The sequence below is a fragment of the Indolivaga alginatilytica genome (assembly GCF_003201355.1).
GTDB lineage: Bacteria > Bacteroidota > Bacteroidia > Bacteroidales > Dysgonomonadaceae > Dysgonomonas_A > Dysgonomonas_A alginatilytica.
The window spans coordinates 1-57,671 of record NZ_QICL01000022.1 but is presented as its reverse complement, the minus strand read 5'-3'; the positions used below and the strand labels follow the sequence as shown (position 1 = coordinate 57,671).

The following is a 57,671-nucleotide window of genomic DNA, read 5'->3' as shown; positions in this document are numbered from 1 at the left end:
GGGTTATATGGGGAAATTGATCCGTGAGTCTTTTTCAATTATGAGAGAGCGAAATATTCCACTTTCTATTTTAGTGCCTGCCGAGGATTGGCTTTTCGGGTATTACGAGAAATATGGATTCGCCACAACATTCGACAAAGGGACAAAGGATATCGAATTCAGCAAGTTCTTGAAAAAACAGGAGAGTAATTGGTCTGACGCATATCAGGAATTTGACAAAATATATCAGCAAAACGATTTCTGTGTTTTAAAATCGGAGTACGATTTCGAAACTATCGTCAAAGAATACTTGCAAGACGACTGTCCTCCTAAGTATAATCTTGCAGGCATGTCTTATATTATAGCCCCATCGGTTATGTTGAGGTTATATGCAAAAAAGAATCTCGATAAGAATTTTAAGATAAAAGTTGAGAAAGATATTTATCAAATAAGTAAAGGGGAAGTAGCTCAAAGCAACTCATCTGATTTTGATATTGCAGTAAATATAAATATGCTCACACGCTTACTCTTTGGTTTTCATACAAGTGAACTAGCAATAGAGTATTCTTCTCTTTTCGAGGAGCATCAGCCTATTCTAAATCTGATGTTAGAGTAAAGCTTTAGTCATTTCCATCGTCAAAAGAAACAATATCTAGAAGTTATTTTAATTAATAAGCATAAATAAAAAGAGAAGTGCATCGGTACTTCTCTTTTTTACGTAACAGTACATATTTACTACTATGGCATAGATTCAAAAATAGAATAAGTAAACCTAGTGTAACCTGAATTTTATATCTAAGAAATTCATTTCCCGTTATTTTTTCTGTTGAGCCGTATTGAGCAAATCGGTCCGTATCATTCTGTTAGTCTGGATTACACAATCTACCACATTGGCCGGCAATGTAACAGTTGCGAGAGCTATTCCGCTAGCTTTGTAGGGTGTGATGGTTATGGCATATTTGCCTGTTACAGCATAATTGTGTGTCTGCTTATATACTGTGGTGCCGGCAACTATATTTTGTGTTACTTTTGCTGAACCATCGCCAAAATTCCACTCCAATTTAGTCGGCTGATCAGCCACTGCACCGGTCATGCTTACTTCTACTGCATATTTAAAATCATTCCCTACACAAACAAAAGATTTGTCTTTCGCTTTTGCATTGAAGAAGGAGGCAGCAAAAGTGGGCAACCCTCCCGCAGCATTTCCTTTTAAAAATGCAGAAAAGACCCTTACATCAGCATTGCCGCTTGTCGCTTCGGGATTCATGATTACAAACAAGTTCTTGCTTGCGTCCCGTATTCCATAAATTCTTCCATCCGGAGAAACTTGCAGCGTATTTATTTGATTCGGATATTGATAAGCCATATTGGTTGTATTACGCAAACCATCCCAACTGATTTGATATAAATAGTTACCGGTTCCACCCCATACCCCTAAATATAGCTGCTCGCCGGAAGGCGAAAATTCTACACTGTAACCATTCAGGTCGACTGCGGATATTCTTCTTGATTGTATGTCGGACGGTATACCTGTTTGAGTATCAAAAACTCCGGAAACAATGTGTCCTGTGCCACGCAGAGGTGATGCAAACCGAGACCCGTCTGATGTAAATTTGAGGTAACCTAAATAGGTCACCGAACCATATCCCGGAGTATTACTCAGACTATAAATAACTGGAGTAGAAGCAATACCCGATGAGGTTACAGCCCAGACATAAATGGTGAGTATGTTGTTCTGCATTCTGCGGTGCATTAACCAATAATCCATACCGTTTGCATGGCGTATAGCCGCTATATTTTCATCGGTAGGCCCTGCTAATAATTTTACATTTTTTGTTGAGGTTACAGCTCCTAAGCCACTTTCAAGAGACATATCTACTGTAGAATAAGTGATTCCGTTTGCTCCTTGCTCTGCAGCAACCGATATAACATAGAATTTATCGGGACTTCCCGGTACAGGCACCACAATACCGGATTGTGTCGAAGAATCACCACCCAGAAGCCCCGCCCCGTTAAACATTCCTACATTGTTTTTATTGTAAACAGTCATACCGTTTGACGACATCAATAGATTCCCATCGGAATCCGATAATGTAAAACAACCCTCATAGGCATTCAACGGACCGTCTACCGAAGTAGGCATACCCGCTGTGGGTATTCCGGCATCCGATGTTACACTTTGTAAAATATTAAAATTCAGACCTGCATTTCTTCCAAAATACCACCAATTAGTTTCCTTCTGTGCTTGTATATGGAGACAGGTCAGAACTAATAATACTAAAATAGATATTCTTCTCATGTTGTTGTTTCTTATTTTATTGCAAATAATACATTCATAAACGAAGTATAATCAGTCTCTCTTATAATATTAAAATTCACAATCTCTTGTATTTACAGTGCTTATGGTGTGAATCGAGACTTGTGAGTAGCTTATACTCACAAAAAATAATCCGAGGGATAGGACAATCTGGTTTTTCATATTATGATTAATTGGTTAGTTAATTTGTTTTTCATAGAAATAAAAGCAGTAGAAATATGATCAAAAAAGTTCTGTTTGAATTAATCTCTCTTTATAGCTCAATACACGCATCCGGATCTAAATGGTTAAATTTTAACTTTTCACAAAAACATATTTATTTACTGCATTGGCATATCTTTCAAAAAGATGCCTTTATATTCTGTAAATATAATAAAAGGTTACAAATCCCCTATAAGAGAATCATTAATTCATTTTATGTGTCCCATATTTAGAACTCTCTTAATCCAGAGGGTTTCCCTCGGCTAAGAGTTTTAAGCGTTACATCTTTTCCTACTTTTATTCCTTGCAAATTCAATGCACATTCAACTGTTTTATAAGCAAGATCGGGATGATTATTGTCCTGACTAAGATGGCAAAGCCATATTTCATCTAACTTATCGTGGTAAATACTGGTAAGCAATTCTCCCGTAAGACGATTACTTAAATGCCCCATCCCCGAAGTGATACGCTGCTTAAGATAGGCAGGATAACGTCCACAACTGAGCATTTCCTCATCATAGTTCGCTTCTATAATAAGATGATTAGCCGATCGGGCATATTTCGAAATAGTATCTGTTATACAACCAACATCGGTAACTAAGACTATTGTCTTATCTCCAACCTTTATCTGATATCCTACATTTTCGATCGTATCATGAGGAACTTCGAAAGCGGTGATCTGAAATTCTTTTATTTCAAAAGTCTTTTCTTTTTCGACAACTCGCTTCACCCCCGTAAATTTTTCTTCAACAAAGCGGCTTCTTTCTATTCCTGCATGCACTATCTCAGTTGCATAGACAGGAATATTCAGCTTTCCGCCAAAGCCTCCGATTGATTTGATATGGTCGGCATGATCGTGCGTAACTAATACCGCAACGATGGTTTCCATAGCAACACCATACTCACGCAGGTATTTTTTGATGGTACGCATACCAATACCGGCATCAATAAGGATACCGTATTGAGAAGTTCCCAAGTAGTAGCAATTGCCACTACTACCACTCGAAAGACTTATTAATTTATATTTTGGAACAGGTGCAAAAAGATCGTACTGCATTTTAAGTAGTTACAAGTAATTAAGTAACAGAAAAGATTTGATGCTGTATTTCAGAATCATAACTATCTGTTGTTGCGATGCTTACCAAAGCAATAAAAAGGTCTGAGACCTTAGAAAGAAATTCCGGACAGAGCTTTTGCACTTGCATTGAATTCTGTAATAATTGATTTTACAACATCTTCTGCCAATGGCAGATCTTTAATCAGAGAAGCTATTTGTCCTATCTCAAGTTCGCCTTCTACAAGGTCTCCTTCAAATATTCCTTTTTTAGAACGCCCTCTTCCCAGAAGAGCTTTTATTTCTTCGGCTGAAGCACCTCTATCTTCGGCTTCCTGAACTTGTTTGTAAAACTCGTTCTTTATCATTCGGGTTGGTCCTACTTTCTTTAGAGACAACAATGTATCTCCTTCATTCAGATTCACACACAGGTTCTTGAATTCAGCAGCAGCAGAACTTTCCTGAGTCAATGCAAAACGGGTTCCTATTTGTACTCCTTCGGCTCCCAGTGCCAAAGCAGCCAACATACCGTTACCTGTTGCAATACCTCCGGCAGCAATCAAAGGTATATCTATACTTTTACGAACCTGAGGAATCAAAATCAAGGTTGTAGTTTCTTCTCTTCCGTTATGTCCCCCGGCTTCGAAACCTTCGGCAACAACCACGTCTACGCCTGCTTCCTGACATTTTACCGCAAACTTGGAGCTAGATACTACGTGAGCAACCTTAATGCCACTATCCTGTAATTTCTTAGTCCATGTTTTTGGATTTCCCGCAGAAGTAAACACTACTTTTACACCTTCCTCAATTATAATATTGATTATCTCTTCGATATTAGGATACAATAGAGGCACATTCACCCCGAATGTATTATTGGTTGCAGCTTTACACTTCTGAATATGTTCTCTCAACACCTCAGGATACATAGATCCTGCACCGATAAGCCCAAGTCCTCCGGCATTACTCACAGCTGAAGCCAATCGCCATCCGCTACACCAAACCATACCTCCCGATATAATCGGATATTTTATATTAAAAACTTCTGTTATTCTATTCTTCATTACTCTTATTTTAGGTCGTACCCATTATTATTTTACAAATATACTAAAACAAAAAGTCAATACCCATTAGTAGCTATTAATACGAAACTGAATTTTTACTAAAAAACATTATCTCAATTTATAAAACGATGAAAGGCAAGTTAAAAAACTCGCCTTTCATTATTTAGTCAAATAAGGTCGTAACCTCAATTGATATATTTACTTACAAATTGATTTGTTTTAGCAACATACTCATCGGTACAATCCCAATAAGCATTAGCATGTTCAACATTGGGCACAATCCACAATTCTTTATCACCTTGCTTGGCATCGTAAAGCACGTTTACCATCCAAGTAGGCACATAGGTATCTTTGTCTCCATGAATAAAGAACATAGGCAGTTTACTTTTTTTCAACTGCTCCAGAGCCGATGCTTCTTTGAAGTTCCAACCCACTTTCATTTGAGAATACGAAGAGGCTGCATTTAGTATAGGAAATGCAGGCAACCCATAATCATCTTTTAGTTTATGGGTAAATTCATCCCAAACGCTTGTATATCCACAGTCTTCAACAAAACACTTTATATTTTCGGGCAAATCTTCGCCGGATGTCATCATGGTTGTTGCTGCTCCCATAGATATACCATGAATTACCATACGTGTAGTATCGCCATATATACCTTTGGTTACATCTATCCATTCCATAATATCCAGACGGTCTTTCCAACCCATTTGAATATACTCACCATCACTCTTTCCGTGTGCTCTTAAGTCAGGAAGCAGGATATTATATCCCATTTCTTTATTGTACAAATGACCAATCATCAACATTCGAATCGAGTTATCGGTATATCCATGAATGATAAGTGCTGTATTAGGCGATGCTATTGCAGACCTTACATATAGGGCATGAAGTTTACTGCCGTCTGTGGCTACAATAAACGTATCTTGCAATGCCGAATTTTCACGTAAACTATCTACCCAAATTTTTAAGCTCGGGTCGTGTTCATAAAGAAAAGCATAGGCATCTTCTTCATCTGTCGGTGTTACTTTTCTATCTAAAGAAACTCCAAACATATAGACTGCTCCGCCAGCGATGATAGTTAATAACACTACCACTGTAATAACTAAACCTATTATTACTTTTTTCATTTGTTAGTCTCCATTGTATCTCTGATATTCTTTTGAACAGACACAGCAGCAAATAAACTTAAGGTATAAGACATTCCATAAAATCCTTTTTCACTCAAGGCCAATTCAGCATTCCAAAGACCAACTATCAATAATATGATAGAAACAATAGTACCAAACCAACTTATCGCAAAGAAAATATTAGTAACGGGAATACCTTCGAGTTTATCTCTCACACTTTTTTGAAGTGTTACTGCCGAGAATAGTCCAAACAATAGAATTGTAAAATAATACCCTTTTTCGTTTAGCTGCATATCAGCATTATATAATCCAATCAGGTAAGCAATCACCCCGACAAATAATACCAGCCATGTTGCACCAACAAAGGCAAATGAAGGAGCTTCGTTGTCTTTCTTCTTCTTTATAACCGCCTCAGGCTTCACTGATTCTTCTTCCATTTTCAATTTAGTGTTGTTAGATTTAACCTTTCAGAGGTCAAAAATAATTATATTTATCTAATAACAACTATATTATATACAGAAAAGGGCAGTTCATTCCAATGAGGATATAAAACAACAGAAAAAGGAATCAGTGTTTATCGCCTGATAAAATCTCTTTTCTCTGCTTACCAAAGATTATAACTAAGCTAACCGAAACGAGTATCAGGAAAATACCGAATGCACTATTCATATTAAAATATTCTGAAAAGTATAACACTCCAATAAGCACAGCAACAAGAGGTTCCATAGAACCCAATATAGATGTGATCGTAGAACCCACATATTTTATCGCCAGAATCAAAGTCAAGTCCGAAACCACAGTAGCTAAGAAAGCAAGTAATGCTAATCGCCCAAAAGCAGTAAAGTCTGGAATTGATTCAATACCCGATGGTGATACTCCTGCAAATATCAAAAACAGAATTGCACCCGAAAGTAATATATAGAACGTAAGAATCTCAGCATTCATTTTACTTACAGATGACTGATTGATACCAACAATATATACAGAATAGGTTATCACCGTAAGGGATGCAATAGCCACTCCAATCAATTTTATAGATCCTCCACCATTCCAACAAAGTAATGCGACCCCGATCAATGACAAAATTGCAGCTAAAAACAAAACTATAGATTTCCGTTCCTTAAAAAATACAACCATCAAAAAGCTTACTGCAATAGGATACAGAAAATGTATGGTAGTAGCTAATCCACTGGGAATATATTTATAGGAATAAATAAGACACATTGCTGTTGCTGCGTAAAGTAAACCTAACCAGCTAAGTGTAAAAATATCTTTTTTAGAGATTTGGAAGTTTTCTTTTTTAAACAAACAAATTGCTCCCATTAATATAGTAGAAAACAAAAAGCGATAAAACAGAATCGAAGGTAACCCCATATTAGAATCGGTCATTAGAGGAATCGAAAACAAGGGAATCAAACCAAATGTGCCCGATGAAATAAGTGCAAAAAAAACACCTTTGAGACTTTTCATTACAATACTACTTTTACAATTTGTTACTTTTATTGTATATAACTGCCTGATATATCCATACCAACAGAGAAAACTAATGCTTTACAGCCAAAATTCTGACAAAGGTACAATGTTTCATACAAGAAAAAAAGATAATACTTCTTAAGATTATGCAGCTCGCAGTCCGCATAATCTTAATACTCTATCAATTGAGTTCTATTGTTTGGTTCACATGAATCTCATCGATAAAACTTTGATCGTGAGAAATTACTATAACCGATCCTCCAAAATCTTTGATGGAAGCTATCAATATCTTTTGACTGTGTATATCTAAATTATTGGTCGGCTCATCCAATATAACTACGTCAGGCATATTATTACTCACCGCTAAACAACAAAGAATGAGTTTCATCTTTTCACCGCCACTTAGTTGTATACATTTTCTGTTCCACACACTATTAGGAAATTGATAACGATGCAAAAGTATTTTTAGTTCATGCTCTAAAAGATGCCGCTCGTTAAACTTTTCAACCTGATCAAAGACTGACAACTCATTATCGATAATAGAGTATTCCTGATCGATATAAAGAGACTGGAAATCAGCAATAAAAACACTTCCGGCTGAAGGTTCTAATTTTCCTGTTATAATTTTAATGAGAGTTGTTTTCCCTGCACCATTATTACCAATAATTCTTATTCTGTCATCGCTACGAACTTGAAAATTTAAAGGTTCAGACCACAGAGGCTGTTCGGTATATGAAAAATTCAGATCCTTTGCTTCAATAAGGATTTTCCCGGAATGTAGATTCGAGGTATGAAAATCGACTTTCAATATTTTCTCTTTCTGAATATGCTGCCTGATTAGTTTATTACTATCCGAAATATCATTCAATTTTTCATTCTGAATATTTCTCAGCTTAGCACCGCTCTGCTCTGCCTTATCCTTTAGCATTCCCATTGCTATACGAGGAATGCCCGCCTTTTGCTTCTGCTTCTTACCTCTTACCTCATTCTTTTGCTTTTGTTCTGCAATATCCCTTGCCTTTTGTCGGGCTAACTTTAAAGTCTTTTCATTCTCTTCGAGCTGAGCTTGCAGAGCATTTATCTTTTCCTCTTTTTGAATTTCGTAGAAATCATAGTTACCGCCATAAATATCAACTGTATCTTTTCTCAACTCCATAGTTCTTTCCAATAGATTCAGTAAAGTTCTATCGTGACTCACAACAAGGATGGTTGCCTTACTCTTTTTTATAAATTGATAAAGCAAGTTGCGACTCTCTAAATCAAGATGATTAGATGGTTCATCTAAAAGAATAATTGCGGGTGAATGAATCAAGATTGCAGATAAAAAAACTTTTGTTTTTTCACCTCCACTTAAGTTTCTCATCGGTTGAGATAAATCTAAGTCTTGTAGCCCCCAGAAAAGCAGAGCTGCATCAATTCTATTCTCAACATTCCAGTCATCATCCAGACATTCAAGATTCTCCATTGAGGTATCTCCATCGAGAATAGCATGCAACGCATTTAGCTTACCGTCTACTCCAAGAGCCTGAGAAATGGTAAGATCATTATATTGCCCAAAGTGTTGAGGGATATAATACGGTTTATCGAAATAAATAACTTCACCATCCGAGGGATCAAGCTCTACTGCTAGAATTCGTAACAATGTCGATTTTCCCGAACCATTATTACCGATTAAAGCAATTTTTTCTCCCGATGAAATATTGAAGTTGATATTTTGAAATAGACTCTCTTTATCGGGATGTATATATGAAAGGTTATTAACTGTAATACTCATAAAGCACTAATGTATAATATTATAAACTAGGGTCTAAAAACCCATTTAGTAGATGGTAGGTATAAAATAGATATGGATAAACAATCACGAATGTGTTGCTTAAAGACATCAAACCTCTTTATTGTTTTAGTAAGCATAACAACTATAGTCGGTTATGAACCAAAACAAATTATTAAAGACTTGTATAATTTATTAATTACATGAATTCTAAGTTTATACCAGTGCATTTGCAGATATTGCAGCTGACAAAATTGATAATTGTATTAACCAAAATGTTCCGAAGTGTTCGGAGTTTCATGATGGTATATAACCATCCATTTTACTTAGATATTTTCACCGGAGTATTTTTTCGTTTATCTTTCGACAAAGATATACAATATTTTATTGAGTAGAAGAATCTTAAATGAAGAATTTAAGATTCTAGACAATCAATCTGTTAGATAACTATCTAAAAAAACAAAGATTCGCATACTACTAGATTCACAAACACACAGCAATACTATAATTAATTAAACAAGAACACGTGTCACCTTTACCCAGAACTTATATCTCCAATTTGTAAAGAGGTCTTCATCCCTATTTTGGACTACTTATCATCAAAACGGTTATCTTTGCAATACAATCTATAAGATAATATTAAAGAAAAGTTGAAATTTAATGTGAGACTTTAAAGCCACAACTTACAATAATAGTTATATTTAGATTGGATAATAAAAAGGTCTGAGACCTTAATGGATAACCAGAAAACAATAATAGGTATGTATCTTATTCAGAACGCTACAATCATAAATGAAGGCAAATCAACTAAAGGATCTGTCCTGATAGAAGGGGAGATTATTAAAGCTGTTTATACAAACAACGAGATTCCTTCTGAAATTCTAAACAGAGCAACAGTTATCAATGCCGAAGGTTTATGGTTAATGCCGGGCGTAATAGATGATCAGGTTCACTTTAGAGATCCCGGACTAACACACAAAGGAGATATAGCCACCGAAAGTAAAGCGGCTATTGCGGGAGGAGTAACCTCTTACATGGAAATGCCCAATACCAAACCTCAAACAACCTCAATAGAGGCTTTAGATACTAAGTTTGAAGTGGCTTCACAAAAGTCATACGCCAACTATTCTTTCTACTTGGGAGCTACTAATGATAATCTAGCTGAGCTTCGAAAGATCGACAAGAAGAATACCTGCGGAGTAAAAATATTCATGGGATCATCTACAGGAAATATGCTTGTAGATAAACGAAAAGCATTGGAAGGAATCTTTGCAGAAATAGATATGATTATCACAACCCACTGTGAAGAAGAAGAGATTATACAAAAAAATATTGCTTACTACAAGGACTTATTAGGTGATGATATCCCCGTAAAATACCATCCGTTGATAAGAAGTGCAGAGGCTTGTTACCAATCGTCGGCCAAGGCGGTAGAACTTGCAGACAAATATGGTGCAAGACTTCATATACTTCACCTTTCAACAGAAAGAGAGATCAGTCTCTTTGATATTAAACCTCTTGCCGAGAAAAAAATCACAGGCGAAGTTTGTGTACATCACCTTTGGTTCTCAGACGAAAATTATGAGAAATACGGGAATCGCATCAAATGGAATCCTGCAGTAAAGACAAAACAGGACAGGGATGCTCTTCTTCAGGGATTACTTAAAGGTAAACTGGATGTGGTAGCCACAGATCATGCACCACATTTATTGGAAGAAAAAGCAGGAGGATGCTTACAAGCGGCTTCAGGGGGCCCTTTAGTGCAACACTCGTTACAGATGATGCTTGAGTTATCTAAACAAGGTAAAATATCGAAAGAGGAAGTCGTTGACAAAATGTGCCATGCACCTGCCACTCTTTTCAGAGTAAATAAACGAGGATACATTCGTGAAGGGTATTTTGCTGATCTTGTTTTAGTGAATCCAAATAAGGATTATACAATCACTCAAGATAATATTTTATATAAATGTAAATGGTCTCCACTAGAGAACGAAACCGTATCAGCCTCTATTGAAAAGACATTTTTAAACGGACAAATAGCTTTTGAAAACGGACAGGTTAATGAAGTAAGAGGTCAGGCTCTCACCTTCAACAACTAAGGCATAATAATATCGATATGACCTTAAACTATTATGAAGTTTAAGGTCATAATCTATATTTAAGATTTAAGAATCAAGTCCATTACTCTGGAAGTTCTCGCACCGCTAATCCCGGTAGAAGGGCACTGTCCGACACCTCTTAATTCATCTACGATTGTTTGAATCAAGGGTTGCTGAATATGCTCAGGTGAAGGAATATCAAAACTTTCCGAAAGCACTTCTGTTATCAATTCAATAGGTGAGAAAGCAAATGTGCTGAATCTGATCTCGCCCTTAGTTCCTGTAATAATTATAGAATCGATATCCGTCTGATTAGAGGTAACAAAACACCATTGACCACTACCTATAACTCCTGATTTGAATTGAAGTATAGCTGATATAGTGTCTTTCGCATCATAGAGCTTACCTAAGTTTGCAGAGAAACCTTTCGCATCGCTAATCTCACCCAATAAGAAATCCAGTATATCTAAAGTATGAGGAGCCAGATCATAAAAATAACCTTCCCCTGCTATATTCTTATCAACCCTCCAAGTCTGATCAGAGAATGTTAAATCAGACAGTCTGGGTGACCGATATTGCTTTACATCAACAGTTAAAATCTCACCTATCGCCTTATCCTCTAGTAGATACTGCACTTTTAGAAAGTAAGGCAACGCCCTTCGATAGAAAGCTACAAATAACTTCTGATTAGTTGCAGCAGAGACTTTAATCATTTCTTCACATTCTGTAAGGTTCATTGCCATAGGCTTTTCTACGTACACAGGTTTACCGGCTTGCATGGCTTTAATCGCATAGCTGGCATGAGTATTGGGAGGTGTAGCAATATATACCGCATCAACATCAGGGCTAGAGATAAGCTGATCGGCATCAGTGTAATATCTCGAGACGTTATGCCTCTGGGCATAATCTTTCACCTTATCTATGTCTCTCCTCATTACAGCAGCTAAAGCAGAATGTTCTATCTTATAAAAAGAAGGACCACTCTTCTTCTCACAAACATTACCACAGCCAATAATACCCCAGTTTACCTTTTCCATATCATATTGATTATTAGTTTTCCTCTATTATAATTCTACCAATAAACAAATATAAAAAAACGTCCCTTAGTTTTCACTAAGAGACGTTCTAATATTATATAGTTTACTATTTATTCAATAACAAATATAACAACACGGTTCCATTCGTTTATCTTAAATGGTTGGATTTGATCTCCTGACCAGTTAATAGAAACTCTCAATGGATTGATACCATATTTCTCGATCAACGCTTGAGACACAGTCTTAGCACGGCGTTCTGATAATTTCATGTTGTATTCAGGGTATGCTGTTTTCTTATCTGCATAACCTGTAACTACCACATTAACATCGGGATGATCAGTTAAGTATCTTGCAGCTTTGTCAATCTTAGCCCATTCAGTAGGATCGATAATAGCTTTGTCAATTCTAAAGAATACCGGATCCGGTAAGAATTTAATATCAGAGCTTGTTGTTGGTTCACTTTTAACAACCGGAGGAGGAGGAGGACAAGTAGGACACTCTTTAGCAGCCAACTTAGCATTACGTTCTCTCAGTGTATTTATTTCATCATTAAGACGATTAACCAATTCATAATCCATTGGCTCAGCAACTTCCCAATCTGTTCTTCCAAATTTGTAAGCTAGAGATAAAGTACTTTGAGCAATAATATCTGCATTCTGATCATCTCCAGTATGTCCGTCAAAGTTATCACTCAACATCGATCCTGAAAATTCAGCGTTAACACCTATTCTATCAGACACTCTGAATTTTGCTATTAGTCCTCCATGAATACCAGTTAGCCACATATTAATACCGCCTCTATAGGCAAATGTGCGATATAGTCCAATACCTCCAAAGGGAGTAAGTTCAAATAAACGTTTTGGATTATAGTTACCGACTAAGTTAAAAAAGTCAACCATAAAATCAATATTCGCTTGAGCATATCTGGTTTCCTCCATATATAGTTCTCCACTCATACCAGGAACCCATTTATAGGCGCCATTATCAAGAATAATTCTTTTATTAATATCTGGGTCATTCAATGTAAAGCCCATATGACTCCATTGCGGATCCCAAGTCAAAAAGTGTACACCGGTTGAGGTCGGATATCCTGGTCTACCAGCGTATCCTTTTCCCATATAATCTCTATCCCCGTGATTCCATTTAACATAAGTACCGCTAACTCCATCGTTGAATCCGTGTAAAGATCCTCCGGTGAAATTTAATCTCAATCCCCAGATAGGAGAAAAATATTTTGAGATTGTAAATTGGGGTGCAAATGTTACACGCTCTTTGAATGGAGCCTTATCGTCGTCGATACCCATCAGTACCTGACCACCACCACCAATAGAAATACTCCAATTATCCTTAAATCTATTTTTTTTCCAAGTAGTCTTATATGTATTATAAGTCTGATTAGGTTGTCCGTATTCCACCTCCTCAGAAACAAGAGTACGGCTTGACTCTTCTTGAGCTGAAAGTGAAAAAAGACTTGTAATAAAGAGGAATGAAATGATAAAATCCTTTTTGTTCATATCCAAAACATTGATTAATGTTAATTCGTAATAATGTGCAAATATAAGAGTTTTTTTTTAGAGAAAAACATTAAACCTCTTTTTTTCAGCACAAAACACAATTATTCTTTGAGATATGTGTGATATATAAGCACTTTTTTATCAAAAGAATATATAATTTTTTATATTTGTATATAAATAAAAGTCTTAAAAAGAAGATGAATCAAAATGTTAAATAAAATATCCTTTTTATTCGAAAAAAATATTTTTCGGACAAAAGACCTGTTATTTCGGTTAGAATCAAGGCTTAGTTCTTGGGACAGTTTTATTATTCAAAGCAGATCAACCTACAATACCCTGTTCTTTATTGTACTATGCCTTATCTTTCCATTTATTCTTTTCCTTAACATTAAAACTCCACTTATCGGGGATGATTTTGTCTATTCTTTTATTTATCAGACTCAAAATCGCCTGACTTCAATAAGTGATGTATTCGAGTCGCAATATTTACACTATTACAAATGGGGAGGACGAAGCATCGTTCACTTTATCACGCAGGCATTACTGCTAAGCAATAATTCTCTTTTTATCGACATTATAAACTCAATAGGATTTGTTGCTTTTATAATAACGGTTCACTACCATATTACAGGAAAGCTGAAGAATAGCATAAGTATTCTTATTATTTCCTTTTCTCTGACCTGGTTCTTGCAACCGGTATTTGCCGAAACGGTTTTATGGATAACAGGTAGCTCGAATTATCTTTGGGGAACTCTAATCATTTTATTATTCCTGCTGCCATACCGGTTGTATGAGAACAAAGAGTTATCAATTTTAAGAAGCATACTATTTTCATTTGTAATGTTTATCGGAGGACTCATAGCAGGGTGGACTAACGAGAATACCGCCGCTGCAATGATTATTATGATCCTGTGTTTTATATTATATTATAAATGCATCAACTATAAAATCCCTGCATGGATGTACTTAGGTCTTATTGGCTCAATCATCGGATATATTATTATGATTACTGCTCCGGGCAACTTCGCCAGAGCCGAAGGTACCTCTATCAGCCCGTTTTTAGTTACATACAGGATATTAAACTACACACAACGTTTTATCAACTATTTAGGGCTTTTGAATCTGGCAACCGCATTATTAATGATTATATATATAAAATTCAATGTCAATAACAGAAGAGCAACCCTTTCTTACTTATCCATTTACTTCATCGGGGTGTTTATATCTATATATATCATGGTTGCATCACCGGGATTTCCGGCACGTGCATGGTTCGGAACGATAACCTTTAATATTATAGCATTCGGTATATTATACAATAAAATCGGCAATTTTACACCACTAATAAGACAAGCAAAATATTGCGTCATTTTATTTTGTATAATAAGCTTCCTTGCCTCTTTCTATGATGCATACAAGGATGTAACAGCCATAAATAATATTTGGGAAGAAAGGATGCTGGTTATAAATGAAAAGAAAAACAAAAATATCCAAAGTGTTGTTTTTAAAGAATATCAGGCACGTACTAAATTCGGATTAGGAGACACACCTTATGCATTACCATATATGTCTTTGTATTACGGAATTGATTTTCAACTCGAAAAATAAAGAAAAGAGTAAAAATTATGCAAGCTATTTTAATCACAGCATATAAGAATTATCATCATCTGGAAGAGTTGGTTAACTTTTTCGATGACAGATTCAATATATATATTCATATAGACAAGAAAAGCTCGATCTCGCCCAAAGACATCCAAAAATTGTCTGCTCTAAAAAAAGTTCAATACCTATCTCAGCAATACAAAATCAATTGGGGAGGGATCAACCATCTCAAAGCAATACTGGAACTGACTAAAGAGGCAATAAAGAATAAAGAGAATAAATACTTCCACCTTATTACAGGGCATGACTACCCCATCAAATCTCTTGACGAATTTACAAAATTCTTAGAGATAAATAAGGACAAAGACTTTATGGAATACCATCTTCTACCCTATTCTGCATGGCCTGAGAATGGCATGGACAGATTATCCCGCTACAACATGTATGATCTTTTAGACGGAAGAACAGGATTGAATGAAAGACTAATCAAAGGTTTTTCTAAATTTCAAAAAGTAATAGGATTTAAGAGAAATTTCAGCAAAGACTTCCCTCTTCTCTATGGAGGATCGACTTATTGGTCTCTCAAACGAGAATCCATAGAATATGTATTTCAGTACATGAGTGATCATCCTAAATACTTAACCAGATTCAAGTACTCATTTTGTTCCGAAGAAATTTTCTTTCAGACTATTCTCTTAAATTCACCCATGAAAGAAAGTATTATAAATAACAACATGAGATTTATAATCTGGGAAGAACGGAATGGGAATTTTCCTGCCAATTTAGACAATAGCGATTACAAAAACATTACAGCCTCAGACGCTTTGTTTGCACGGAAATTTGAATATCCGGTCTCCGAATCACTACTTGACAACATCAAAGCAGATATAAACAAGCGCTAATAGCAACATTCCTAAAAACAGCAAAAGGCTATCTGAAATGATAGCCTTTTGTTTATATAATAAAACGATATATTTCTACACTTATTTAGGAGGCTGGTTACCTGCTCCCATTATTTCCTGAAGAACCATCTCGCGACCTTCAACATTGATAGCCATTAATTTCCCTGATTTCTCAACAAAAGCTATTCCTCTGGGTGAAAAACGACTTATATTCTCATAAGCGGAAGGTGTAACAGTTCCACGAGCAGTTACAATACCATACTTACCGGCTTCCTCTACCACAGCCAAACCAAGTTCGGGTTGATAAAACAATACTTTTGAATATGCAGGAGCAATAAGGTGGCGGGTTTTGGTATAAAATCCTATTTTCCCGTTTTCGGTCAACTTCATCCCGATACACGAATCATCTTCTATTGCATCATAGACAGGAGCCAACAACACTTGCCCCTCAGGAGTCATTAAACCTATTTTATTTCCTAATCTCACATTATAGAGATCTTTATCTACTATTTTGTCAAAACCATCGTATTGTGCTTCCACGACTACTTTTCCGGCATCATCAATAAGCCCCGACTTGCCGCCTTTTTCGATTAAAAAGAAAGTGTCGTTAAATGGAGCCACACCTTCGTATTGTGCAGGAATAACAATATCTCCGTATTTATTGATAAGACCGAATTTCCCTTGTGATTTAACTTCACAAAGATGATCGTTCACAAATTTAAAACTTGTGTAAGCAATAGGTAATACTAACTTATTTGTCCTGTCGACCAATCCCCATGCTTTACCGTCTTTAACAAGAAACAAGCCATTACCAAAAGATTTCACATCATCATATGCTTCAGGAATTACAACAGTCCCACTCTTGGTTATAACTCCACATTTACCTTTCTTTCTGAAAGCAAAGAAACCTTCTTCCAAAAGCTCCATTGCGTCGTATTGGGCTTTCACCAAAGTTTTATCACCTTGCTTTATTCCAAATTTTTCTTTATTCTGATAAACTTCGGCTTTCTGAGAGTAAGCAGCACTGCTTACGGATAAAAATACGGTTAGTACAAATGCAATTGTTTTCATCAAGTATATTAAAATCTTTTTATTGTTAGTTCTTTTTTCTTATAAATACAGAAAATGACTGTTTCGTCTTTTCCTCTTAATCGTAACTATCTGTAAAGTTTACACTTGCCGAAGCAATAAGAAAAAAATATTTAGTTTTAGAATACTCTGCAAATGTACGATTTAGTTGTTGCATTACAAAGATAAAGTCGATATAATCAGTGTTTTTAGAAGTTATAACATACAAGAACTATCTTTCAATATTATTTCCTAAATTTGTAATATCGAAATCAGATAAGTAACTGATAGTATCCAATGTCGTATTTTAAAGTCATAACAAACATTTGTTATTATACTGGAATAGGCAATAAACAGGTCTGAGACCTTAAAAAAAATCACAATGGGAAAGGAGCTGGCAAGCAATGTTGTATTTTCAAAAAATGTAGTTGAATTTGTAACAGTTGCCGTACAATACTGTACATTTTTAGAAAATCCGGAGACTCAAACAAGCAAAGAGTATACGGACAAATTAACAAAACTATTACCTCTGCTATATCTAAAGGCTGCACTATTGCCCGAAACAGAAATAGAAGAGGACATATATCCTGAAATAACGGTTACCGAAGACGATTATAATTATATAATATCAAAGTTATACACCGCTTACAAAGAAAACGACACTTATCTGGAAGTTTTTCTGGAAGACATGAAATACAGTGACACCCCCATTGCTGCAAGCATATCAGAAGACATCGCAGATATATATCAAGACATCAAAAATTTCATTTCTATATATGAGCAGGGCATTGAAGAGAACATGAGTGAAGGTTTATACACCTGTTACGAAAACTTCAAACTTTACTGGGGACAAAAACTGGTAAATGTGCTTCGTGCACTCCATTCACTAAAATATTCGATAGGAGAAGAAAATCCGGAAGAAGATGATTTGGATTCCGATAATATACAGGACGAGTGGTAAGTACAATAACTAAAGAAGAGATAGCAACCTTACCTATAGCAATTTTTCCGGGGCGAATCATTGTGGTACAAACTGAGAAAGAGGCTCAAAAGGCTGTTGCATTTTTAGAGCAACACAGCGTTATAGGTTTTGATACAGAAACCCGCCCGTCATTCAAAAAAGGACTTATCCGAACAATTGCGCTAATGCAATTGTCAACCGAAGATACTTGTTTTTTATTCAGATTAAATTTTATTGATATACCGGAATGTCTTAAGCAAATCCTGATTAGCCCGGATATAAAAAAGATCGGACTTTCTCTTAAAGATGATTTTTCAGCTATAAGAAAACGTATGCAGTTAGAGCCCAAAAATTTTATCGAGTTACAGGCTTTTGTGAAAAAATTCGGGATAGAAGACAATGGATTACAAAGAATCTACGCCATATTATTTGGAGAGAAAATTTCCAAAAGCCAGCGTCTTTCGAACTGGGAAGCGGATGTATTGAGTGAAGCCCAACAAAAGTATGCTTCTCTCGATGCGTGGGCATGCCTGCAGATATACAATAAATTAATACGCCTCAGCCCAAACTTAGCGGAAGAATAAAAAGATAGAAGATCTATTTATTGCTTTGACAAATATAATAACCGGAGATTGTTATAGTCATAAAAACGTCAATAATCAGTTGAAATTACTTAAGAAGATATGAGCTATAAAAAAATTACACTTAAACCGAAGAAAGAAGAATCGCTTCGCCGTTTTCATCCCTGGATTTTTTCAGGAGCAGTTGCACAAAAAGATTCGAACCTTATTGAAGGTGAAGTTGTAAACGTATATACATCGAATAACGATTTTATAGCTGTAGGACATTTTCAGATCGACAGTATAGAGGTTCGTGTCCTTAGTTTTGAGGAAAGAAAAATAGATTCGGCATTCTGGAAAGAAAAACTGGAAATCGCTTTTAATCTCCGCAAGTCAATCGGTGTAGTTTCGGATTCAAACAATGCATACAGATTAGTCCATGGAGAAGGCGACAATCTGCCCGGATTAGTAATCGACATATATGGAAATACGGCTGTAATGCAATCGCACTCAGTCGGTATGCACGATTCCAGAAAAGAGATAAGTAATGCATTAATCGAAGTATTAGGCGACAGATTAAAAAACGTATACTATAAATCGGAAACTACCTTACTCAATAAGCCCAATGTTATTCCCGAAAACGATTACCTTTTCGGCGGGAAAAATGTAGATAATTTTGCTCTTGAAAACGGACTGAAATTTCAAGCCGATTGGGTTAAAGGGCAGAAAACAGGCTTCTTTGTAGATCAGAGAGATAACAGGTCTTTACTAGAGAAGTATTCGAAAGACAGGTCGGTTCTGAATATGTTTTGCTACACAGGAGGCTTTTCTTTTTATGCCATGCGGGGAAAAGCCAAATCGGTACATTCGGTAGACAGTTCAGCAAAGGCAATCATGTTTACGCAAAACAATGTGGAACTGAATTTTCCGGACGATAGCCGACATACAGCCTTCGCTGAAGATGCATTTAAATATTTAGCTAAAATCGAAAAAGGAGAATATGATCTTATCATCTTAGATCCTCCTGCTTTTGCCAAACATCGCGGAGCAATAAGAAACGCTTTACAAGGCTATAAGAAACTAAATGCAAATGCATTTGAAAAAATAGCACCGGGTGGCATACTTTTCACTTTCTCATGCTCTCAGGTCGTTTCTAAAGAAGCTTTCAGGCTTGCAGTATTCAGTGCGGCAGCACAATCAGGCAGAAGTGTGAAAATTTTGCACCAACTGACTCAACCTGCCGACCATCCTATTAATATTTATCATCCCGAAGGAGAATATTTAAAAGGATTGGTATTGTATGTAGAATAAGTTCTGCGATATGTATAAATACGGGTCAAACAGAGTGTTCTGAATGAGAACACTCCGCTTCTATACAAGACAATATTACCACTAAAAATATTTGCCTGTATTGAAATTTGAAAATCTCACTTTTGTGTGAAATTTATTTTTTATTAAATAAATTTCATATATTTGTCATTGTAAAACAACTCTTTATCTAAGATATGACATTACCATTAACAGATATACCGACAGGCAACATCTTAAATTTTAACTATTTAAGTTTGGTTATTTCTTTCAAAATATTAGAGAGAGAGAGAGAGAGAGAGAGAGTAACTAGCAAGCATATGAGTTACAAAAATATTTTAGACGGATTACTCCGTCTTCTTTTTTCTGTGTGTATTCCTGACGCAGGAAATTCATTCCGTAAGTATTTTCCCAATAAATATAATAGTAGTTGTTCAGGTAAACCGTTTCTTATAACTGATTTGTTTTGTTGTTGTCGTTCAAAATCAGTAGGAACAAAAGGTTTACCTATGGCACAACTATATCCGGCAGCAGCGTGTAGCGATTACATGTTGCTGCCTTTTTTCAAGAAAAAAAATAACTAACATAATAATAAGATGACAATGAAAACAAACTTTTTAATTATTTTTTGTGTACTACTATCTTTCGAGATAAGTCATGCTCAGGTCGGAATCAACACCAGCTCTCCCCATTCCAGTGCAGCCCTCGATATTGAAAGCATAACACAAGGCTTACTGATACCTCGCATGACAACCGCTCAAAAAACAGCTATCGCTAATCCGGCCTCCGGATTAATGGTATATGATACCAACCTGAAATGCGTTTCGCAAAATGCAGGCACCCCAACCAGCCCTGCATGGATTTGCCTCTCCAAAGATACAAAGTCAGAATCGTTTTATATGCCTTCTATATCTATCGATGCTTCGACCGTTGTAACTGCCAAGACTCTCGATCTGTATGCCGAATACAAGAAACAGTTTAACACCCCTAAGACAGTTAGTACAGGAGCCCCAGCCATGATACCCTATTTCACTGCTGCTACAGACCTTTATTATTACATCACCAACTACGACAATACAGTATTGAAGATCAACAGCCTGAATGCTTCGGGAGTACTTAATTATGATATACTCAAAGAGGCTGATTATGCCACATTTATGAATGTAGTATTCGTAATTAAATAAAGAGAAGAAAGGAAAATGAAAAAGATCGTATTCTTATTTTTATTAGCTGTAAGTTGTTTTCAGGCACAGGCACAGAAAGAAGCTGCAAACTGGTTCTTCGGGTCGGGCTGCGGTTTGGATTTTATAAATACGGTAACAAAAAACGATGCTTCAAGTGTTGCCGTTACTGATGTACCCACTAACCAATCGAGTCCGTTATCTACTTACGAAGGTTGTTTCTCTCTTTCTGACAGCGATGGACGTATTATTGTATTCTCAGACGGAATGAGAGTTTACAATAAAGATAAAGCATTGATAGCCTCCGGACTTAGAGGTAATTCGAGTAGTGCTCAATCGGGAATTCTTATACCCTGGCCCGAAAAACCCGGATTTTATTTTATAATATCAAATGCCCAGAGCGGTACTGGTTCCGGTGGCATATTTTATAGTGTATTTGATGCTGCCGGAAATAGTGGAAACGGATTAGTAACCAATATAAACACAGCCCTAAAGACAACAGGTTATGTGACGACTACGAATCTTTACGAAAACGTAACTTCGGTAAAGCATGACAATGGAACCGATTACTGGCTGCTTAACCGTACCGGACAGTATATGTTTGCATGGCTTATCACGAAAAACGGATTTGTAAATCTTGAACCTACAGCAATAACGACCATACCCGGAACAGTTTCTACAATACCTATGGTTAGTGAAGGCTACATGAAAATGTCACCCGATGGTAAGCAAATTTGTCATGCTAATATAGATGCTCCCAATGGAGAAGTATTACTTGCCGACTTTGATAACTCAACAGGAAAAATCAGTAATATTAAATTACGCAATATCTACCCGGGAGGTAATAGTGCACTTGGCCGTATATATGGAGTAGAATTTTCTCCCAGCGGGAAAAATATGTTCATCTCACAATTAAACGGCGGATTATACGTAATACCTACAGCTGAATTTATGACAGCTACTCCAAAATTGATAACCAGCCTGATAGGTATAGTACAAACAGGCCCTGACGGAAGATTGTATGGTATAATAAAATCAGGGAAAAGACTTGGTATTATACCCAATCCCGAGGATGATATCCCCAATATAAAAATACATTTGTTCGAAAATTACCTGACAGGTACGGCAGAATGGGGACTTCCTACATTCGTGGCATCCTTCTTCAATGCAAAAGCTGTAGACAAATCGTTTGTTTGTGTGGGTAATGACTTCAAATATACAGTTGAGATTAGTATGAGCGGTGCTATAGCCGATCAACCAACCAAACTCGAATGGAATTTCGGTGACGGTTCAGCAAAAGTAAACCAGACTATAGTTTCAGGTACCACGATATACAAGCAAACGCACAATTATACCGCAACAGGAAAATACAACATAACCATCACACCCTATAAAAGCAATGGAGCAGCACTTTCACCTGTTACTCTGCCCGCAAACGTGACAGACTGCATATTCAGAACCAACCGTATGATACGTACGGATCTGCTTAATACGGCTCAACAAAAATAAAACGAAAAATAAAAATGAAAAAGATACTATACCTATCGATACTTCTGCTTCAAATAGTATGCAGCCCTTTATATTCTCAAATAGGTGTTTATAACGATTCACCGGATGGCAGTGCAATACTCGACATACAATCAGCAGGAAATAATCAGGGATTGTTAATACCACAGCTAACCACTGTTCAAAAAACAGCAATCATAAAACCGGCTACGAGCCTGTTAGTGTATGATACAGACAAGAGATGTATTTCGCAGAACATAGGATCAGAGACAGTTCCTGTATGGACTTGCCTAACGCTGTTTAACCGTAAGTTTTTCTATATGCCCTCTATCAATATCACCACTTCGACATTAGGAACATATACCAAAGACCTCTATGCTCAATACAAAACAGAGTATGCCACACCTATGTATAAAAGCACAGGAGCGCCGACAACTATCCCTCATTTTACATCGCCTACAGATTTACAGTATTATGTTACCTATTACGATGCTTCACGTATTACGATCAATAGCATAAATGCTAACGGAATAATGAGTTATACCACTATCAAAAAAGCGAACTACGATGATTATATAAATATTGTATTTGTGGTAAAATAAGGTCTGAGACCTTATTATTAATTTGAAAAGCGTAAGTACACCTGATAGAGTTATGACTACACAATCTTTCCGTAAACAAGTACCGTCAATTAATAAAGAGAAGCATATCGATGCTTCTCTTTATTAATTTGCTATTTTTGATTACATGGAACTTAATGTAAGCCCAAAAGCATATTAGCTAATATAATTGCTAAAACGATTAATGTAATAACTACATACAAATAATCTTTCTCGATCAGAAAAGAGAATGCCGAGAACGCAACCCTGATAATAGGAGTAGCAATAAGTACAAGTACTCCGAATTGAACAATGGCAGCACCGTCAAAATGAAGCATTCGGGGAAATATGGTATTCAATTCCCGCAAATACTCGTCTACACCAAAAGACATTCCTGTAGGAACAGGGCTGTAATCGACCATAATACCTTTATGCTGATAGAGGTAAATGATTCCTCCGAATATAGTAATAGCACATGACAACATTACTCCATATCGCAACAGTTTCCCGATATATTGTTCGACATCACGTTCGCCCCAGAATTCCCTTGAAAATATATGTTTCATTTTTTTTTAAGTTTACAAGTTAACCGATTACTGATCACTCTCAACTGATTTAAAGTTTACCGGTAAATCCATTATAGATCATTGATATTGCCAAAAAGAAGATTACGACACTAAACAACAGTCTAAGTTTTTTGACATTTACTTTTGGTAACAGCTTAGAACCAAAGAAAGCACCAAGAAGAACCCCTACAACAATAGGCATCGCCAATCCCGGATCGATATAGCCCCTCTGTAAGTAAATAACAGCACTGGCGGCAGCTGTTACCCCCACCATGAAATTGCTCGTGGTTGTAGACACTTTAAAAGGTATCTTCATGGCAGTATCCATTGCCAGTACCTTTAATGCTCCCGAACCGATTCCCAATAAGCCTGACAAAACACCTGCCAAAGTCATCAATGAATAACCGGCGGCAACATTCTGTACTTTATAATTTACAACTCCTTCTTTAGTGGGATAAGACCCGTTCAACTTAAGCTTCTCGGCCAGCTTATCAGCAGGTGCAGAAGGATCTATTTTATCCTCCTTCTTAGTTATGGTTCGTATTGCCGAAAAGATCAGCACACAACCAAAAATAAGGGCAATATATTTTTTATCTAACCAGATAGCAATAACAGCACCTATAACAGCGCCTGTAGTGGTAGCTATCTCCAGAAACATCCCTATTCGGACATTCGTAATACCTTCTTTTATATAAGCGGCGGCAGCACCCGAAGAACTTGCTATCGACGTAACCAATGCTGCTCCAATGGCATAACGCATATCGACTCCAAAACCCAAAGTAAGTAAAGGGATTACTACCACTCCACCTCCCAGCCCTGTAAGGGAACCCAAAAAACCGGCAGCTATAGCTCCCAGAAATAAAATAAACGTAAATAATTCTAAAGACATATCATATCGAAATAATGGAAATTCGGTTTTACTTTTCCGTTCTAAGCTCGCAGACTCTTTTATTGCTTTGACCGGGCATAACAACCGGAGATAGTTATGCTGATAAAACATCGCATTAAACAGCTTGCATTACTTAAGGTCCTAGACCTTTTTATTGCTTTGGTAAGCATAACACCAGTAGTCTCTTATGATGCGAAAGTATATCATTAAATACTTTCATTTACTTAAAAAACATTTCCGGAAGCAATTTGTAGGATCTTTTTTTAATGACTACAAAGATATTAAGTCTGACTAGATTAACAGAACAAACGCATCAAAATTGTTGATAAAAAATGGCAGGTAGTATATTCACAATAGAAATCGGGAGAGTCGATTTATTTTATCTATCCATGTAAGGGTTAGTCAGCAGTAAACAGGATGCAGCAGGGGCTGACCTAAGTATCTGCACGAATCGGGAAACAGCAAGAAAAGGAAAAATAAAGCATGCGAAAAAGTGTCACTTTTGTTACCTTTGTCACCTTTTAAAACACTAATAATTGATATACAACATATTACGAAAACAGTAAAAGTTACACTCAACAGTCACCTTTGTTACCTTATTTGTTACTTTCGGGTACTTTTGTAACGAGTGTCACTTATTAGAAAGCGGATGTGTTTACCTATCTTAATCAATGGTATTATTATATTTTAAATATCTTTACTGTAGTGTTTTAATTTAGATTTTTTACATTTGTTCCACTATAAGGTCACAGACTTTTTTATTCAATTGGATTAGTCGTTTATCGCGATTCGGCATAGTTCAAGTAAACTTGACTCTGCTCTCACTGCTTTAAACGTTGCTTTGGCAGTCATAACAACCGGAGATAGTTATACTGATAAAACATCGCATTAAATATTAAACGTTACTTAAAATAAAAAACGCATGGAATACAAGTTTTGTGGAAACAGCGGATTAAAACTGCCTATACTTTCCTTAGGTTTATGGCATAACTTCGGGGCGATTGACGACTATAATAATTCTCGTGAAATGTTATTGTATGCTTTCGAACAGGGCATTACCCATTTCGACCTGGCTAATAATTACGGGCCTCCTCCGGGAAGTGCAGAAGAAACCTTTGGTAAGGTTCTCAAAAATGACTTATTTGCCCATCGTGATGAAATGATTGTTTCATCAAAAGCGGGGCATCTGATGTGGAATGGTCCATACGGGGATGGCGGATCACGCAAATACATTATGGCAAGTATCAATCAAAGTTTGAAACGAACAGGCTTAGAGTATTTCGACATTTTCTATAGCCACCGCTATGATAGCGAAACACCCGTTGAAGAAACCATGATGGCTTTGGTCGATATAGTACGGCAGGGAAAAGCCTTATATATCGGGTTATCCAAATATCCGTATGAAATGGCGAAAAAAGCATTTCATATCCTTAATGAGAATAATGTTCCATGCCTAATCTATCAAGATCGCTACAATATGTTTGTCCGTAATGTGGAAGATAAAATGCTCCGGCTGTCACATGAGGAAGGTAGCGGATTCATTGCATTCTCTCCTCTGGCACAAGGACTTTTAACCAACAAATACCTGAATGGTATTCCTCTGGATTCCCGTGCAGCCAAAGCAAGCGGTTTTCTTCAACAAGATCAGGTTACCGCCGAAGCCGTAGAGAAATCTAAACTATTAAATGAGTTAGCTCAAAAGCGTAATCAAACATTGGCTGAGATGGCTTTGGTATGGGTATTAAACAATCAGTACGTAACATCCGTTATATTGGGAACCAGCTCAGTGAAACAACTTAAGGATAACATTGCAGCTTTAAGCAATCCTACTTTTTCGGCAGAGGAATTACAATTAATAGACAACATTTTAAAATAATGATAAGAATATTTCAATATACATTTACACTTATAACTATTGTTCTCCTTTCGGCTTGCGCCAAAGAAGAAAACCAAAACAATACTATCCCTTACGCAAGCGTTATTATAGATATACAGACCCAAATCGAGAATGAGTTTAACAATCCATTCTATTCTAAATCATATCCCAATGCAGGATATGGAGGAGTAATAGCTATAAGTAGTAATTTATTGGATCTATCTGTAATGAATATATTCGCCTATGATATGTGCTGCCCCTATGAAGCCCCTCAAAAAAACAAAATACAGCAGATATTAGATAATCGCTTGCATGCCCAATGCCCCAAGTGTAAAACCGTTTATAATATTGCGAATGGTACAGGTAAAGTAATCTCCGGTCCGGGAACACAATCTTTGAAATCATACCGAGTGATGCGCGAAGGCTATTTATTTAGAGTAAGAAATTGAGATTTCACGGTATCATTTATTGCTTTGAGGAATAAGGAACTAAGGCTCATCCGAGATCAGTATTGAAATAATAAATAGTACAAGAGACTTAAAAAGTGATGAATTTGTTTGTCAAATCAAAAAAAGATTCTACATTTGCACTCGCATTTACCGAAGTAGTTTGTAACGACAAACGAAAGTAAATCTTAGTTTTGCGAAAGTAGCTCAGTTGGTAGAGCACGACCTTGCCAAGGTCGGGGTCGCGGGTTCGAATCCCGTCTTTCGCTCATAGGCTGCTCGGATGGTGGAATGGTAGACACGCAAGACTTAAAATCTTGTGACCATTAGGTTGTGCGGGTTCAAGTCCCGCTCCGAGTACTTTTAAACCCTGCTTATCGTTTGATATTCAGGGTTTTGTTATTTAACAAGGTGTACTAAAAGTGTACTGATTGACATGAAAATAGAAATAGGCCTAATATTAGGCTGCCTCTACCTATCACAGGCAAAGACGGTTTCATGACAAATGTAAACAATGCTATTTATCGGATAGTTCCGTTATATTTTCGCTAAATAGACATCAGATATATCTTCAGCTACCAAGGTCCCGATAGCATCACTAACATAACAGATAATGCTCCCTACTCCTGACTCAGCCTCGAACCAACTTTCGTAATAGCGAGGCATTTTGTTTTTGCTATCCATACCTTGCCCTTCGATAATGCTATAAGCTTTTTGCAAGTGTCCTAAAGCTTCTGTAAGGGCATCTATTTGTTTTTGGTGGTCAAATCCTTTCATTGTTATTGTTTCCATGGTTGTAATTGTATTTTATTTTTTATACTGATTGCCTTATAGAAGTAAATACATCTACCTGTAGCACCTAAATACTTATATCCGTTCAAGTTCAATATTTCTTCTGGATAATTCTCAAAAGCAACCCGAAACGATATAGCCTTTACTTTCAGCTTTCGGGGGCTATGATTCTCATTGACCGTTACGACAATACTATCTTGACCGTGCCAACAACATGAGGTAAGCACTTGAAGTGAACCCGGTACGACGATTATCTGGCCGTCAAATATATCATCGCATAATATGCGGTGTAATCGCTTATTACCTATTCTGGGTATTGATATATCCTTTTTCATTCCTTTACCTGTATTTGGTTATTATTTATTTGATTTATTCTTAACTCGTTTTACCTTGAATGGGAATAAGCTTTTCAGGTCCCGGAGCATTATCTTATGTTCTCTGTCATTATCATCTACCAGTAAAGCAAATGATGTGTCTATGTGCTTTACGTACATAGTAAGACCGTTTATAGTTGCTGTCATGACTTTATATCATTTATTAAGTCTTGAAAAACTAATCGACCTTTATATGGGGTTTCCCATCCCATTCTCAATTCTCAATAAAAAAGCTTCTTTTATTTCAGAATATTGGATATACTTATTTTCGCCTTTTTCTGTCACTATTACAATTTCGGTATAGCCTATAAAATCTACGTAACCCACATAGCTATTAATAGAAACTATATCTTCCAAATAAACCGATTCCAATGATCTAGGAATATATTCTTTACCCTCGTATACCACTACCGTATTCTTCATTGCTTCTTTAAGAAACTTATCCGATAATTCTTGATCTACTTTCATATCAATATACTGTTATCAGGTTAGAAATTCTAAAACACCTGAAGCTATTGGCTTCCACATCGAAATAAGAGAATGTTTTGATACTGCTTTCTTTGCCTTTAGGAGTATAGTCAATATACTTTAGCGTGCCATAGGCTTTGCGTAAACTGCCATCGATCTTTTCATATGCGAATTTTACAACGCCCTTAGATAGTTCTTTCTTTAGCCTGTATAGTGTCCATGCTTTAGCAAGACACACGGCAAATGATTTACCTGTTTCCCTTACAAGTTCCCAGGCTTGGCGAAAAACTTTTGTCCTGAATGTGTAACTAACTGTTTTCATAATTCTAATATTTGATGTTTATATTGTTTATTCTCTGAATTTATACCTAGATTGACAGGTTGACGGTTGACACTCTTACATAGCTGAAACCCTTTGTTTATATGGCATGGCTGAAAATTGAGCCGTCAACCTCTATTTTTTAGTCACCTGAATATGCACCGTTACCGTAATAGCTATTTATACTCTCATAGCTCATGTTTATCTCTTTTTCGATATTGCAAGGCTTAACAATCTCAATAATCAGATAGAAATCACTTCTGCGAGCCTTAGACCATGCTAGCGTTAAAGCCTGTGATCTTGTATAGCCTTCATACTTCATTAAGTGGTGAGCTAATCTCATTATCTTTGATTTGTTATATCTTGTTTTCATAATCGTAATATTTATATCGTTTGACAATACAAATATATTGTATTAAAATATAAAAACAAAATGTGTTGACCAAAAATATATCTCAAAACAATATTTTAACTTTAATTTATACCCCTATTCGATATAATCATATATCTTTGTCTATATCATAAAACAATATAACTATGCTTAGAATTAAAGAAGTATTAAAAGAAAAAGGGAAAACGATACAGCTACTCTCTGACGAGGTCGGCATAACTTATGCTAATATGAATAATATTGTAAATGAGAAAAGTACACCATCATTACCAACACTACAAAAGATAGCGGAGGCTTTACAGGTTCCTATTGTTGAATTGTTCGAACCTCAAGTAATGCCTGATAGCAATGTTATCATGTGCCCTAAATGCGGTACCAGATTAGAAATAAAAGAAAAAGAATAAGATTATGGAAAGATTAAATATCATACTATCCGAAACGGATGTTTTAAAGGCGAAATTAGCCACTTTACGCCCTTTGCCTATCGAGGCTATCAAAAAGATACAAAGTGCCCTAGAAATCGAATACACGTATGAGAGCAACCGTATAGAGGGTAATACTCTAACCCTGCAAGAAACTGCTTTGGTCGTAAACGAAGGTGTAACTATATCGGGAAAGTCAATGCGTGAGCATTTGGAAGCTATAAATCACGCTGAGGCTATTAGCTTTATTAAAGATATAGCAAAAGCCGATATTGAGATAAACGAGCGTCTTATCAAAGAAATACATGCTATTATCTTGCATAGTATAGATCGGGATAATGCAGGCAAATATAGAAATGTACCGGTAATGATCTCAGGTAGCCAGCATATGCCACCTCAACCGTATCTTATCGAGTCTCAGATGGAAGCTTTTATTATCGAATACAACAAGAAAGTAACCGATAATGTACATCCGGTTGTGATAGCTGCCTATCTACATGATGAATTAGTAAAGATTCACCCATTTATAGATGGTAACGGACGTACGTCAAGGCTTTTAATGAACTTATACCTATTAAGCAAAGGTTATGTAGTTGTGAGCCTAAAAGGTGATAACGATAGCAAAAGAGCCTACTACATGGCTTTGGAGAAATCCCATACCGAAAATGATCCGATTGACTTTTATACATTAGTTGCTGTAAATGAAAAAGAAGCTTTGGCCCGATATTTAAATATTCTCGGATAGAATGAACGATGTACCAACCAAAGAAAACACGTTATACCTGCCTATCAAACAGATATATTTTGATCAGATTATAGCCGGTACCAAGAAAGAAGAATATAGAGAAATAAAAGAGGGCATAACTGCGAATCTGTATCTAATAAAGGATGCTAAAACCAAGTACGCTTTGAATCCGGATGTAACAGATCCAATTAAAGAATATTTTGTAGATGACTATAACAATGGTAATTTCCCATTTCTTCCAAAACAATATAAGTATTTAAACTTAGTTGTTGGTTATGCCAAAGAAAGAGATACGGCGATAGTTGAAGTAACTGGATTTTCGTTTAAACCCGAAATGATAAGGGCTAACATGTATGCTTTCTGGGTTATTACTTTTCATTTGGGTAAAGTTATTGAGCTCCATAGGAAATAGATAATAACCCTTGCAATGCATCATTCGCTTGATGGAGTATCACTATCTCCATTCTGTATATTTTTTATTTCTTCTAAATCTTTTGCTGATAATGGAGTGTCGGCAAAGACCAACTGAACCCCAATATCATTACCGTTTGTTGTAACATCAAGGCTCTCGCCAAAACCCTCTTTTTTCCCAAGAGTGGACATAAGATAGCGGAGCATATTGCTATCCGGTTTTTCTTTCCATCCAATTAATACGCCATCCTGGTCTCTTTCGGGAATGCCGTGAGCTATAATTTCAGCCGTGGAAAGACAATCGTCAAACATACGCCCTCGGGCATCATCAATAATCTGTTTAAACTTCGGATTCTTTTCTATCCATCCGTAAACGGTGCTACGTTCGACATCGAAAGCTTCAGCGATCTTTGTCATGTTACCTTTTTTCTTTCTAGAAACATCTTTGAAAATATCTAATTTAGGTATGGCCATAGGGATTGTAGTATTTCGTTGTTTATAAATTCTTTATTCTTTCGTGATATTCCTGTATCGCTTTTCCAATCTCAGCAATATCCGATAACTTACCATTAACCCGCAACGGTAAATATTTTGGAACTTCTCCAAACCTTTTAATTAAGTTGTCAAAAGGTAGACAATTTTCGGATGCCAACATATCAGGGACGCACTTATACCCATTGGAGATAGCAAAAGCATCATTTAACTTTAGATCAATATTAAGTACTTTCCCCCCCCAGCTATACCTGTATGTAAGACCGTTAATTCTTTTATAGTAATATCCTTTCGTCATTCTGTAATTATTTTTATAGTGTATAATTACTTTCGTTGGATTAGCTCCAATATCCTTTTCTCTATTCGGAATTGTATTTCAGCTAAAACGGTATCGCAATCATTACGAAACTTGCTATATTTCTTGTAATAAAAGCTAATATTCTTTATAAGGTTGCTTATATGAGAGGGTGACAGGTTGAATAATATCGCTAAATGCTGCCTCAATCCTCTTATCATAAAGTCGTCAGTCAATGCACGAGGGCAATAGAGAATCAATATACAGAATAAAAACACTTGCTTGTATTCCGTACTGTCTTTATCGGGAAAGTCCTTTATTTCGCTTGCTATACTTTTATGCCAATCATAGAGCATTGGGATATGTTGTAAATCTGTTAATTGAGGTTTCAATATTTTATCTTCAAGCATTTCAACTCTCTTTTTTAGTTCTGATAATTCAGTTATACTGTTTAGCTGTTCCATAAATGAATAATATATCCCGGGCAAACTAAAACGCCCGGGATTGTTTGTTAATCAAGGTTAGTTTCTAAACTTGTGAAGGTCTTCATGTTTTTGTATGTTACCACCTTTCATGTCGTCAGCTTTTTGCCTTTCCATTTCACCTTTTAGATTTTCAGTTCCGGCGTTGATCAATCCTACGATATCACCTACAAGACTTGGTGTGTCTGGCTGATATTCCTCAGATGTTCTGGTTTCTCCAAATGTCATACAGCGATAATCGTACTCTTGTTGACTAATAATCTTTTTACTCATAATGTTCTATTTTAATGTTAATACTCGGTTCGTTTTATTCTTTTACTTTCAATGTTCCGTTGTCATTCCAGACCTGACCATGTAATAACCCATCGCTAGAGGTCGGTAATTTCCGAGCTATTAGGATAAGGGTATCATCAGTCTCCGCCCTCACTTCAAAGTGTGCCGTATCGGGGTTGTTAATTATAAACGGCTCAACACTGTATCGAATCCCGAAATTCTTATCAGCCCATACAGATGCGCTTCTATCTTGGGTAGATGATCTCAAGTAATTCGGTGTTATAACAACCTGATCACTATTTCTTTTGAAAGTTAAAGCAGAAAAGTCAGATTCAACATCAAAATACCACTTAGAGAATACAGTATCTCCATTCATCAACTTTAATGCTCTTTCTTCCGGATCTATGACAATTCGGCTGCCACTTTTATTGCTTTCAACCTTACCTCTAATCAAAGCTTGATTAGCGACCAATAAACCAGCATGAGTAACCAAAAAGTTACAAACATCATCTTCTCGATACGGATTTTCTGCTAGATTTGTCGCCTGATCCAATGTACCGCCGGCATAAAATGCAGGGGATGAGTATTCGGTAGAGATATTTACAATATTCGAACTCTCACCTGAAGTTTTCGCTTTTAGTGTTGATGTTGTGCCTGTGCTGGTTAATTGTTCGTTAAGTTGTTTCCACGCTTCTGATGCTTTTAATTCGTCTATTGTGGAATAGTTGAAGGCCTTACATAAATCTTTCATTGAGAATCCGAAACCGCTACCATCTTTCTTTTGATGGGCTCTTACATCTGTGCCATTAATATCTACAATGTAACGATCGAACTCGTTATCTGATGATACGAAACGTTTGTTTGAAATAATTATTTGCTCCATAATTTATTGTTATTTAAATGGTTATTTTTAATTGTTTTTTACTAATATTCTTACTTGCTGCGTATTCCAATAGTTCTCCTAAATTTTTAAATCCTGTATTTTCTGTTATGGTATTTCCCGATATGATCTCTCTGACTTTTGATATAACCGGAGTTGGGTACCTTTTTTCGTGTATCATAATTCCGTATTGCTTAGCATAATAAAAGAGAGTTGATATATTGAAGTTTCGCATTTTCATAACATCAGTATATTTTCTATCTGTTGCTTTCTGATTATATTTTGTTGAATATTGGCTGACAGCATGGAAATAACTCCGCCCTGATTCGCCAAACTCAGAAGCTATAGCAGCTCCAATCTCTAACCATTGCTGATAGCTGCCTGTAATATCGATGCATCTACTTTGAATTTCCGAAATAAGCTTCTCAATATCATTACCTGCATTGCTATCATAAACCTTATTATATTTCGGAGCTTCTTTCTTTTCTTCATATATCCGGGTATAGATAGTTGCGTTCTCGTTGAAATAGGCTTCGGAATCGTACGACATAAAACGCAGCCGGCTAATATTTATACACGAATGATCTACTACTATGCCACATCTCTCAAAATCCTCGCAACAAGCTTTGAATTGTTCCCTGTGTTTATTTGGGTATTTGACAGGGATAAGGATAAAATAGCCTTTACCACCAACCGACAAACCGCAATAAGCGACATAGGGTATTTGTGAAATAAGTTTCTTTAGGTCTTGAAAGTTGGACACATGGGTATTGTCTTTACCGTCTACATCAATACAGATCACTCCGGAATGTTCTATCAAAGCTTCATCTTTTCGTTCGCTGAATGTTCCGGACGGGATAAAGCAAGGTATTGATAATTCAAAGCCTTATCTCCAGTATTTCGATATTCCTCAACTTTACCGATAATCTTCTGACTGGTGACAGCCTGTAAAATTGTCGTGGTTGCTATTGGAGTGGTATCGGTTGCTTTTGAAAATACCGACACTTTGCGATTGAATATATTTGTCTTTTCTGTTTGCATTTTATACTACCGTCTATTACCGTCAAAATTACCGTCTTTTACACCGTCTATTACCGTCTTTTCTGTCGCTACCGTCACCGTCATCCGCCTATATGTATAATAGGCGGTAATGACGGTTCGGTGCGATGGTCGGTAAATTGTATGTCGGTATCTAAAAAGGGAGCTCATTCTGGGGTTCGTTTTTAAATGGGATATAATAAAATCCTGATTCGTTTTTCGAAATAACAGATTCTTCGACTGCTTTTTTTATTCGGCGTTCGGCTGTTCTTTCTTTGACCTCTGATACTTTCATTACCTCGCTTCGTAAATCAGCATAACTCATAGTATTGCCAACCTTAAGAATATTTTCAAAGAAACACCTATTTTTTTCTGTCGTAGCTGGTTTTGGTTCGGGATAGTAAAGTTCGGGTAAAGCTTCAGCATTTATGCGAAAACAAAAATCATCAATAGGTCTATGCCTGCTATCTATGGCTTTCGCTTCAATGTAAGATGTACTTTCATCTTTTTTTGTCAACAATATGGTGATTTCACCTTTTTGCCTAAGAAAAGCCCCTAGATGACCTCTTAGTTCAGCAGTTCCCTTGTTAACGTGCAAGCAAGTTATTATATGACAATCGTACTGTGTACTCCATCGGGTAAGCATTTCTACTGCGTTTTTGCTTTGTTCTATATTGTTGAAGTCAGCCAAAAGGTCAACAATACCATCCAACATGACAAGATCGGGGCTTATATCTCTGATTGCTGATTCGATAACCTCGCATCGTTTTTCGCTGGATATTTCACGTAGGTTTAAAGAAATGAAACTGTCTTTATTCATAGAGGTATCCCAATCGTTTATTCGATGCACCCTCTTTGTCACGTTCTGCGTATCGCTCACATCTTGTTCTGTATCAACAAATAATACTTTAGCTTCTTTTTTAGGGCAATGAAAGCCTAAAAAGCTATCATCATTTAAAGCGGCCGCTCCGATAGCCGATATAAGAAAGGTTTTACCAACTTTAGCAGATGCGGCGATTGTTCCTATATTTCTTCGATGTAGCATAGGTATTCCCGTGTCTGTTTGAATGATTAGAGGCTCCGGTGGATCTACTTGTTTTGTTAGATCAATACGAAATGCTTTCCATCCGTCACTTTCTTTCGGAGGCTCAAACTTTGATAGGTCAATAGCTGTTTTTGATTCGTTCGAAATAGTTTTTGATAATGCGATATCTGCCATTGTCCTACTTATTTCCATTGCGTAACAATTCGGGGTTTGTGGATAGGTACCAAGCAAGGAAGCCAGAACATCGACACATCTTTCTTTCCACCTGATGTAATAAGCCTGCCTTTTGGAGCGTTCTCTTATGCCTGCATATGTTTTTCTGAGCTATTCCAGTAGCTTTACTTACCATCGTTGCAGTAGCGATATTTTTGGACAAATATCTGAATACTACTTGCTTTTGTGAGTTAAAGGATGTATCTTTATCGTGTCGTGTGTAAGGGGCTGCTTTTATGTGGCTCTTTTTCATTTGGAACCTCCTATCTTATTAGTCATGCAATAAGCTTGAGCTTTGTTTTCTAACTCATCGGATGTACTTATACGGTTACTTAATAACCATGCTTCAAGCTCCGTTTTATCGAAATAGATAAGTTTTCCAGATGGCTTATAATGCGGTATCTTTTGTGTACTTGTAAGCTTATACAGATAACTTTTACTTAAACCTGAAAAAGCACACGCTTCATCGAATGTTAATACATTCTTTTCAATAGTTGGAGTATCTATGTTCATATTCTTTACTTTTAATCATTAAACGTTGAAGCCGTGCACTGCTTCGATTACTAAAAGCAAAGTTGTATAGAATCGGAAAGAAGAGAAAAAAGGGGATTTTGAAGGGATTATAAATAGCTGAATACAACACAATTCCCTTATGCATTAGGGATTACATAGGGGATTTTGAAGGGATTACTCCAAGTTTCTTTCTAAAATGGAATAATTGTTTAGTATTTCATATTTGTTGGGCTTTAAGTCTTTTGGTGTGCCTATATTCCAATACTCACATAGTGTTTTGGCAAAAAAAGCAAATGTTTTTACTCTATTAATATCGTGTAGGTTTCTTTTATAAAGCGTTAAGCAAACATTTCCAATTGTTTTTTTCATTGGCTCGCCCCCTGTGGGCGGTGTTAGAATATCTCTTTTAATTTCATCTAAGTAGTCTCTTATAATGATGCCTTTTTTATGATGCTTAAATTTGAAATAATTGTTTATTTCTATCAAAGCAGGTTTTGATTCTTTAGAAGCTTGTATATTAGCAAAATCCGTATTTAATTCTACTGGCTTTTGTGATACATCAGTTGATACTGTTGAAATTTGATTTAACTTCTCTCTATATCCGAGATCATATAATTGTGTTTTATGGGGTACATCTCTCCACCGAAACAGATAAATGTTCAAATCTTCCTGAAACTTCATTATATCTATATCGAAATCTAAACATTTAGTATCTAGTGAAATACAAAACAGATCTAGTAATTTTCGGGAGTAGATAATATAATATTCTTCTACTGTGAACTTCTCTCTTTTTACTTTGAAGTATTCTAGTTGTATTCTAAATATGTAATTTATCCATCGTCCGTATGTTTTATTATCTATTTCAATACTGCCATTCGCCCAATCAAAAGACAAATCCCATAATTGAGACATATTAGGAATATTGAAATATGGGAGTATGTCTGTGAATTGACGTATTATTGACTTTATGTATGACTCTCTACTATCTGGGTATTTATAAAGATTTGACTCTAATTCATTTACAAGGCTAGGCATTAACCCTCTATTAATATTATGGCTAATTTCTAATACGAGACTGTTTGTTTCTCTGATTTTCTTTATCTGCAACTCCTTTAGTTTGTTGTATCCTTCCCTGTATTCAGATGGAACATCATCGGGATTATAATTATCTTCAATTATACCAGCGGCATCGCTTAAGTATTTAAATAGTGAAACAAATTCGTTTAAGTATTTCTTTTCCATGAATCACATCTTTATTTCCGGTAAACTATCTATTGCTGCTTGTTTTAAACTATCTACCGCACGAGTGTACTTTTCTGTATGTTGTAATCCTGAATGTCCTAAAAGGCTCGCTACGGTTTTTATATTCGCTCCATTGTTGAGGATATTAACGGCAAATGAATGTCTAGCACAATGCCAGGTAATATGCTTGTTGATGCCGGCTAACTTTACCCAGTGCCTCAACGATCGCAAACACATCGATTGGCTAGGCAAATTGAATATTTTAGTATTAATTGAATTGTTCTTCTCGTCTTTCGGCTGTTCTCCTATCAAAGAAAGAAGTCCATTATTAAGAGGTATTGTCACCCAGCTTTTAGAACTCGCTCCTTGCGTTTTCTTTTGATTGAATGTAATCATTCGGTTTGAGTAGTCCACATCACTATACACCAACTCGTTTACATCACAGAAGCGAATACCTGTATACAGGCAGAATAAAAAAGCACGTCTTAAATTAGGGTTTTGTTGGTCATACTTCGTATTTTGAAGTTGTTCCATTTCTTCGAGACTCAACACATCTTTAACCAGTGCATTCTCATCTCCTTTACAGACAACACCGTTACATGGATTCTTTCGTATGACATCATGCTCAACACCGTATTTGATAATCTTTTTGAAGCGTTTATAATGGGTTAACGCACCCTCTCCCTTGCTAATACTTTGCAGATATTCGACAAATCTCATCATCATATCTTTATTGAGCTGTTCCGGGGCAATGCTATTTTTGTAGATGGGATATTCGATCGCTATAAAGTCTTTAAAGCGCTTGATAGCTGCTTTTATCATACGTTTATCTCCTTTGGTATAGCTGTCATAGTATGATTGCATGAAGTCGAATATATTGATCTTTTTATTGCTTTTCAATCTATACCCGGCTCTATCCTCTTTCATTTGCTGCTCTCTCTCAAACCTGATCTTCTTAGCGAGGGTCAATGTTTCATCATTTGTCTGTTTTTCGATCGGTGTGCGTGGCTTGGCTATAAGGTAGAGATTTAAAGATTCTTTTCGTCTATCATGCTTTACTTTTACTTTATCTGTTTTTTCATCAGTCCATTGTTGACGACCTAGATAATATTCCAGGTATAAACTTTTCCGCCCATCAGCTAATAGCTTTTCTTGTAGCTTAGGATTCTCCTTTGTTTTTGTTGTCAACTTTGCCATGCTTCACAAATATAGTTTCTTTTACTTTCTCTTATTTGCAAATTTAAGATTTTATCTTATTTGGGGTGTACTAAAAGTGTACTAATTTACAGAATAAAGGCAAAAATAGGAAAACGGAATAGATGCAAAAACGTATATAGTATTGACTATTAACATTTTTTAATTCTTTTATTTTCCTTTATTTTCGTGGTATTGTACCCGCTCCGAGTACTAAGAAAGTCTGACAGATCTCTCTGTCAGACTTTTTTTATAAAAAGAATATTATTTATTATGTCCTGGGGCATATTCCTTTGCTGATTTACTTCCTGTTATTTTTTTCATCTGACCTGGAGGTATACCATTTTTGTTGGTATTTACGGTTCTACAAGAGAAGACAAACAGAGTGAGAAAAATTAATGCCAATATTAAACCGATCTTCTTCATATCTCAATGTATTTATAGTGTAACACCCACAGTCGTACATTTGTTTTAGAAGTGCTCAAACAGAATAGGGTATAAACATCCCGAAAGGACACACAAAGAAACTACAATAAACACCTTATCACTAAGCACCTACAGGGAGACAGAAGAAGAAAAGAATAACCTTATTTTTGAATAATCTATCTTATAATTTTTCATCTATAGCTTCATTCCACATACTCAAGGCAAACTCGCGAAATTCTTTTGGGGCACTTCTAAAATTATCATCAAATTCAAAACCTCCTCCATATGTTTCATCCTTATTTAGATATACCTTATTCTCTCCTCTCATGGCATATTTTTTATCGCCCTGATACATTATTATTTTCATTTCCTCAGGGCTCACATCCCCATGGCAACCCTTCATATACATTATCCAAACCTCAGCAATGCCATTCTTATCTAAATCCGTAACCTTAAATGTATTGTCTATAAATTCGGCAAAGATGTCTACGGGGCAATCCGAAATAAAATCATAAACTTTCCAAGTCAGCGTAAATTGCTCACTCTTATCATTTAACAGATAGTGGTAACCGAACAATTCGGCATCACCGCCATCAGATTCATGTTTAAATTTAGGACTTACATAAATTCCGGTTTCAGTAATCAGGGCAATATGTTCGCCTTGCGTATCTTTCCATTTTATTGCGTCTTTAAATTTTCCCTCAAAAGATAGCCCTGAAGGCAAATCCTTTTGCTCTATATGCTTAACGGCGGAAACACTATCCTCCCCCTTCTGAGTTTCTACATTCTCAGTCAAATCATCTTTTACCGAGATTTCATTCTTTACTTTAGTTTGGCAGGAAAGTAATAAAAACAGTAATATCGCAAAACAGGCTCCTTTACTCATATTCTGGAGTAGGTATAGTTAAAACAATTGTTAGTCTGTTCAAATATAAAGATATAATTTAGGATTTCCGAATAGGCTCCAACGTTTACCGCAAGCAAAGAAAGACTAATCCAAAAGATTAGCCTTTCCCGCCCTTCATGCTCCATAACAAATCGATAAATATCAGTTAGTTGATTGTTCAGATAAATTTTAGCACTGTTATGTCTCTAAATATTGATTTTGAAATCGAATTAAAACAAACTCACGTTCTTTCAGCATGAAGGAAATACATCTCTGAGTTTTATGCTCCACAAATAAAAATAAATTTATCGAAACAGAAGCAGAAAACGGCGCTTGTAGTAACAATATCAGGACTTGTAATTACGAGTCATTTTCCCGACTTATTTTTTATACATTTGCTGTAAATAAATATTTCATTCCTATATTTGATAAAAAATAACGTTATAATGGAAACAAGTAACACAACCACTAAGAAAAAACATCAGGGACGTAATGCCAGACGCTTACGTCAGGCAATGGGTATCAAGCAAGAAACAATAGCTTCGGCTCTGAATATTACCCAGCAAGCGGTTTCTCTTTATGAACAAAAACAAGAGATAGATGATGAGACTCTAGTGAAGATTGCTCAGGTTTTGAATGTTTCTGTTGAGTTAATTAAAGAACTCGAAGAAGATCCTGCAACCATTTATATCGAAAATAATACCTTCGAGGATGGCAGTCAAGTAGGAACTGTGGGACTAATAGGAGAAAACACAAATATCTACAATCCTATAGAGAAGATTATAGAATTATCCAATGAGAAAACAGCTCTCTACGAACGCCTGGTAGAAGTAGAGAAAGAAAAAATAGCCCTGCTAGAAGAGTTACTTAAGAATAAGAAATAATTCCGAAGAATTTACATAAAGCAAAAGCTCATGATTCAGAACCATGAGCTTTTGCTTTATGCCATCACTCCGTTGTTGCGTGCCCTTAATCACTATTAACCGTATCTTAACAATCTCGAAATACCTATTTAACCTTATTGGATTTCATTTGTAAAAATTTAATGAAAATTGAACATGAATAAAATTTATCACCTTATCTCGATTCTCTTTCTATCTGCCTCCATGTACGCACAAACACCATCTACACAAGACACTGTCAGCTTCAAACCCACAGGAACCGTTATAGCAAAAGGCTTCCTCGATTACAGTATAGGATTAGGCAATGCAGAACATGTAAGAGGTTTTAATATCGGCCGGGCGTTCCTAGGCTACAACTACAAGTTCACACCTACATGGCAAGCTCAATTAGTACTGGATGGAGCTTCTTACCAATCACCCATCTCCGGCACCGATGCCAATACCGTAAATATGTATGTACGTAACGCTTTTGTCAACTGGAAAGACAACGGTTTGAATGTTAGCTTTGGTCTACTTGGTCTACTGGAGTACAATCTGCAAGAAACATACTGGGGACACCGATATGTAGAGAAATCTTATCAAGATCTAAACAATATGGGACCCAGCGTAGACCTTGGTATTACTGCCGAATATGCCTTCAACCCCATATTCTCCGTTGACGTTTCATTCACCAACGGTCAGGGCATACGAAAAATTCAGAAAAGCACCAGCGCACGCTACGCACTAGGCATTACGGCAAGACCCATCAAAGGACTTATCTTAAGAGCTTATGGCGATGTTTACAACGAAAGTGAAGATCTACGGGACAAACTCCCCGAAGGAGTAACAGGAGTCAATTATAAGAACAAATACATTACAGCACTATTTGTTGGATACCAAAACAAAAAAGTTTCTCTCGGTGCAGAATACAACCACCTTTACAATCTGGGATTTATAGAAAAGAAAGATTATCACGGCTTCTCGTTCTACTCTTCAATGAAACTAGGTTCTAAATATGGGATATACGGGCGTTACGATTTAACCGAATCAACTCAAGCAGACAACTACCCCGGCGATTGGAATAAACTTGACGGACAACTTGTAATTTTAGGTTTCGAATTCCAACCCGCAAAACAATTAAAGATATCACCTAATATCCGCAATGTAAATCCGACCAGAGGTAAATCGGAACAATATTTCGCGATCAGCGTAGACTTTAGTATCTGATAATATATTCTTAGCGGATATATCGTAATTTTTCTATCAGGATAAGGAAGTAAAAGATATTCAATTTCAGAAGAAGCCAATGTGCTTCTTCTTTTTTTTGTAGCGACACAACGGAAGTAATATATAACAAAAAGAAACATCTACAAAGAAATTTGTAGATGTTTCTTTTGTGGGCGATGAGGGATTCGAACCCCCGACCCTCTGGGTGTAAACCAGATGCTCTGAACCAACTGAGCTAATCGCCCTTTTAAAGGGTAGCATTTTCTCTCAAATGCGATGCAAAGATATGTCTTTTTTCTTTTGCTGCAAATAAAATCAGAAAAAAATTCAATTATTTCTCATCTTTTTTTTACTACATCAATTCGAGGCCAAATTCATCCTTTAGTCTCTTTACGGTTTCGTTTTGCTCAACCATCAGATTAAATTTTTCTAAAGACGTGAATCCCAGCTTTTTTTCATTCTCCACTGTCACTCTTACCTTCATTTGCACCAGAGTATTCCTCAGATTCTTACGAAGAATCGGCATTATATTAACAGCATTATCCAACAACCTCTGTTCTTGCACAGGATTATTAACAACAACCTCAAAAGTATCCCTATTCAGAAGATCGGGTAAACAGTTAAGCATTGTATTCTTTAGATGATGCTCTTCGGGAATAGATTCAGCATATGCCTTCCACTCGCTAAGCAATTGCAAGGGAGTAAAAGTTTCAGACAGAATTTCGGTTTGCTGAGCCTCAACAACCTCTTCTTCTGTGTTTTTTTGAGAAAGGGCAGAAAGAGATACACCGAAGCCCGAAATAGAAGAGCTTCTTGCAGTTTTAGGCTGTTGCCTTACCGTTGCAGGTGGAGCAGCAGAGGCGGCTTGGGAAGATGCCCCCGCAGTTCTTGCCGGAGCAGGTTGAGCACCAGATGCTGCCTCCCCAACAGGAAAGATAGGTTCAATTATGACTTTTTTTTTTCGTCCACTGATTGTGGATTGCTCGAAAGCTGACACAAGCGGATTAACGTCAGTTCGATTAGAAGCTTTTTATTTTTACTAACTCTGTAATTCAGGTCACACTCATTAACAAGCTCAATAGCTCTATATAAAAGTTCGACAGGGCATCTCTGAGATGTAGCCACATATCTTTCGCGGATAGATGCTCCAACCTCAAACAATTCGGCTGTACGAGGATCTTTACAGACCAGCAAGTCACGGAAATGCGAAGCAACTCCCGAAACAATATTATGACCATCGAAACCCTTATTAAGAATATCATTCAAAATAAGTAAGCTATCCACTACATTGTTTGTAAGGACTGCATCCGTCAGTTTGAAATAGTATTCGTAATCAAGCACATTCAGGTTGTCAATAACAGCCTTGTATGTAACATTACCTCCTGTAAAGCTGACTACCTGATCAAATATGGAAAGTGCATCACGCATCCCCCCATCCGATTTTTGAGCCAAAACGTTTAATGCTTCCAATTCTGCATTAACGCCTTCCTGTGAAGCTACATATTTTAAATGCTCAACAGTATCCGTTATACTGATACGGCTGAAATCATAGATTTGGCAACGTGAAAGAATAGTCGGCAGTATCTTATGTTTCTCAGTTGTTGCTAAAATAAAAATAGCATGGTGAGGAGGCTCTTCCAATGTTTTCAAAAAAGCATTAAATGCTGATGATGACAACATATGAACCTCATCTATAATGTAGACTTTATATTTCCCGATCTGTGGAGGAATACGCACCTGATCGATCAATGAACGAATATCGTCCACCGAATTATTGGATGCCGCATCCAGTTCATGAATATTAAAAGATCGCTGATCGTTAAAAGCTACACACGATTCGCACGTATTACATGCTTCACCGTCAGCTAACGGCGAAAGGCAGTTAATCGTTTTTGCAAATATACGGGCACACGTAGTTTTACCCACTCCACGAGGTCCGCAGAACAGGTAGGCATGAGCCAGTTTATTGGTTGCAATTGCATTTTTGAGCGTAGTTGTCAACGCACGCTGCCCCACTACCGACTTAAATGTCGATGGTCTGTATTTACGTGCCGAAACTATATAATTATCCATTTGAAGTATTTCATTTTACAAATACAAATCTAAGAAAAAAATCGGGCTTTTTAAAATTAAGGCTAAGCACGTTTTTTTATTGCTTTGATCTTTATTTTATATAAAAACGGAAAAATCTAGTTACTTTTAGCTTTAAATATAAATCGCACTTGTATGCAGTTCCCCCTATTACACACAGAAAGATTAAGTCTCATCGAGATTAAACAGGATCATCTGAATGATTTATTTCAAATTTTCAGTAACCCCGAAGTTACCAGATTTTACAATTTATTACCTTTTAAAGAACCAAAGGATGCACAAAAATTTATAGACTGGTATCAAAGCCGTTTTACAGAAGGATTAGCAATCCGCTGGGGGATCGCTCTGAAAGGAGAGCAAAGCATAATCGGAACAATAGGATTCAACAATTACACAAAACATCACAGAGCCAATATCGGATACGATTTACAAAAAGAATACTGGAACAACGGATATATCACAGAGGCTCTAAAAGCAATTATATCTTACGGCTTTAAAGAACTCGAAATAAACAGAATCGAGGCAGAAGTTATGTCGGGTAACGAGTCCTCCGAAAAAGCTCTGCATAAAATGAATTTTACCAAAGAGGGAGTTTTAAGAGAGTGGATGTTCTGGAATTCTAAATACTACGACATGATAATGTATTCTTTATTGAAAAGAGAAACATAATAAACATCTAGGACAATACAGATCAAACTAAGTAAAAAAAGCATCTGATGATACACTTTAGATTTATAACAACTATAGATGTTGCTTACCAAAGAAATCAAAAGGCGTGCCCATATACCATATATAAACCTACGCCACCACAATCACATATTGACAGGTTTTAATTTACTCATAATCTATATTTTGTATATACTGCTTAAATTCATCACTTAGGCAAAAACTAGCATTTTCGATCATTATTTCATTTGGGTTACTCAAAAAAGAACCCGATGAAATATCTATTCCCTGAGGATTGATCAGCTTAAAATAATATATTTCGGGGTGAAAATCTTTATTACTATCAAATTTAAGCTGCATATTTATAAGGAATTTTCTATGAGCTTTCACAAAAGCGGCAGAATCATTTGACTCTTTAATTACATCTTCACTAATCTTTTGATCTGCTAAATCAGAAAATAATCCGGTCTTCGCATATACTTCATACTTATACTCTTTGTTGCAAGAGATAAATACAACGGATAACAATATAAGCGTAAGTAATTGTTTCATAGTGTATACATTATGGTTTCAAAAAATCAAATGTAATAAAAAAAAGATATGTGTTATATCGTTTTTTTGCATTATATCATAAATATTATTTCTTTATTTTAGGGTCATACCTAAATTTACTATTTCAGTCTAAAAGCTTGGCAGTATTCTTCGCTTCACCTCGTGAGACTGCATTAAAATGCCACCATTCACCTCTAATAGTAATAAATCCGGCTTCCGTCATAACCTTGCGAAGCAATTTGCGATTATCTATTTGTTCTCTGGTCAGCAAACCTTCCTTTAAAAGCTGTTCTTCCTGATTGATTCCGGCAGCCTTTCCGAAGAAATCAAAGGGTGTACCCATATCCAAAGCCACCCCATCAGAATTGCAGATTGTCAGATCAACAGCCATACCATAATTATGCATACCTGTTTTAGTCGGATCGGCAACATATGCCCTGTATGGAGTATTCTCAACTACTTTATACATTTTCGTCTGAACAGACATAGGTCTGGCAGCATCATAAATCAGCAATGATAAATCGGAATTATACCCCTTAAGCAACTGTTGAGCCTTCATTAATTTCTGGGCGGCAACAGGATGCAAAAACGCATCTGTAAGATCATCATAAAGTATTTCTTTGGTGAAATTATCCGTTGTAGCATATTTTAAATCGATACGAATGGTCGAATCTAAAGAATGAATATTTATTAAACCTTGTTCTTCGAGATACAAAGCCATAGAAGATTCAGGAAGAGTTTGCTCCTCCTCAACTGTTATTGCAACAGACTGCACCGAGTCCGCAACCAAGACTTCACTACGAACTATGTCCGCTTTGTTCTGACACGACAAAAGGAAAACAAGAAGAGGAATCATTATCATTAATAACTGTATTCTCACAATCAAAGCTATCTATCGTTACTATATTTGCCAAAGCTATAAAAAGGTCTGCGACCTTACCTTACATCGGATCAACATCATAATGCAAAAGTACTGATTTATAATTCGGATTTTGCATCACCTGCTTTTGATAGAATTCGATCAACTCTCTGATTTTCTGAGGCGATGCCTGATTTTCGATTTTCAATACAATTTTACGAATATAGAGAGATTGCACCCTCGAAATCCCCGGCTTTACAGGTCCTAAAACCCTTTCCTGAAAAGATTGCCGAAGCACCTGAGCAAACTCCACAGCCAAGCCATCAACAACATGCTCCTCCCTGCCTCGTATTACAATTTCGATCAATCGATAAAAAGGAGGATACCGGAACAACTGACGTTCGTTTATTTGCGTTTCATAGAACGAAGCATAATCGTTATTTCTTATATAAGAAATAATAGGATGTCCGGGATGAGCCGTCTGCAATAGCACCAAACCACGTTTATGTCTTCTGCCTGCACGCCCGCTCACCTGCATCATCAATTGAAAGGCACGTTCGTGTGCTCTAAAATCGGGATAATTAAGCATACTGTCGGCATTGAGAATACCCACTACACTCACATTATCAAAATCGAGACCTTTAGAAACCATCTGAGTACCTACCAGAACATTGGTTTTATTCGCCTCGAAATCAGCAATTATTCGCTCAAAAGATCTTTTGCTTCGGGTTGTATCAAAATCCATGCGAACTACATTTGCTTCAGGAATAGTTTCTTGTACCAATTCCTCGATTCTTTCCGTTCCATACCCTTGCATTTCCAATGTCGGGGTTTTACATTCCGGACATTCGGTAGGTATAGAATAAACTGCTCCACAATAGTGACAAACCATTACCCGTTGCCCTTTATGGAAAGTAAGGCTTACATCGCAATGCAGACATTTAGGAGTCCATGAACAGGTTTTACATTCTATCAAAGGAGCAAACCCTCTACGGTTTTGAAACAAAATAACTTGTTCGTCTCGTCCTAAAGCATTTCTCATTTCCTCTACCAACGGAGGTGATAAGATAGACTTCATTTGTTTTCTTTTCCTGAGATCTTTGGTATTTACAGGTACTATTTCGGGCAGCTCTATTTCAGAATGACGTTTACTTAGGGTAACCAAACCATATCGTCCCGAAAGGGCATTGTAATACGTTTCGATCGCAGGGGTTGCCGTTCCCAGCAATGTTTTTGTCTGATGAATGCCTGCCAATACAATAGCCGCATTACGCGCATTATAACGTGGAGCAGGATCTTGTTGCTTGTAAGAAGCCTCGTGTTCTTCGTCCACAATAACCAACCCTAGATTTCGTAAAGGAAGAAAGACAGCCGAGCGTGCACCTAATACCACTTGACATTCTTCTTTTTGAAGCAAAGACTGCCATGTTTCAGCACGTTCATTGTCATTGAATCTGGAATGATACACCAGTAATTTATTTCCGAAAACCGATTTAAGCCGTTCCGTTATTTGAGTAGTCAATGCTATCTCCGGCAAAAGATACAAAACCCGTTCGCCACGCTCAATAGCATCTTTTATTAATTGAATATATATTTCGGTTTTCCCCGAAGATGTCACCCCATGAAGCAACACCACCTGTTTCTCTTTGAAGTTGTCGTAAATTTCGTTGTATGCCTTTTCCTGAAAAGGATTAAGTATTTTAGACGAAAGAAGATCAGAATCTCCATAGTCGAAGCGTCCTATCTCATTCTGAAACGATACTAAAACTCCCCTTTCTATCAGAGCATCTACAACAGAAGAACTTATTCCTGTTTGTCCTAAGAATAGTTTTTTCTGAATAAAAAACTCAGGATGATCTCCCTCTTCTTTTTTCAGTTCAAGAAATAAGATCAATGCCTGCTCTTGTTTTTTAGCTCGTTTTAGATTATTCAAAATCTCATTGAGTTCGCTTTCCGAATAGTTTTTAGCCAATCGTATCGAAGCCTCTGTTTTTGCAGTGTATTTGTTTTGTATGTTTTCATTCAGATATGCCGCCCCTTTATCTGCGAGAGATTTTACATAGGGAATAGCATTTGAGATTCCCGTAAGTTTCTCGATTTCGGAAATACGGAGTGGCTTTGAATCCGAAAGCACATCGAACACCTTCGTCTCATTGGCAGTAAAAGGCTCTTTGGCTTCAAAAGAAGCATCCAGAAAAACAAGAGTCTCACTCTCCAATTTTAAAGCCGACGGCAATGCCGCCTTATAAATCTCGCCCAAAGTACACATATAGTAGGAGGAAATCCACTCCCAAAACTGAAGCTGTTCGGGCAAAACTATGGGATAATCATCTAAGACGGATATTATTTCTTTTATCCCCGTTTTGGGCTCATCCGAATCGTATATACGATGAATAATTGCAGTATAGAATTTCTTCTTACCAAACTGCACAATGACCCTGCTACCAACAATAACCCGATCTGCAAGCAGATCGGGTATCTTATAAGTAAACACTCCTGACAATGGCAGTGGAACTATTACATCAACATATAGCATCTATTTCAAAAGAAATAAGTTAAGTTTACAGCCCAGTTAGAAGGTCTTTTTCTCACACGACCGTCAAAATCAGTCGAATAGTTTTCAGTTAAAGCTTTCCGATAATACATACCTATTTCAAGATGTTTCAGAAGCTCAACCCCTGCTCCCGCATCGAATCCCATTCCAAAAGATTTTGATTTATATTGATCAATCACACTACTTGAAAACTCACCTCCGCTCAGTCTAAATTCAGCATATGGTCCTACTACAATAAAAACTCCGAACAGACCAACTATACTGAATTTCTTTTTTAAGTTCACAGGAACCCTTAGATAGTGATAATTTTTAATATCATAATCTTTGTCTGTTACATTAAATTGTTGCATCCCGTAAATCACACCGGCTTCTGCACCCCACCCGATTATAGGAGCCATAATTTCAACTACCCCTCCAACTTGAGGACCTAATCTGTTACTTGCGTTGAGAATGTCTTTATTAATACGATTATTACTCACATCAAATCCACCGCGAAGACCAAATCTGATTTGTGATGATGCCAGACCAATATTCAACAATGCAAAACATAGTATAAGAAGAAATGTAAAGTTTAATTTTTTCATTTTTGAGATATTTTAAGTTCTTTATGCAGTTGAAACAAAGAATGCCCTAAAATTGTTTTTAATTAAGAGGAAAATATAAAATTATAGTAGCACGGCCGGGAATCGAACCCGGATCTAAAGTTTAGGAAACTTCTATTCTATCCATTGAACTACCGCGCCTAATAATTGGATATCCGCAAAAGTAGTTGATTTTTGTTAATACAGCAATATGCAGTCAGTGATAAATTTTATTTATTGTTGATTTATAAGGCTATATTCCTGATCCTTTTCAATTTTACCGATTAAACATAGGATAAGATATAATTGTTTTATAATTTTGCTCTTTATTTTTCGTTTCTTAAGAAATGATCGATTATTTATACTCACAAATATGCCCGAAAACCAAAATAACAATATATCGCTGCTACAAAGCATCGACTACCCGAAAGACCTTAAAAGTCTAAGTCTAGCCCAATTGGAAACACTTTGTAAAGATCTTAGGACTTTTATAATAGATCAACTGTCCGAAAATCCGGGGCATTTTGGATCCAGTTTAGGTACGGTAGAACTCACTGTAGCTCTACACTATGTATACAACACCCCTTTCGACCGCATCGTTTGGGACGTAGGGCATCAGGCTTATAGTCATAAAATATTAACGGGACGAAGGGATAAGTTCCATACAAACCGTAAATTCGGAGGATTGGCAGGTTTTCCCAATCCTGAAGAAAGCGAATACGATACTTTCTCGGCAGGGCACGCATCCAATTCGATTTCCGCGGCATTAGGAATGGCAGTAGCATCAAGTCTGAAACACGAAAACAAGCACGTAGTTGCTGTTATCGGAGACGGTTCCCTTACTGGAGGATTAGCCTATGAAGGCTTAAATAATGCCAGCTCCCAGCCCAACGATTTGCTTATCATTCTTAATGATAATGATATGGCAATAGATGATAATGTGGGAGGTCTGAAAGATTATTTGGTAAAAATGACTACTTCGCAAGCCTACAACAGAGTACGTAACGATGTATACCAGAAATTCAAGAAAAAGAATCTCATTACCGAAAAAGGAAAAAACTTTATTCTGCGATTCAATAATAGCTTGAAATCGTTAATTACCAAGCAACAAAATATTTTTGAAGGTCTTAATATCCGGTACTTCGGTCCTATGGATGGTCATGATCTCAAAGGATTAATCCGCACCATTCAGAATATCAAAGATCTCAAAGGCCCTAAACTTCTTCATATACATACCATAAAAGGAAAAGGCTACAAACCTGCTGAAGAATCGGCTACGGAGTGGCATGCTCCCGGAAAATTCAATAAAGACACGGGAGAAAGAATAATCAATCAGGCAAAAGATCAACCTCAGCTATATCAAAATGTGTTTGGTCATACATTGGTCGAATTGGCTGAAAAGGATAAGCGTATAGTGGGCGTTACACCTGCAATGCCCTCGGGATGTTCTATGAGTTTTATGATGAAAGAATTTCCCGAAAGAAGTTTTGACGTAGGTATTGCCGAAGCTCATGCCGTAACCTATGCAGGAGGATTAGCAAAAGAAGAGTTAATCCCGTTCTGTAATATATATTCCTCATTTATGCAACGTGCATACGATCAGGTAATACACGACGTTGCATTACAAAAACTACATGTAATATTCTGTCTCGACAGAGCAGGACTTGTAGGAGAAGATGGTCCCACACATCACGGTGCATTCGATCTGGCTTATATGCGTTGTGTACCTAATCTGATTATCGCATCGCCTTACAACGAGCATTATTTAAGACATCTAATGTATACAGCGACTTATGGCAACGATGGACCTTTTGTGATACGTTATCCTAGAGGACAAGGCGAGTTGAAAGATTGGGAATGTGAAATGAAAATCCTTCCAATAGGTAAAGGTCGTAAATTGAAAGACGGATCGGATCTGGCTATAATTTCGATCGGGCCAATAGGAAATACCGTTACTAAAGCAATCAGAGACCTCGAAACAAAAGGCTACAGTGTAGCTCATTACGATATCATATTCTTAAAACCAATAGACAAAGACCTCTTGAATGAGGTTGCAGCAAAATTCACGAAGGTAATGACTGTTGAAAATGGCGTAATAAACGGAGGATTAGGATCTGCCGTATTGGAACATTTCTCAGACAATGACTTCCGTAATATAGATGTTACACGTGTAGGATTACCGGACAAATTTATTACACATGGTTCGATTGCCGAACTGAACAAACTATGTGAACTGGATGTTGACGGTATAAAGAAGCACATTGTGAATGCTTTGAAAAACGAAAAAATTGAGACTTCTATGACATGAGAGTAGTTATCGCAGGAGCAGGAGCTGTAGGAACCCATTTGGCCAAATTGCTATCAGGAGAAAATCAGGATGTTATCATCATGGATCCCGACAAGGAGAAATTAAATTTCTCGAAAAGCCATTTTGAAATAATGACCATGGAAGGATCTTCCACTTCATTGAAAGATCTAAATGAAGTAGGAGTTGAGGATGCTGACTTATTTATTGGTGTAACTCCCGATGAATCAGTCAATGTTACTTCTTGTATGCTTGCCTCGAAAATGGGAGCAAAAAAAACCTTTGCCCGTATCGATAACTTCGAATATTTATTACCCAAAAATAAAGATTTCTTTGAAAGCCTCGGTGTAGATTCGATGGTATACCCTGAGATGTTGGCAGCTAAAGAAATTGTATCCGCAATAAAGAGACCTTGGGTAAGACTGTGGGTTGAATTATTCGGAGGTGCAATTATTCTTGTAGGAGTAAAAATAAGAGACAACTCCGAATTAGTGGGTAAATACCTGCATGAAATATCAGTTGCCCCGAAGAAGTTTCACATTGTAGCCATAAAACGAAACAACAGGACTATTATCCCCAAAGGATCCGATCAGATATTGTCCGGTGATATCTTGTTTTTCACAACTACGCAGGAGTTCATAAAGGAAATTCCTGCTATAACAGGAAAGAAAGATTTTGAGGTAAAAAACATAATGATCATGGGCGGTAGCCGTATTGCTATTCGTACCTGCCAGTATTTACCCAGCGACATGAATATAAAACTACTGGAGTCGGATAAAGAGAAATGCTATAAGCTACTCGAAAAAGTTCCCAAGAATGTGACCGTATTCCATGATGACGGTCGTAACTCCGATTTTCTTCAAGAAGAAAGTATCAAAGACACAGATGCTTTTATAGCCGTAACAGGAAACTCCGAAGCTAATATATTGGCTTGTCTTGCCGCAAAAAGATTCGGTGTAAGAAAAACCGTTGCCGAGGTCGAAAACATGGACTACATTTCCATGGCGGAGAATCTGGATATCGGCTCTATCATCAATAAAAAGTTGATTACAGTAGGTAATATATACCGTTTTTTATTGAATGCAGACGTTTCGAATGTGAAGTCTCTAACATTTGCAAATGCAGATGTAGCGGAGATTATTGCACGTCCCAATTCAATAATTACCAAAAAAGAAATAAAGCGCCTATCTTTGCCTAATAATGTGACTTTAGGAGGATTGATACGTAATGGCGAACCAATGCTGATCGATGGTGATACTCAGGTAGAACCATACGATAATGTTGTTGTATTCTGCTTAGACGATGCTTTACGCAATGCGGAGAAACTTTTTAATTAAGGCAGACAAACCTGATATTAATAATGTGAAAGCAATATTACGAATATAGAGTTTAAAAGGCTTTGGTTAGTACGATTACCAAAACGATAAAAAGGTCTGAGACCTTAATCTTAAAATGGGAAATTTTAATTTCCGATTCATCTTTAAAACAATGGGATTCTTATTAATTATAGAATCCATTTTACTGATGCTTTCGGCTGTTGTATCATTCTATTATCATGAAATAAGTGGAGATGCTTTTCTAATAAGTGCTTCTATCACTATTGCTGTGGGAGTAATATTCCGCTTATTAGGTGCAGAAACCAGAGAGCAATTTATCGGAAAACGCGAAGGTTTTCTTGTCGTCAGCCTCTCATGGATTGTGTTATCGGCTTTCGGGATGCTTCCTTTTATTTTCAGTGGAGTTATACCGGGAATAAGTGACGCTTACTTCGAAACTATGTCGGGTTTTACAACTACAGGCTCCACTATTATACCCGATGTAGATATTGTCCCTTTAGGCCTGTTATTCTGGCGTTGCCTCACCCAGTGGGTAGGAGGTCTTGGTATCGTAGTATTTGCATTAGCCGTACTGCCTATTATCGGTGGAAATGCATCCTTCCTGTTCGACGCCGAAACTACAGGTATTGCCCGTGAACGTTTCCAGCCGAGAGTTACGCAAGTTGCCAAGAGACTACTTTTCACCTATGTAGCTATCACTTCAATTATAGCCATATTGTTGTGGCTTGGTCCTATGAACGCTTTTGATGCGGTATGCCATGCATTATCTACCGCCTCAACAGGTGGGTTCTCCACTAAACAGGCTAGCATTGCGTATTGGGATTCGGCATACATAGACTATGTCATTACTATATTTATGTTTGTGGGAGGAATCAACTTTTCTCTGATTTATTTCTTGTTTAAAGGGAAATACAAAAAGCTGTTTCAAAATGAAGAGCTGAAATGGTACTTCTTCATATATATCACCTTCACCGCTGTTATAACTATTGGTTTAATATATTCGGGCAAAATAAGTGTAGCTGAAGACGCTTTCAGAACCTCTATTTTCCAAGTAACATCAGCAATAACAACAACAGGATTTTCTACCGCCGATTTTACAAGTTGGGGACCTTTTTATATGTTTCTGATTTACTGTCTGATGATGATTTGTGCCTGTGCAGGCTCTACCTCGGGAGGAATCAAAGTTATCAGAGTTGTCGTACTTTTCAAGAATGCCATTAATGAATTTAAACGTCAGGTACACCCCAATGCAATTCTCCCTGTACGTATAAACAATCAGGTGCTTCCCGTAGATGTAGTTACCAAAATTCTCGCTTTTATATTCTTATATCTGCTCATTCTATTTATGAGTTTTCTTGTATTATCTTCTACAGGTATCGACTTCGAGGATTCAATTACAGCCTCAGTGTCCTGTATGGGTAATGTAGGACTTGGCAGCCTGAGTGATAGCGGACACTTCGGACATCTTTCGGATACAGCTAAATGGTATCTCTCTTTTCTAATGCTTACGGGACGTCTCGAACTATTTACTATACTATCCTTGCTCATGCCTGCGTTCTGGCGAAAATAAATACAAAGACACAACTCTTTGTTCGTCCCATACTTTCCCTACACATAGCTCTACCCCTACTACGATGGTCAGAGTAAGGTGCAGTCTGAAAAAGAATATAAACTGACAATAAATCTGGAATAATCGTTAACTTTGTATTAGAAAACTAAATAACATAGTATGGAAACAGTAGTGAGCGGCATTCGCTCAACCGGTAATCTGCACTTAGGCAATTACTACGGAGCCCTGAGAAATTTTATAAAAATGCAGGAAGAAAACAAATGTTTCTTCTTTATTGCAGACTACCATTCTCTTACGACTCATCCCGACCCGAAGATATTGCATGGTAATGTAAAAAACGTATTAACGGAATACCTGGCTGCAGGTATCGATCCGGATATATCGACGATCTATATTCAGAGTGATGTGCCCGAAGTATGCGAACTGTATCTATTGCTGAACATGCACGCATATATGGGCGAATTGGCTAAGACTGTCTCATTCAAGGAAAAGGCTCGCAAACAGCCTGAGAATGTGAATGCAGGTCTTCTGACCTACCCTACTCTGATGGCTGCTGACATATTAATGCACAACGCGGACAAAGTGCCCGTAGGAAAAGATCAGGAGCAACACTTAGAGATGACCCGCAAGTTTGCCCGTCGTTTCAATAATTTTTACGGTGTTGAGTACTTCAAAGAACCTATTGCTTATAACTTCGGAGGTGAATTGATAAAAATACCGGGATTAGACGGAAGCGGCAAAATGGGTAAATCGGAAGGCAATTGCATCTATCTGTTTGATGAACCGAAGGTGATAGAAAAGAAAGTAAAAAGAGCGTTAACAGATGAAGGACCTCAAAGCCCAAATTCACCTAAGCCCGATTGCATCGAAAACCTGTTTACCATTTTACGTGTAGTATCAACAGAAGAGATTGTAAAACACTTTGACGACAAATGGAATGCTTGCGAAATTCGTTACGGTGATCTTAAAAAACAATTGGCTGAAGATATTATTGCAGTAACGTCACCTATCCGCGATCGTATTCTGGATATTCAGGATAACGAAGCCTACCTGCACAAAGTAGTGAAAGAAGGTACTGAAAAAGCTAGAGAAAGTGCCAGAAAAACATTACGTGAAGTACGCGAAATAATGGGATTCAAAGGATTTTAAGATCTCACACTTTTATAAAGAACATAAAACAGCATATATAAGAAAAGGCTTATTTCGTAGGAAATAAGCCTTTTCTTAATTGTATCATTACGAGGTCTACAACCTTATTTCTCTATACTTCTCGAAAATATATAATAAACAGGAAAGCAAGGTACACTCTCGTTATGAAAACGATCCGAAGCTGTAACAGAATAATAAATCCCTTCCTCTATATCGGGAGTCTGGATCTGTATCTTATTCACCCTCAAACCCGAGGCTACAATACTCTTTACATTTTTGATATCAAAATCTTCACTCGAAGATTCATAAACAGTATAAACCTGCCCTTCCGACAGATTGGATGATTCCCATTCTATAGTTGTGATTCCATCGGCTGATCGGTATACCTGCATATTGAGAGGAGAAAGAGGTGCAACATTATCCAGCCATTTCATAGAAGGCAGTTTTGCGGGATAGCTGTAATAGGGTACTAAACCATCTTTCAGACCTTTTGTATTATCGAGAACATTCCCTACCCTATAATAAGCAGCCCCGACAGCATTACTGGTTCGAATAAAATCGATTTGATCAGTAATATCTTTCAATGGCCAGTTTCCTTCTGAGGGCATCAGGCGGTATGCTCCAAGACCGGGAACTACCCAACGTCCGTTACTTGTTTTTACCCATTCTTCAACATACGTTCCGAATTCTGTTTCATTATAATACATCATCGGATAAACAGCATCCATTTTTCCGTCCATCATCCATTTTCCGGCATCCTGATGTACGCTCGAATAGGCTGTCCATGTTCCTCTCAACGGGTTAAGGTCTTTATATCTGCCAATAGGGCTGCAACTCACTTGTACCCAAGGTTTCTTTTCTTTGGTTTGGTCATATATATCGGATACCAGCGTACTGATATTATCGCGTCTCCATTGCTGTAAAGACTCGCCTCCTCCATATTTCGAGAAAGTATCCTTATCTGGAAATTTTCCTGCTGCTTCAGGATAACGGATATAATCGAAATGGACTCCATCCACATCATAGTTACTGACAATTTCATCCACTACATCCAGAATGTGTTTTCTGGCTTCGGGATTACCCGGATCGAGATACCATTCGTCTTTATACAGTTTACAAAGTTGGGGATATCTGGCAACAACAGACGACCGCCCTTGCTCTTTTACCTGCTTCTTCGATCCCAATGGAAAAGTCACAATCCATGCATGACATTCTAGCCCCCTTTTGTGGCATTCCTGTATAGCATAAGCCAATGGATCATAGGCTGTAATAGCACCAATGGTTTTGTCTTTGGTGAAAAAAGGACTCCAAGGTTCTATCTTCGACTGAAAGAACACATCACCACGTACACGCACCTGAAAAAGGATTGTATTGAAATTAGCAGCTTCCAACTGATCCAGTATTCGTCCCAATTGCTTTTGCTGATTTTCGGGAGATAAACCTGCCGAAGGCCAATCAAGATTCCAGTTAGTAGTCAGCCATGCAGCACGCACTTCCGTATCGGGGTTTTGAGCTGTTAATTGCAACGGAACAAGTCCGCACAGAAAGAGTATAGAGAGTAATAGTATTCGTAGTGACTTCATATTTTGAAAAAGTATCAAAAATACACATTTGTAAAATAGTAAACAAGTAAACAGTCTGGCAAGTAGGGCACACGGATCAAATTTCTAATAAGGTGACATTCGTTACAAAAGTTCCGAAAAGTAATCTAAAAAGTGACAAAAGTGACTATTAAGTGTTACTTTTCCGATTTAATTAATCGCCTGAATATCAAATACAAACAATCCAAAAGGTGACAAAAGTCTAAGTACATGACAAAAATTTTATAGGATTTGTATTTATCTGACAATAAGGGTTTAACAACCATTGTGCTATATTGTCTAGTCCATACTTAAAGA

60 protein-coding genes, 4 tRNA genes and 1 pseudogene (1 of these 65 running past the window's edge) are annotated in these 57,671 nt (G+C 36.9%); 25 read left to right on the top strand and 40 right to left on the bottom strand.

Going from position 1 to position 57,671, the window contains the following annotated elements; genetic code table 11:
• A protein-coding gene (locus CLV62_RS15350) for a GNAT family N-acetyltransferase (RefSeq protein ID WP_110311655.1) crosses the window boundary here: on the top strand, positions 1 to 595 show its 3' portion. 254 nt of this gene lie to the left of the window's left edge; only the last 595 of its 849 coding nucleotides appear in the window; its start codon lies beyond the left edge, outside the window; its stop codon occupies positions 593 to 595.
• A 198-nt stretch (positions 596 to 793) separates the two neighbouring features.
• On the opposite strand, the gene CLV62_RS15345 is transcribed toward CLV62_RS15350, so the two are convergent.
• From CLV62_RS15345 to CLV62_RS15315, 7 genes are all read right to left on the bottom strand, one after another.
• Positions 794 to 2,278: a hypothetical protein gene (locus CLV62_RS15345; protein WP_110311654.1), complete on the bottom strand. Its 1,485-nt coding sequence runs from the start codon at positions 2,276 to 2,278 to the stop codon at positions 794 to 796.
• 448 nt (positions 2,279 to 2,726) lie between these two features.
• Positions 2,727 to 3,554: an MBL fold metallo-hydrolase gene (locus CLV62_RS15340; RefSeq protein ID WP_110311653.1), complete on the bottom strand. Its 828-nt coding sequence runs from the start codon at positions 3,552 to 3,554 to the stop codon at positions 2,727 to 2,729.
• 110 nt (positions 3,555 to 3,664) lie between these two features.
• A complete protein-coding gene (locus tag CLV62_RS15335) occupies positions 3,665 to 4,612 on the bottom strand; it encodes an NAD(P)H-dependent flavin oxidoreductase (RefSeq protein ID WP_170120070.1) in 948 nt (315 codons plus the stop codon).
• 185 nt (positions 4,613 to 4,797) lie between these two features.
• Entirely contained in the window at positions 4,798 to 5,742 is a 945-nt protein-coding gene (locus CLV62_RS15330) for an alpha/beta hydrolase (RefSeq protein ID WP_110311651.1), read from the bottom strand.
• The gene (yiaA, locus tag CLV62_RS15325) at positions 5,739 to 6,179 is read right to left on the bottom strand and encodes an inner membrane protein YiaA (protein WP_050708510.1); all 441 of its coding nucleotides are present in this window, start codon (positions 6,177 to 6,179) and stop codon (positions 5,739 to 5,741) included. The genes CLV62_RS15330 and yiaA overlap by 4 nt, the downstream gene beginning before the upstream one ends.
• Positions 6,180 to 6,309: 130 nt before the next feature.
• Positions 6,310 to 7,212 carry an EamA family transporter gene (locus CLV62_RS15320; RefSeq protein ID WP_110311650.1) on the bottom strand — a complete coding sequence of 301 codons (903 nt, stop codon included), beginning with the start codon at positions 7,210 to 7,212 and terminating at the stop codon, positions 6,310 to 6,312.
• Positions 7,213 to 7,396: 184 nt separating this feature from the next.
• On the bottom strand, positions 7,397 to 8,989 hold the full coding sequence (locus tag CLV62_RS15315; RefSeq protein WP_110311649.1) for an ABC-F family ATP-binding cassette domain-containing protein: 1,593 nt from the start codon (positions 8,987 to 8,989) through the stop codon (positions 7,397 to 7,399).
• A gap of 758 nt (positions 8,990 to 9,747) precedes the next feature.
• On the opposite strand from CLV62_RS15315, the gene CLV62_RS15310 reads away from it, so the two are divergent.
• Entirely contained in the window at positions 9,748 to 11,085 is a 1,338-nt protein-coding gene (locus CLV62_RS15310; protein ID WP_110311675.1) for a dihydroorotase, read from the top strand.
• A 59-nt stretch (positions 11,086 to 11,144) separates the two neighbouring features.
• On the opposite strand, the gene CLV62_RS15305 is transcribed toward CLV62_RS15310, so the two are convergent.
• A complete protein-coding gene (locus tag CLV62_RS15305) occupies positions 11,145 to 12,122 on the bottom strand; it encodes a Gfo/Idh/MocA family protein (RefSeq protein WP_110311648.1) in 978 nt (325 codons plus the stop codon).
• A 110-nt stretch (positions 12,123 to 12,232) separates the two neighbouring features.
• Positions 12,233 to 13,636 carry an OmpA family protein gene (locus CLV62_RS15300; protein WP_110311647.1) on the bottom strand — a complete coding sequence of 468 codons (1,404 nt, stop codon included), beginning with the start codon at positions 13,634 to 13,636 and terminating at the stop codon, positions 12,233 to 12,235.
• Positions 13,637 to 13,843: 207 nt separating this feature from the next.
• Here CLV62_RS15300 and CLV62_RS15295 point away from each other — a divergent pair, with 207 nt between their 5' ends.
• Entirely contained in the window at positions 13,844 to 15,244 is a 1,401-nt protein-coding gene (locus CLV62_RS15295) for a DUF3329 domain-containing protein (protein WP_110311646.1), read from the top strand.
• Positions 15,245 to 15,261: 17 nt separating this feature from the next.
• Positions 15,262 to 16,140, top strand: coding sequence for a beta-1,6-N-acetylglucosaminyltransferase (locus CLV62_RS15290; protein ID WP_110311645.1), 879 nt, complete (start codon positions 15,262 to 15,264; stop codon positions 16,138 to 16,140).
• 81 nt (positions 16,141 to 16,221) lie between these two features.
• Here the strand turns inward: CLV62_RS15290 and CLV62_RS15285 are convergent, their stop codons facing one another.
• Positions 16,222 to 17,211: a WG repeat-containing protein gene (locus CLV62_RS15285; protein ID WP_110311644.1), complete on the bottom strand. Its 990-nt coding sequence runs from the start codon at positions 17,209 to 17,211 to the stop codon at positions 16,222 to 16,224.
• A gap of 379 nt (positions 17,212 to 17,590) precedes the next feature.
• On the opposite strand from CLV62_RS15285, the gene CLV62_RS15280 reads away from it, so the two are divergent.
• The 7 genes from CLV62_RS15280 to CLV62_RS15250 all read left to right on the top strand — a co-directional run bounded on the left by CLV62_RS15280 (position 17,591) and on the right by CLV62_RS15250 (position 23,326).
• On the top strand, positions 17,591 to 18,169 hold the full coding sequence (locus tag CLV62_RS15280) for a DUF5063 domain-containing protein (protein ID WP_110311643.1): 579 nt from the start codon (positions 17,591 to 17,593) through the stop codon (positions 18,167 to 18,169).
• The gene (locus CLV62_RS15275; protein ID WP_110311642.1) at positions 18,163 to 18,753 is read left to right on the top strand and encodes a 3'-5' exonuclease; all 591 of its coding nucleotides are present in this window, start codon (positions 18,163 to 18,165) and stop codon (positions 18,751 to 18,753) included. Before CLV62_RS15280 ends, CLV62_RS15275 begins: the two co-directional genes overlap by 7 nt.
• Positions 18,754 to 18,852: 99 nt before the next feature.
• A complete protein-coding gene (locus tag CLV62_RS15270) occupies positions 18,853 to 20,040 on the top strand; it encodes a class I SAM-dependent rRNA methyltransferase (RefSeq protein ID WP_110311641.1) in 1,188 nt (395 codons plus the stop codon).
• A 194-nt stretch (positions 20,041 to 20,234) separates the two neighbouring features.
• Positions 20,235 to 20,621: a hypothetical protein gene (locus tag CLV62_RS15265; protein WP_110311640.1), complete on the top strand. Its 387-nt coding sequence runs from the start codon at positions 20,235 to 20,237 to the stop codon at positions 20,619 to 20,621.
• A gap of 18 nt (positions 20,622 to 20,639) precedes the next feature.
• Positions 20,640 to 21,221 carry a hypothetical protein gene (locus CLV62_RS15260; protein ID WP_110311674.1) on the top strand — a complete coding sequence of 194 codons (582 nt, stop codon included), beginning with the start codon at positions 20,640 to 20,642 and terminating at the stop codon, positions 21,219 to 21,221.
• A 15-nt stretch (positions 21,222 to 21,236) separates the two neighbouring features.
• On the top strand, positions 21,237 to 22,727 hold the full coding sequence (locus CLV62_RS15255; RefSeq protein WP_110311639.1) for a PKD domain-containing protein: 1,491 nt from the start codon (positions 21,237 to 21,239) through the stop codon (positions 22,725 to 22,727).
• 14 nt (positions 22,728 to 22,741) lie between these two features.
• Positions 22,742 to 23,326 (top strand): hypothetical protein, encoded by a 585-nt coding sequence (locus CLV62_RS15250; protein ID WP_110311638.1) that lies wholly within the window; start codon positions 22,742 to 22,744, stop codon positions 23,324 to 23,326.
• 152 nt (positions 23,327 to 23,478) lie between these two features.
• On the opposite strand, the gene CLV62_RS15245 is transcribed toward CLV62_RS15250, so the two are convergent.
• Entirely contained in the window at positions 23,479 to 23,889 is a 411-nt protein-coding gene (locus CLV62_RS15245; protein WP_110311637.1) for a DUF1634 domain-containing protein, read from the bottom strand.
• 49 nt (positions 23,890 to 23,938) lie between these two features.
• Complete coding sequence (locus tag CLV62_RS15240) at positions 23,939 to 24,778, bottom strand: sulfite exporter TauE/SafE family protein (protein WP_110311636.1); 840 nt, start codon at positions 24,776 to 24,778, stop codon at positions 23,939 to 23,941.
• 922 nt (positions 24,779 to 25,700) lie between these two features.
• Here CLV62_RS15240 and CLV62_RS15235 point away from each other — a divergent pair.
• The 4 genes from CLV62_RS15235 (at position 25,701) to CLV62_RS15220 (ending at position 27,460) form a co-directional block, all read left to right on the top strand.
• The gene (locus CLV62_RS15235; protein WP_110311635.1) at positions 25,701 to 26,654 is read left to right on the top strand and encodes an aldo/keto reductase; all 954 of its coding nucleotides are present in this window, start codon (positions 25,701 to 25,703) and stop codon (positions 26,652 to 26,654) included.
• A complete protein-coding gene (locus tag CLV62_RS15230; protein ID WP_110311634.1) occupies positions 26,654 to 27,103 on the top strand; it encodes a Rieske (2Fe-2S) protein in 450 nt (149 codons plus the stop codon). The genes CLV62_RS15235 and CLV62_RS15230 overlap by 1 nt, the downstream gene beginning before the upstream one ends.
• Positions 27,104 to 27,296: 193 nt before the next feature.
• A tRNA-Gly gene (locus CLV62_RS15225) sits at positions 27,297 to 27,369 on the top strand.
• An 8-nt stretch (positions 27,370 to 27,377) separates the two neighbouring features.
• Positions 27,378 to 27,460: transfer RNA gene (locus CLV62_RS15220), tRNA-Leu, on the top strand.
• A 177-nt stretch (positions 27,461 to 27,637) separates the two neighbouring features.
• Here the strand turns inward: CLV62_RS15220 and CLV62_RS15215 are convergent.
• The 6 genes from CLV62_RS15215 to CLV62_RS15195 form a co-directional block, all read right to left on the bottom strand.
• Entirely contained in the window at positions 27,638 to 27,892 is a 255-nt protein-coding gene (locus CLV62_RS15215) for a hypothetical protein (protein WP_110311633.1), read from the bottom strand.
• Entirely contained in the window at positions 27,880 to 28,227 is a 348-nt protein-coding gene (locus CLV62_RS15210; protein ID WP_110311632.1) for a hypothetical protein, read from the bottom strand. The genes CLV62_RS15215 and CLV62_RS15210 overlap by 13 nt, the downstream gene beginning before the upstream one ends.
• A gap of 21 nt (positions 28,228 to 28,248) precedes the next feature.
• The gene (locus CLV62_RS21740; RefSeq protein WP_170120069.1) at positions 28,249 to 28,413 is read right to left on the bottom strand and encodes a hypothetical protein; all 165 of its coding nucleotides are present in this window, start codon (positions 28,411 to 28,413) and stop codon (positions 28,249 to 28,251) included.
• Between the two features lie 42 nt (positions 28,414 to 28,455).
• Positions 28,456 to 28,734: a hypothetical protein gene (locus CLV62_RS15205; RefSeq protein ID WP_110311631.1), complete on the bottom strand. Its 279-nt coding sequence runs from the start codon at positions 28,732 to 28,734 to the stop codon at positions 28,456 to 28,458.
• A 1-nt stretch (position 28,735) separates the two neighbouring features.
• On the bottom strand, positions 28,736 to 29,056 hold the full coding sequence (locus CLV62_RS15200; protein ID WP_110311630.1) for an SH3 beta-barrel fold-containing protein: 321 nt from the start codon (positions 29,054 to 29,056) through the stop codon (positions 28,736 to 28,738).
• 139 nt (positions 29,057 to 29,195) lie between these two features.
• The gene (locus CLV62_RS15195; protein ID WP_146212766.1) at positions 29,196 to 29,426 is read right to left on the bottom strand and encodes a hypothetical protein; all 231 of its coding nucleotides are present in this window, start codon (positions 29,424 to 29,426) and stop codon (positions 29,196 to 29,198) included.
• A 164-nt stretch (positions 29,427 to 29,590) separates the two neighbouring features.
• On the opposite strand from CLV62_RS15195, the gene CLV62_RS15190 reads away from it, so the two are divergent.
• Genes CLV62_RS15190 through CLV62_RS15180 form a run of 3 tightly spaced genes read left to right on the top strand, consistent with a single transcriptional unit; the run spans position 29,591 to position 31,023 of the window.
• The gene (locus CLV62_RS15190; RefSeq protein WP_110311628.1) at positions 29,591 to 29,848 is read left to right on the top strand and encodes a helix-turn-helix domain-containing protein; all 258 of its coding nucleotides are present in this window, start codon (positions 29,591 to 29,593) and stop codon (positions 29,846 to 29,848) included.
• 4 nt (positions 29,849 to 29,852) lie between these two features.
• Complete coding sequence (locus CLV62_RS15185; RefSeq protein ID WP_110311627.1) at positions 29,853 to 30,611, top strand: Fic family protein; 759 nt, start codon at positions 29,853 to 29,855, stop codon at positions 30,609 to 30,611.
• Position 30,612: 1 nt separating this feature from the next.
• The gene (locus CLV62_RS15180) at positions 30,613 to 31,023 is read left to right on the top strand and encodes a hypothetical protein (protein WP_110311626.1); all 411 of its coding nucleotides are present in this window, start codon (positions 30,613 to 30,615) and stop codon (positions 31,021 to 31,023) included.
• Positions 31,024 to 31,043: 20 nt separating this feature from the next.
• Here CLV62_RS15180 and CLV62_RS15175 read toward each other — a convergent pair whose 3' ends face one another.
• The 14 genes from CLV62_RS15175 to CLV62_RS15115 form a co-directional block, all read right to left on the bottom strand.
• A complete protein-coding gene (locus CLV62_RS15175; protein ID WP_146212765.1) occupies positions 31,044 to 31,439 on the bottom strand; it encodes a hypothetical protein in 396 nt (131 codons plus the stop codon).
• Between the two features lie 79 nt (positions 31,440 to 31,518).
• Positions 31,519 to 31,812, bottom strand: a complete 294-nt coding sequence (locus CLV62_RS15170; protein ID WP_110311624.1) for a hypothetical protein — start codon at positions 31,810 to 31,812, stop codon at positions 31,519 to 31,521.
• Between the two features lie 26 nt (positions 31,813 to 31,838).
• Positions 31,839 to 32,273, bottom strand: coding sequence for a hypothetical protein (locus CLV62_RS15165; RefSeq protein ID WP_110311623.1), 435 nt, complete (start codon positions 32,271 to 32,273; stop codon positions 31,839 to 31,841).
• Between the two features lie 57 nt (positions 32,274 to 32,330).
• Positions 32,331 to 32,564 (bottom strand): hypothetical protein, encoded by a 234-nt coding sequence (locus CLV62_RS15160; protein ID WP_110311622.1) that lies wholly within the window; start codon positions 32,562 to 32,564, stop codon positions 32,331 to 32,333.
• Positions 32,565 to 32,598: 34 nt separating this feature from the next.
• A complete protein-coding gene (locus CLV62_RS15155) occupies positions 32,599 to 33,447 on the bottom strand; it encodes a hypothetical protein (RefSeq protein WP_110311621.1) in 849 nt (282 codons plus the stop codon).
• A 13-nt stretch (positions 33,448 to 33,460) separates the two neighbouring features.
• Complete coding sequence (locus tag CLV62_RS15150; RefSeq protein ID WP_110311620.1) at positions 33,461 to 34,264, bottom strand: PriCT-2 domain-containing protein; 804 nt, start codon at positions 34,262 to 34,264, stop codon at positions 33,461 to 33,463.
• On the bottom strand, positions 34,261 to 34,485 hold the full coding sequence (locus CLV62_RS15145; protein WP_110311619.1) for a hypothetical protein: 225 nt from the start codon (positions 34,483 to 34,485) through the stop codon (positions 34,261 to 34,263). Before CLV62_RS15145 ends, CLV62_RS15150 begins: the two co-directional genes overlap by 4 nt.
• Before the next feature lie 151 nt (positions 34,486 to 34,636).
• On the bottom strand, positions 34,637 to 35,719 hold the full coding sequence (locus CLV62_RS15140; protein ID WP_110311618.1) for an AAA family ATPase: 1,083 nt from the start codon (positions 35,717 to 35,719) through the stop codon (positions 34,637 to 34,639).
• Entirely contained in the window at positions 35,706 to 35,993 is a 288-nt protein-coding gene (locus CLV62_RS15135) for a hypothetical protein (RefSeq protein WP_110311617.1), read from the bottom strand. Before CLV62_RS15135 ends, CLV62_RS15140 begins: the two co-directional genes overlap by 14 nt.
• Complete coding sequence (locus CLV62_RS15130; RefSeq protein WP_110311616.1) at positions 35,990 to 36,253, bottom strand: helix-turn-helix domain-containing protein; 264 nt, start codon at positions 36,251 to 36,253, stop codon at positions 35,990 to 35,992. The genes CLV62_RS15135 and CLV62_RS15130 overlap by 4 nt, the downstream gene beginning before the upstream one ends.
• A gap of 174 nt (positions 36,254 to 36,427) precedes the next feature.
• Positions 36,428 to 37,495: a hypothetical protein gene (locus CLV62_RS15125; RefSeq protein ID WP_110311615.1), complete on the bottom strand. Its 1,068-nt coding sequence runs from the start codon at positions 37,493 to 37,495 to the stop codon at positions 36,428 to 36,430.
• A 3-nt stretch (positions 37,496 to 37,498) separates the two neighbouring features.
• Complete coding sequence (locus CLV62_RS15120; protein WP_110311614.1) at positions 37,499 to 38,692, bottom strand: site-specific integrase; 1,194 nt, start codon at positions 38,690 to 38,692, stop codon at positions 37,499 to 37,501.
• Positions 38,693 to 38,953: 261 nt separating this feature from the next.
• Positions 38,954 to 39,115 carry a hypothetical protein gene (locus tag CLV62_RS21735; RefSeq protein ID WP_170120068.1) on the bottom strand — a complete coding sequence of 54 codons (162 nt, stop codon included), beginning with the start codon at positions 39,113 to 39,115 and terminating at the stop codon, positions 38,954 to 38,956.
• Between the two features lie 181 nt (positions 39,116 to 39,296).
• A complete protein-coding gene (locus CLV62_RS15115) occupies positions 39,297 to 40,001 on the bottom strand; it encodes a M949_RS01915 family surface polysaccharide biosynthesis protein (RefSeq protein WP_110311613.1) in 705 nt (234 codons plus the stop codon).
• 446 nt (positions 40,002 to 40,447) lie between these two features.
• Here CLV62_RS15115 and CLV62_RS15110 point away from each other — a divergent pair, with 446 nt between their 5' ends.
• Positions 40,448 to 40,885, top strand: a complete 438-nt coding sequence (locus tag CLV62_RS15110; protein WP_110311612.1) for a helix-turn-helix domain-containing protein — start codon at positions 40,448 to 40,450, stop codon at positions 40,883 to 40,885.
• Between the two features lie 174 nt (positions 40,886 to 41,059).
• A complete protein-coding gene (locus CLV62_RS15105; RefSeq protein WP_110311611.1) occupies positions 41,060 to 42,109 on the top strand; it encodes a hypothetical protein in 1,050 nt (349 codons plus the stop codon).
• Positions 42,110 to 42,279: 170 nt separating this feature from the next.
• On the opposite strand, the gene CLV62_RS15100 is transcribed toward CLV62_RS15105, so the two are convergent.
• Positions 42,280 to 42,354 (bottom strand) — tRNA-Val (locus CLV62_RS15100).
• Between the two features lie 107 nt (positions 42,355 to 42,461).
• Positions 42,462 to 44,182, bottom strand: a pseudogene (locus tag CLV62_RS15095) (DNA polymerase III subunit gamma/tau).
• A 153-nt stretch (positions 44,183 to 44,335) separates the two neighbouring features.
• On the opposite strand from CLV62_RS15095, the gene CLV62_RS15090 reads away from it, so the two are divergent.
• Positions 44,336 to 44,869, top strand: a complete 534-nt coding sequence (locus tag CLV62_RS15090) for a GNAT family N-acetyltransferase (RefSeq protein ID WP_110311610.1) — start codon at positions 44,336 to 44,338, stop codon at positions 44,867 to 44,869.
• A 165-nt stretch (positions 44,870 to 45,034) separates the two neighbouring features.
• On the opposite strand, the gene CLV62_RS15085 is transcribed toward CLV62_RS15090, so the two are convergent.
• From CLV62_RS15085 to CLV62_RS15065, 5 genes are all read right to left on the bottom strand, one after another.
• Complete coding sequence (locus CLV62_RS15085; RefSeq protein WP_110311609.1) at positions 45,035 to 45,418, bottom strand: hypothetical protein; 384 nt, start codon at positions 45,416 to 45,418, stop codon at positions 45,035 to 45,037.
• A 124-nt stretch (positions 45,419 to 45,542) separates the two neighbouring features.
• Positions 45,543 to 46,298 carry a M15 family metallopeptidase gene (locus CLV62_RS15080; RefSeq protein WP_245904103.1) on the bottom strand — a complete coding sequence of 252 codons (756 nt, stop codon included), beginning with the start codon at positions 46,296 to 46,298 and terminating at the stop codon, positions 45,543 to 45,545.
• Between the two features lie 61 nt (positions 46,299 to 46,359).
• Positions 46,360 to 48,813 carry a replication restart helicase PriA gene (gene priA, locus CLV62_RS15075; protein ID WP_110311608.1) on the bottom strand — a complete coding sequence of 818 codons (2,454 nt, stop codon included), beginning with the start codon at positions 48,811 to 48,813 and terminating at the stop codon, positions 46,360 to 46,362.
• A gap of 5 nt (positions 48,814 to 48,818) precedes the next feature.
• Entirely contained in the window at positions 48,819 to 49,415 is a 597-nt protein-coding gene (locus CLV62_RS15070) for a porin family protein (RefSeq protein WP_110311607.1), read from the bottom strand.
• Positions 49,416 to 49,502: 87 nt separating this feature from the next.
• Positions 49,503 to 49,574, bottom strand: a tRNA-Arg gene (locus tag CLV62_RS15065).
• A gap of 211 nt (positions 49,575 to 49,785) precedes the next feature.
• On the opposite strand from CLV62_RS15065, the gene dxs reads away from it, so the two are divergent.
• The 4 genes from dxs (at position 49,786) to trpS (ending at position 55,773) form a co-directional block, all read left to right on the top strand.
• Positions 49,786 to 51,720, top strand: a complete 1,935-nt coding sequence (dxs, locus tag CLV62_RS15060) for a 1-deoxy-D-xylulose-5-phosphate synthase (RefSeq protein ID WP_110311606.1) — start codon at positions 49,786 to 49,788, stop codon at positions 51,718 to 51,720.
• On the top strand, positions 51,717 to 53,054 hold the full coding sequence (gene trkA, locus CLV62_RS15055; RefSeq protein WP_110311605.1) for a Trk system potassium transporter TrkA: 1,338 nt from the start codon (positions 51,717 to 51,719) through the stop codon (positions 53,052 to 53,054). The genes dxs and trkA overlap by 4 nt, the downstream gene beginning before the upstream one ends.
• A gap of 151 nt (positions 53,055 to 53,205) precedes the next feature.
• The gene (locus CLV62_RS15050) at positions 53,206 to 54,624 is read left to right on the top strand and encodes a TrkH family potassium uptake protein (protein WP_245904102.1); all 1,419 of its coding nucleotides are present in this window, start codon (positions 53,206 to 53,208) and stop codon (positions 54,622 to 54,624) included.
• Positions 54,625 to 54,783: 159 nt separating this feature from the next.
• Entirely contained in the window at positions 54,784 to 55,773 is a 990-nt protein-coding gene (trpS, locus tag CLV62_RS15045) for a tryptophan--tRNA ligase (protein ID WP_110311603.1), read from the top strand.
• A 104-nt stretch (positions 55,774 to 55,877) separates the two neighbouring features.
• Here the strand turns inward: trpS and CLV62_RS15040 are convergent, their stop codons facing one another.
• Positions 55,878 to 57,356, bottom strand: coding sequence for a glycoside hydrolase family 10 protein (locus CLV62_RS15040; RefSeq protein ID WP_110311602.1), 1,479 nt, complete (start codon positions 57,354 to 57,356; stop codon positions 55,878 to 55,880).
• Positions 57,357 to 57,671 lie beyond the last annotated feature (315 nt).

Excerpts from the sequence above, each read along its gene's own strand:
- CLV62_RS15295 (WP_110311646.1), top strand. The coding sequence starts at position 13,844 with ATGTTAAATAAAATATCCTTTTTATTCGAAAAAAATATTTTTCGGACA.
- CLV62_RS15050 (WP_245904102.1), top strand. The coding sequence starts at position 53,206 with ATGGGATTCTTATTAATTATAGAATCCATTTTACTGATGCTTTCGGCT.
- CLV62_RS15120 (WP_110311614.1), bottom strand. The coding sequence starts at position 38,692 with ATGGCAAAGTTGACAACAAAAACAAAGGAGAATCCTAAGCTACAAGAA.
- CLV62_RS15190 (WP_110311628.1), top strand. The coding sequence starts at position 29,591 with ATGCTTAGAATTAAAGAAGTATTAAAAGAAAAAGGGAAAACGATACAG.
- CLV62_RS15260 (WP_110311674.1), top strand. The coding sequence starts at position 20,640 with ATGAAAACAAACTTTTTAATTATTTTTTGTGTACTACTATCTTTCGAG.
- CLV62_RS15340 (WP_110311653.1), bottom strand. The coding sequence starts at position 3,554 with ATGCAGTACGATCTTTTTGCACCTGTTCCAAAATATAAATTAATAAGT.
- CLV62_RS15160 (WP_110311622.1), bottom strand. The coding sequence starts at position 32,564 with ATGAGTAAAAAGATTATTAGTCAACAAGAGTACGATTATCGCTGTATG.
- CLV62_RS15200 (WP_110311630.1), bottom strand. The coding sequence starts at position 29,056 with ATGAAAACAGTTAGTTACACATTCAGGACAAAAGTTTTTCGCCAAGCC.
- CLV62_RS15180 (WP_110311626.1), top strand. The coding sequence starts at position 30,613 with ATGAACGATGTACCAACCAAAGAAAACACGTTATACCTGCCTATCAAA.
- CLV62_RS15135 (WP_110311617.1), bottom strand. The coding sequence starts at position 35,993 with ATGAAAAAGAGCCACATAAAAGCAGCCCCTTACACACGACACGATAAA.
- CLV62_RS15310 (WP_110311675.1), top strand. The coding sequence starts at position 9,748 with ATGTATCTTATTCAGAACGCTACAATCATAAATGAAGGCAAATCAACT.
- trkA (WP_110311605.1), top strand. The coding sequence starts at position 51,717 with ATGAGAGTAGTTATCGCAGGAGCAGGAGCTGTAGGAACCCATTTGGCC.
- CLV62_RS21735 (WP_170120068.1), bottom strand. The coding sequence starts at position 39,115 with ATGAAGAAGATCGGTTTAATATTGGCATTAATTTTTCTCACTCTGTTT.
- CLV62_RS15215 (WP_110311633.1), bottom strand. The coding sequence starts at position 27,892 with ATGGAAACAATAACAATGAAAGGATTTGACCACCAAAAACAAATAGAT.
- CLV62_RS15300 (WP_110311647.1), bottom strand. The coding sequence starts at position 13,636 with ATGAACAAAAAGGATTTTATCATTTCATTCCTCTTTATTACAAGTCTT.
- CLV62_RS15205 (WP_110311631.1), bottom strand. The coding sequence starts at position 28,734 with ATGAAAGTAGATCAAGAATTATCGGATAAGTTTCTTAAAGAAGCAATG.
- CLV62_RS15240 (WP_110311636.1), bottom strand. The coding sequence starts at position 24,778 with ATGTCTTTAGAATTATTTACGTTTATTTTATTTCTGGGAGCTATAGCT.
- CLV62_RS15170 (WP_110311624.1), bottom strand. The coding sequence starts at position 31,812 with ATGACGAAAGGATATTACTATAAAAGAATTAACGGTCTTACATACAGG.
- CLV62_RS15285 (WP_110311644.1), bottom strand. The coding sequence starts at position 17,211 with ATGAAAACAATTGCATTTGTACTAACCGTATTTTTATCCGTAAGCAGT.
- CLV62_RS15115 (WP_110311613.1), bottom strand. The coding sequence starts at position 40,001 with ATGAGTAAAGGAGCCTGTTTTGCGATATTACTGTTTTTATTACTTTCC.
- CLV62_RS15290 (WP_110311645.1), top strand. The coding sequence starts at position 15,262 with ATGCAAGCTATTTTAATCACAGCATATAAGAATTATCATCATCTGGAA.
- CLV62_RS15165 (WP_110311623.1), bottom strand. The coding sequence starts at position 32,273 with ATGGAACAGCTAAACAGTATAACTGAATTATCAGAACTAAAAAAGAGA.
- yiaA (WP_050708510.1), bottom strand. The coding sequence starts at position 6,179 with ATGGAAGAAGAATCAGTGAAGCCTGAGGCGGTTATAAAGAAGAAGAAA.
- CLV62_RS15040 (WP_110311602.1), bottom strand. The coding sequence starts at position 57,356 with ATGAAGTCACTACGAATACTATTACTCTCTATACTCTTTCTGTGCGGA.
- CLV62_RS15280 (WP_110311643.1), top strand. The coding sequence starts at position 17,591 with ATGGGAAAGGAGCTGGCAAGCAATGTTGTATTTTCAAAAAATGTAGTT.
- CLV62_RS15320 (WP_110311650.1), bottom strand. The coding sequence starts at position 7,212 with ATGAAAAGTCTCAAAGGTGTTTTTTTTGCACTTATTTCATCGGGCACA.
- CLV62_RS15155 (WP_110311621.1), bottom strand. The coding sequence starts at position 33,447 with ATGGAGCAAATAATTATTTCAAACAAACGTTTCGTATCATCAGATAAC.
- CLV62_RS15195 (WP_146212766.1), bottom strand. The coding sequence starts at position 29,426 with ATGAAAACAAGATATAACAAATCAAAGATAATGAGATTAGCTCACCAC.
- CLV62_RS15110 (WP_110311612.1), top strand. The coding sequence starts at position 40,448 with ATGGAAACAAGTAACACAACCACTAAGAAAAAACATCAGGGACGTAAT.
- CLV62_RS15255 (WP_110311639.1), top strand. The coding sequence starts at position 21,237 with ATGAAAAAGATCGTATTCTTATTTTTATTAGCTGTAAGTTGTTTTCAG.
- CLV62_RS15305 (WP_110311648.1), bottom strand. The coding sequence starts at position 12,122 with ATGGAAAAGGTAAACTGGGGTATTATTGGCTGTGGTAATGTTTGTGAG.
- CLV62_RS15085 (WP_110311609.1), bottom strand. The coding sequence starts at position 45,418 with ATGAAACAATTACTTACGCTTATATTGTTATCCGTTGTATTTATCTCT.
- CLV62_RS15330 (WP_110311651.1), bottom strand. The coding sequence starts at position 5,742 with ATGAAAAAAGTAATAATAGGTTTAGTTATTACAGTGGTAGTGTTATTA.
- CLV62_RS15235 (WP_110311635.1), top strand. The coding sequence starts at position 25,701 with ATGGAATACAAGTTTTGTGGAAACAGCGGATTAAAACTGCCTATACTT.
- CLV62_RS15125 (WP_110311615.1), bottom strand. The coding sequence starts at position 37,495 with ATGGAAAAGAAATACTTAAACGAATTTGTTTCACTATTTAAATACTTA.
- CLV62_RS15335 (WP_170120070.1), bottom strand. The coding sequence starts at position 4,612 with ATGAAGAATAGAATAACAGAAGTTTTTAATATAAAATATCCGATTATA.
- CLV62_RS15250 (WP_110311638.1), top strand. The coding sequence starts at position 22,742 with ATGAAAAAGATACTATACCTATCGATACTTCTGCTTCAAATAGTATGC.
- CLV62_RS15145 (WP_110311619.1), bottom strand. The coding sequence starts at position 34,485 with ATGCAAACAGAAAAGACAAATATATTCAATCGCAAAGTGTCGGTATTT.
- CLV62_RS15265 (WP_110311640.1), top strand. The coding sequence starts at position 20,235 with ATGACATTACCATTAACAGATATACCGACAGGCAACATCTTAAATTTT.
- CLV62_RS15070 (WP_110311607.1), bottom strand. The coding sequence starts at position 49,415 with ATGAAAAAATTAAACTTTACATTTCTTCTTATACTATGTTTTGCATTG.
- CLV62_RS15175 (WP_146212765.1), bottom strand. The coding sequence starts at position 31,439 with ATGACAAAGATCGCTGAAGCTTTCGATGTCGAACGTAGCACCGTTTAC.
- CLV62_RS15090 (WP_110311610.1), top strand. The coding sequence starts at position 44,336 with ATGCAGTTCCCCCTATTACACACAGAAAGATTAAGTCTCATCGAGATT.
- dxs (WP_110311606.1), top strand. The coding sequence starts at position 49,786 with ATGCCCGAAAACCAAAATAACAATATATCGCTGCTACAAAGCATCGAC.
- CLV62_RS15185 (WP_110311627.1), top strand. The coding sequence starts at position 29,853 with ATGGAAAGATTAAATATCATACTATCCGAAACGGATGTTTTAAAGGCG.
- CLV62_RS15130 (WP_110311616.1), bottom strand. The coding sequence starts at position 36,253 with ATGAACATAGATACTCCAACTATTGAAAAGAATGTATTAACATTCGAT.
- CLV62_RS15315 (WP_110311649.1), bottom strand. The coding sequence starts at position 8,989 with ATGAGTATTACAGTTAATAACCTTTCATATATACATCCCGATAAAGAG.
- CLV62_RS15345 (WP_110311654.1), bottom strand. The coding sequence starts at position 2,278 with ATGAGAAGAATATCTATTTTAGTATTATTAGTTCTGACCTGTCTCCAT.
- CLV62_RS15210 (WP_110311632.1), bottom strand. The coding sequence starts at position 28,227 with ATGAAAAAGGATATATCAATACCCAGAATAGGTAATAAGCGATTACAC.
- CLV62_RS15230 (WP_110311634.1), top strand. The coding sequence starts at position 26,654 with ATGATAAGAATATTTCAATATACATTTACACTTATAACTATTGTTCTC.
- CLV62_RS21740 (WP_170120069.1), bottom strand. The coding sequence starts at position 28,413 with ATGACAGCAACTATAAACGGTCTTACTATGTACGTAAAGCACATAGAC.
- priA (WP_110311608.1), bottom strand. The coding sequence starts at position 48,813 with ATGCTATATGTTGATGTAATAGTTCCACTGCCATTGTCAGGAGTGTTT.
- CLV62_RS15245 (WP_110311637.1), bottom strand. The coding sequence starts at position 23,889 with ATGAAACATATATTTTCAAGGGAATTCTGGGGCGAACGTGATGTCGAA.
- CLV62_RS15105 (WP_110311611.1), top strand. The coding sequence starts at position 41,060 with ATGAATAAAATTTATCACCTTATCTCGATTCTCTTTCTATCTGCCTCC.
- CLV62_RS15270 (WP_110311641.1), top strand. The coding sequence starts at position 18,853 with ATGAGCTATAAAAAAATTACACTTAAACCGAAGAAAGAAGAATCGCTT.
- CLV62_RS15140 (WP_110311618.1), bottom strand. The coding sequence starts at position 35,719 with ATGGAAATAAGTAGGACAATGGCAGATATCGCATTATCAAAAACTATT.
- trpS (WP_110311603.1), top strand. The coding sequence starts at position 54,784 with ATGGAAACAGTAGTGAGCGGCATTCGCTCAACCGGTAATCTGCACTTA.